Here is a 57671-nt window from a genome sequence, read left to right on the forward strand (position 1 = left end):
TACGACGCCGCGATCTCGCGCACCGTGCGGTTCCCCGACGCCAGCGTCGCCGGCGAGCCGATCACCACGTGGGCACCGAAATCCAGTGGAGCCGAAGCATATCGGGCGATGGCGCGGGAAGTCATCCACCGGTCCGGCCGGTGATCGGCAGCAACGACCCCGCGCCACCCGCAGCAGTTACCTCATCACCCGGCTCGGAGTCCGCCGACTCCGCACCGGGTGATCTCCTGGAGCGGGCCGACGCCGGTCCGCACGACCCGGACGAACAGGCCGACACCGTGACTTCGAGCGATGGCGGATCAGCTGAGGCGGAACCCAAGGACGAGAAGTCCGGGTTCCATCTGCGGCTGAGCAACTTCCAGGGGCCGTTCGATCTGCTGCTGACGCTGATCAGTTCGCGCAAGCTCGACGTCACCGAGGTGGCGTTGCATCAGGTCACCGACGAATTCATCGCCTACACCAAGGCGTTGACCGCGGCGCTGTCCGACGGCAGCTACCCCAACGCCGCCGCGACCACCCTGCGGGCCGACAAGATCCTCGACCAGACCACCGAATTCCTGGTTGTCGCAGCCACACTGCTCGACCTCAAGGCCGCGCGTTTGCTGCCGTCGGGGGAGATGACCGACGCCGAGGACCTCGAACTGCTCGAGGCACGCGACCTGCTGTTCGCGCGGCTGCTGCAATATCGGGCGTTCAAGCAGGTGGCCGAGCTGTTCGGCGAGCTGGAGGCCGTCGCGCTGCGCCGCTATCCGCGCGCCGTCGGGCTGGAGGAATGCTTCGCCGGTCTGCTGCCCGAGGTTACGCTGGGAGTAGACGCGCACGAGTTCGCCGCGATCGCCGCCGCCGCTTTCCGGCCCCGCCCGGTACCCAAGGTCGGCCTCGACCACCTGCACTCGCACGCCATCTCGGTCGCCGAACAAGCCGCGCTCGTGCTCGAACGGCTCAAGGAACGCGGCAAAGGCGGCTGGACAACTTTCAGCGAATTGGTCGCCGACTGCGAGGCGCCGATCGAGATCGTCGCCCGCTTCCTGGCCCTGCTGGAGCTGTACCGAGGAAAAACGATCGAGTTCGACCAACCCGACCCCCTCGGCCAACTCTCCATCAGCTGGATCGGCGACGACGCCCCCGACACCGACCCGTCGGACACTGTGACTATCGAGGAGGACTACGGGTGAGCGAGACCGTGGACGCTGAAGTCTCGGACGCGACGGACGTTGAAGTCGACGCGACGGAAGCCATCAGTGCCGAGCGCCCGGCTGACTCGATGCCCGCCGACGAAACCGCGGCCGCGACAGAGTCCGCCGACGCCGAGTCTGCGATTGCGGACGTCTCGACCCCCGACGCCGCTCAATTGTCGGACGCCGACGCTGAGTCCGCCGCAACCGCCAACCGATCGGAGGCGGACGACCCCTCAACAGCGAACAACGACACTTCGCAACCCGACCCCTCAAAAACGACCACCTACGACGCGACACCAGTCGCCAACAACACAGTGGCGGAGTTCACCCCCGAGCGTCTCGAGGATGCGGAGTTCCGGTCGGCGTTGGAGGCGATGTTGCTTGTGGTGGATGCTCCGGCCCCGGTAGAGCAGTTGGCGGCGGCGTTGGATGACACCACGGAGCGGGTGGATGAGGTGTTGCGGGAGATGCGCGCGGAACTGTCCGCGCGGGGTAGTGGGATCGATCTGCGTTTCGTCGGGGACGGTTGGCGCTTCTATACTCGCAGCGAGTACGCACCGTATGTGGAACGGGTGCTGCTCGATGGCGCCCGCACGAAGTTGACGCGGGCGGCGTTGGAAACGCTGGCGGTGGTGGCATACCGGCAGCCGGTGACCCGGACCAGGGTCAGCGCGGTGCGCGGCGTGAACGTCGATGGGGTGATGCGCACGCTGCTGGCCCGGGGCTTGCTCGCCGAGGCGGGCGTCGACCCGGAAACGAACGGGACGATGTACTGCACGACCGAGTTGTTCTTGGAACGGATCGGGCTCGCGTCGCTGTCCGACCTGCCGCCACTGGCGCCCCTGCTCCCGGGCGTCGACCTGATCGATGAGATCAACGAGAGCTTGGATACGGACCCCCGTTACACCAGGCTGAAAAAACCCGCCGAGGCCGACTTGGACCTCGGCAGCGAGGATTGACAGGACAAAATGAATAATTCCGCTCGCCGAGATGGCACACCGGATCGAAGGAAACGCAGTGACGAGCAGCGCCCCGCGCGGGGTGCGGGTGCTCGAGGGGGGACCGACCGCGGCGCATCGCGCGGTGACGGCGGCTACCGCGGCGCGCAGTCGAGCACGCAGCGCGGAAATACGCAGGGCGGCAACGCATACCGTGGCGGTTCGGCTCAAGGCGGCAGTGGCTACCGCGACCGTTCCGAGGGTGGCAACACCTCTCGCGGCCGCACCGACCGTGGCTCCGCGCAAGGCAGTTCCTATCGCGACCGCTCCGACGGTGGCAACACATACCAAGGCCGTGGCGCTGCGCAGGGCGGCTCCTATCGCGACCGCTCTGACAGCGGCAACACCTACCAAGGCCGCACCGACCGTGGCTCCGGCCAGGGTGGCAGCTCTTACCGCGACCGCTCCGACGGTGGCAGCGGATACCAGGGCCGCAACGATCGCGGGTCCGCGCAGGGCGGCAGCTCTTACCGCGGCGCACGAGATGGCAACGCGCAGGGCAGCTCTTACCGCGACCGCTCTGACGGCGGCAACACCTACCAAGGCCGCAATGACCGTGGTTCCGCGCAAGGCAGTTCCTACCGCGGCACGCGGGATGGCAACGCGCAAGGCGGCTATCGCGACCGCTCGGATAGCGGCAGCACATACGGTGGCCGCAGCGAGGCCGGTTCCGGTGGCAACGCCTACCGCGGCCGTACCGAAGGCGCCTCCGGGCAAGGCGGCTCTTACCGTGACCGCTCCGATGGCGGCAATGCATACCAAGGCCGCAGTGATCGCGGTTCCGCGCAGGGCGGCAGCTCGTCCCGCAGCCGCAGCGAAGCCGGCTCCGGTGGCAACGCGTACCGCGGCCGCCCCGACCAGTCCGGCACCTCGTACCGCGACCGCAGCGAGGCAGGCTCCGGCGGCAACGCCTACCGCGGCCGCTCCGAAGGCGGCCAGTCCGGCAACGCCCAGTCCGGTAACTCCTACCGCGGCACCACACCCGCCGGAACCGGCCGCGGCCCCGCGCAGGGCGGCATCCCGCAGCGCCGCGTTCCGCAACCCGCGCCCACCGGCAAGAAGAAGAATCCCAAGCCGCAGCGCCAAACCCAGTCCGCACCTCTGCTGAACAACGCCAAACCGGCCAAGCGTCAGCACGTAGAGCCCGCCGCCTCCGAAGGCCACACCAAAATGCCGTGGGGCGAAGGCGAGCGCTTGCAAAAGGTCCTCGCCAAGGCCGGTGTCGCCTCCCGGCGCGCCGCCGAGGAGATGATCGCCCAGGGCCGGGTCGAGGTCGACGGCGCGATCGTGGTCGAGCAGGGTCTCCGGATCGACCCGCAGGTCGCCGTGGTCCGGGTGGACGGCACCCGCGTGATGGTGCGCGAGGAACTCGTGCACATCGTGCTGAACAAGCCCAAGGGCTGGCAGTCCACCATGTCCGATGATCTCGGCCGCCCCTGCGTCGGTGACATCGTCGCCGAGCGCGTCGCGGCGGGTCAGCGCCTGTTCCATGTCGGTCGTCTCGACGCCGACACCGAAGGTTTGCTGCTGCTCACCAATGACGGCGACCTAGCGCACCGGCTCATGCACCCCTCGTACGAGGTGTCCAAGACCTACCTCGCCACGGTGAACGGCGAGGTGCACAAGGCGATCGGCAAGAAACTCAAGGACGGCATCGAGCTCGAAGACGGCCCCGCGAAGGTCGACAGCTTCCAGGTGCTCGAGATCGGCGAGGGACGTTCCCTGGTGAAACTTGTGTTGCACGAGGGGCGTAAGCACATCGTGCGCAGGCTGCTCGACGCGGTCGGCCATCCGGTGACCCGGCTGGTGCGTACCAATATCGGTCCGGTCGCGCTCGGCGACCAACGGCCCGGCACGTTGCGTGTGCTCGGTCGCGGTGAAATCGGCAAACTCTACGAGGCGGTGTCGTTGTGATGGGTGTGGAGATTCCGGTGGAGACGCCACGGCAGCTGACGGGGACGAGTCCGCTCGTCGTCGCCATGGACGGCCCGTCCGGCACCGGCAAGTCCAGCGTCTCGCGCCGCCTTGCCACCCGGCTCGGCGCCCGCTACCTGGACACCGGTGCGATGTACCGGGTCGCGACCCTGCGTGTGCTGCGCGCGGGCATCGAGCTCACCGACGCCGCCGCCATCGGTGCGGCGGTCAAGGAGCTGCCGCTGTCCATCGGCACCGATCCGCGCCGTGAGGTGATCCAGCTCGACGGCGAGGACGTCTCCTCGGAGATCCGCGGCGACGCGGTCACCAAGGCCGTCTCCGCGGTGTCCGCAGTGCCGGAGGTGCGTGATCTGCTCGTCGCGCTGCAACGCGAGATCACCACGGCCGCACAGCGAATCGTGGTCGAGGGCCGCGACATCGGCACCGTCGTACTGCCTGCCGCGGACGCCAAGATCTACCTGACCGCCTCGGCCGAGGCCCGCGCCCACCGGCGCAACCAGCAGAACATCGCCGAAGGCCGCGGCGACGACTACGAGGCCGTGCTCGCCGATGTGCAGCGGCGCGACAACCTCGATTCCACCCGCAAGGTGTCCCCACTGCGTCCGGCCGACGACGCCGTGCTGGTCGACACCAGCGACCTGAACATGGATGAGGTCATCGACGAGCTGTACCGCGTTGTCGCGCAGCAGATTTCGACGACCAGGACGGGAGGTTCCCAGTGACCGAAGACGTGATGGCCGGCGACGGCATCTGGAGTGACGAAACCGACTGGGAGCTCACCGATCTCGATGGTGAGCTGGCCGGCGAAGAACTGCTCGCCATGCCGACGCTCGCGGTCGTCGGCCGCCCGAACGTGGGCAAGTCGACCCTGGTGAACCGCATCCTCGGCCGCCGCGAGGCCGTCGTCGAGGACGTCCCCGGGGTGACCAGGGACCGAATCTCCTACGAGGCCAACTGGTCCGGGCGCCGCTTCCTGGTGCAGGACACCGGCGGCTGGGAGCCCGACGCCAAGGGGCTGCAGCAGTCGGTGGCCCGCCAGGCCGAGGTCGCCATGCAGACCGCCGACGCGATCCTGCTCGTGGTCGACGCCGTGGTCGGTGCCACCGCCACCGACGAGGCCGCGGTGAAGATGCTGCGCCGCAGCAAGATTCCGGTCATCCTGGTGGCCAACAAGGTCGACGACCAGAAGGTCGAGTCCGAGGCGGCCGCGCTGTGGTCGCTCGGCCTGGGTGAGCCGAGGATGGTCAGCGCCGCGCACGGTCGCGGCACCGGCGATCTGCTCGACGACGTGCTCGCGGTGCTGCCGGAGACCCCGCGCGAAGGCACCGGCGGCGTCGGCCCGCGCCGGGTCGCGTTGGTCGGCAAGCCCAATGTCGGCAAGTCCAGCCTGTTGAACAAGCTGGCCGACGACGAGCGCTCGGTGGTGCACGATGTCGCGGGCACCACCGTCGACCCGGTCGACTCGCTCGTCGAGTTGGGCGGCAAGGTCTGGAAGTTCGTCGACACGGCGGGCCTGCGCCGTAAGGTCTCGCACGCCAACGGCACCGAGTTCTACGCCTCGCTGCGCACCAAGGCGGCACTGGAGGCCTCCGAGGTCGCGATCATGCTGATCGACGCCTCCGAGCCGATCACCGAGCAGGACCTGCGGGTGATCAGCATGGTCGCCGACTCCGGTCGCGCGCTCGTGCTGGCGTTCAACAAGTGGGACCTGGTGGACGAGGACCGCCGCCTGCAGCTGGACCGCGAGGTCGACCGCGACCTGAACCGGGTGCCGTGGGCCCAGCGGGTCAACATCTCCGCGCACACCGGCCGTGCCGTGCAGAAGCTGGTGCCCGCCATGGAGACCGCGCTCGAGTCGTGGGACAAGCGCATCTCCACCGGCCGCCTGAACACCTGGCTCAAGGAAGTCGTCGCGGCGACCCCACCCCCGATGCGCGGCGGCCGCCTGCCCCGCATCCTGTTCGCCACCCAGGCGACGACCCGCCCGCCGACGTTCGTGCTGTTCACCACCGGCTTCCTCGAGGCAGGCTACCGCCGCTTCCTGGAACGCAGGCTGCGTGAGGAGTTCAACTTCGACGGTTCGCCGGTGCGTATTTCGGTGCGTGTCCGCGAGAAGCGTGAGCGGACTTCCAAGAAGCGGTAGGCAGTTCGCGAACCGAGCCCCGAGAGCGTGACGTATGTCGTCTGCTCTCGGGGTTCTTTGCTAGCGCAGCTGGCTCAGCCGATGAGCGCGGCGCGCAGGCGGTCGTAGCCCGGGGCGAGCGTGCGCAGGGTGGCGATGAATGCCGCGTCGTCGCCGGTGACCAAGGGATATTGCAGGCTGCCGACGATGCGTGACTGGGTGGCGGCGAGGGCGGCGGCCTCGATGCGGCCGAGCATCGTCAAGCTCACCGAGGCATCCAGCAGCCGACGGGTGCCGACTCGAATGCCGAAGATGGCCAGCAGGTTTCGGATCTCGGGGTCCAGGCCCTTCGCGACTACCTCCGCAAAGCCCTCGATGGCGTCGGAAGCACCCTCGAGCCACCGGATAGCCTGCGGCATAGCGGATTCCAGCGCATCGACGGGGGAGACGACTCGATCCCGCACGAAACCCGAGCGCAGGACGAACGGCGTATCGATATAGGTCATCTTCTCGCCACGCCAGGCATCCAGGAACGCCCTGGCCGGCAGCGTCGCGAATGGGTTCCCCTGCGGGTCGTGCAGCAACACCGTGTCGTCCTCGACCGCAAGCACTACTACGTAATGGTCTGCGCCGATAGCGATTCCGGCATCGGGGCGATAAGTCAGCAGCCCCATCTCCAGCGGCCCGGCCAGCGCGGGTCCCTGCGCGCAGGCCGCCTGCAGCCGATCGAGCGCCGCCGCGTCGGACCCGCCGTCGCTGCGCACACACGACCACCCGAGCAACTCGATGGCGGCGGCCAACCCGATCTCCGGATGCCAGCCGCCGGGATCGAAGAACGGCATCGAGCCGTTCTCCAGTTGGAAGCCGAACGGCGACCCGGTCAACGTCTCGATCACCCCGGTCGACGGCGCATGCGCACCGAGCAGCATGGCCAGCGAATTGCTGTAGCAGTACGGACCCGAACCGATGTATGGATGCATGCGTCCACCCAACGACCTGACACCGTGTCAAGGTCAACCCCCGGGCGCTACAAGATCAACGGCACATTCGCCCGAGAAGGCCGCACCACCAGGCGCCGATGACCACGCTCCGGCCGCCGGATCGACCGATCAACAACAAGCCGATTGTGTGAGATGCGCGACGCGCTGACCGTGCCGACGCGCGCCCGGCAACCATGACCTGGCATTATCCGACCATGGTCATTCCCAGCGTGCTGCCGGAACGTCCGACCACCGGAACCCCGTTCGAAACGGGGTGGCCGGTACGTCTCGCCGACACCGACGGCGACCAACGCCTCCGCCTCGACGCCATCGCCCGCTACCTGCAGGACATCGGCTTCGAGCACCTCGACGCCGTCGAGGACGGCGACAGCCACCGCGGCTGGGTGGTGCGCCGCACGGTGATCGACGTGCTCAAGCCGATCCAGTTCGGCGAGCGGGTCACCCTGCGCCGCTGGTGCTCCGGCATGTCCAACCGTTGGTGCAATATGCGCGTGCAGATCTGCGGCAGTAGCGGCGGCCTGGTCGAGACCGAAGCCTTCCTGATCCACTTCGGCACCGAGTCCGGCGTGCCCGCCCGGATGAGCGACCGTTTCATGGAGCCCATGCTGGCCAGCACCACCGAACACCGCCTGCGCTGGAAGGCCGCCCTCACCGACCCGGCGCCCGCCGGCGACACCACCGGCGTGCAGGTGCGCCCGTTCCCGCTGCGCATCACCGATATCGACATGCTGGACCACGTCAACAACTCGGTCTACCTCAGCGGCGTCGAAGAAGTTCTGGCCGAACACGACGACCTGAAGTCGGGCGCGCACCGCGCGATCATCGAGTACACAAAGCCGCTGCGGTCCGGCGATCACGTCGAACTGGTCGCCCAACGGGCGGGCTCCATCCTCGACATCTGGTTCGCTGTCGGCGACGAAACCCACGCGGTGACCCGGGTCCTGCCCATCTAACTCAGGCGGGCCCGGCCAGCTCCGCGACGGTAGCCCGGGCACCCTTGGCGTACAACGAATCCAGCGCCGCCACATAGGCGCTCACGAACCGCGGTTCGTCGATCAGATCACCGAAAACGGAACGGTCCCTGAGGAATGCGGTGCGATCGTCCCGCTGGCGGCGAGCCAGCGGGATCAGCCGATCGCGCAACCGGTCCACGATCTCGATCGGCTCGCCGTGTTCGTCGACGCCCTCCGCATAACGCGCCCAGCTCGCGACAATCGCCGCCGCACAGGTGATCTCGCCGTTGTCGGCCAGCCGCTGCCGCACCACCGGCAGCACCCACTTCGGTATGCGATCCGAGGACTCCGCACAGAGCCGCGCCACCGTGTCGCCGATCGCCGGGTTGGCAAACCGCTCGAGCAACGTCTGCTTGTACTGATCCAGATCGACCCCCGGCACCGGCCGCAAGGTCGGCGTCGCCTCGATATCCATGTACCGCAATAAGAATCGGCGAAACGCCAGATCCTGGGCAGCGTCGTGCACCAGCCGATAACCGGTGAGATACCCGAAGTACGCCAGCGCCTGATGGCTCGCGTTCAACAGCCGTAGCTTCATCAACTCGTAGGGCGCGACATCCTCGACCAACTGCACGCCGACCGCGCCGTAATCAGGTCGCCCGAGCGTGAACGAATCCTCCAGCACCCACTGTGTGAACGGCTCGGTCACCACCGGCCACCGGTCCACCACCCCGTAGCGCCGTGCGACCTGGGCCGCCGCCTCGGGCGGGGTGACCGGGGTGATCCGGTCGACCATCGAGTTCGGGAAGCGCACCTCCCGCGCCACCCAGTCGCCGAGCTCGCGGTCGCGCAGCGCGGCGAACGCGCTGAACGTAGTGCGCGCGACGTGCCCGTTCCCCTCGATGTTGTCGCACGACAGCACCGTGAACGGCGCGATACCCCGTGCCTTGCGCCGGGCCAGCCCCTCGACGATCAGGCCGAAGAGGGTGGCGGGCACCGCATTCGGCGCGAGGTCGGCCTGAATATCCGGAGCTTCGGCATCGAACGCGCCGGTGGTCGCCGAGTAGTGGTAACCACCCTCGGTGACGGTGAGCGAGACGATCCGGGTGGCCGGGTCGGCCAGCTTCGCGAGCACCGCCTCGGGATCGTCGGGCGCGTACAGGTACTCGACGATCGAGCCGATCACTCGTGTATTCCAACGGCCGTCCGGGGTCAGCACCGACAGCGTGTACAGCCCGTCCTGTGCGGTCAGCGCATCGCGCATCCGGCGGTCGGCGGGCAACACACCCACGCCGCAGATGCCCCATTCGCGCGCCTCGCCGCGTTCCAGCAGCCGGTCGATATACATCGCCTGATGCGCGCGGTGAAACCCGCCGACGCCGAAATGAACTATGCCGGTAATGATTTCGGACCGGTCATAAGTCGGTACCGCAATGCCGGTATCGAGTCCCGGCAACATGGCGGCTTGCAGCGCAGCGCTGGTGTCCCTGGTCATAACCACCCCGTCAGTGTTGTGCGTCACACTTCGGATGCCACCCTCGATGGCAGTAGTTCACCTGCTGAGCATATGCGTAGATTTCCTGAGGGCCGTAGGGCCACCGTCTCATCTCGCCCGATGACGTCAGGCTCGCAGCGCGCACAGTATTCGCTGTTCGGCCACCTCATCTGTGAGACCGAATGGTGCTCCGACAAGAACACTGCGTTACCACTTCGTGTGCGGACAAATCCACTGGCGGCTACTAACGTTCCGTAGCGGAGCGGTCGCACCCCTCGCCGCTGCACGACTACCGCACCGGAGGTTTGCGTGACCGTCGACTCCCCAGCGATCGGTAAGACCGCTCTGCGCAACGTCCGTGTCTTCGATGGCGCGGAGCTGACCGAGCCGACCACGGTGGTGATCGACGGCGCGGTGATCGGCACCGATGCCGGCGGCGCCGAGAGTCTCGACGGCCACGGGGCGATCCTGCTACCCGGCCTCATCGACGCCCACGTGCACCTACACGGCCCGGAATCGCTCGACCAGCTCGTCACGCACGGCGTCACCACGGCACTGGACATGACCACCTGGCCGCCCGAGCAGCTCGCGGCGCTGCGTAACCGGCCGGGCACCACCGACATTCGTAGTGCGGGAACGCCGATCATCGGTCCGGGCGGTACGCACGCCCGCATCCCCGGCCTGGCCGAGCACGCGGTGATCCACGGACCGGAGGCGGCCGAGGCGATGGTCGCCGAGCGTGCCGCGGCCGGCTCGGACTACATCAAATTGGTGCTCGAAGCGCCGGGGGAGGGCGGTCCGGACGAAGCCTCCGCCAAGGCGGTCGTCACCGCAGCGCGGGCCAAGGACCTCCGAATCGTCATCCACGCAGCATCTTTGGGTGCCTATGCACTGGCACTGGACGTCGGCGGCGACGTCATCACCCACGTCCCGATGGACGGTCAGCTGCCCGCGGAGGCGGTGCGCCGGATGGCGGAGGAAGGGCGCGTCGCCGCGCCCACCCTCGTCATGATGCAGGGTGTGGCAACAACTTTGGGCATCCTGGGTTTCGCCGACTGCCTCGCCAGCGTCGCGACGCTACACGCCGCCGGAGTGCCCGTCCTCGCGGGCAGCGACGCCAACGCCGAACCCGGCGTCCCCTTCCAGCCCGCGCACGGCGACTCGCTGCACCGCGAGCTGGAACTGCTCGTCACCGCGGGCCTGCCCCCGGCCGAGGCGCTGCGCGCCGCGACCACGGCGCCCGCCACCCACTTCGGCCTGCGCGACCGCGGCACGATCGCACCGGGTATGCGCGCCGATCTCGTGCTGCTCGACGGCGACCCGCTGTCCGACATCCACGCCACCCGCGCCATTGCCCAGGTTTGGTGTGGTGGCGTTTCACACGCGATGAGTTAGGTGCGAGCCGTCGGGGTGCCGCCCCACTGCCTGGGCGGCACCCCCACGACTCCCGCGCTCAGAGCGACATAGCCCCCTGTGACCGCAGCAGCCGGGTGAGATTGGCGCTCACCAGCCCCGCCGTGCGCACCACCGCCTCGGCCAGCGCGGGCAGCCGGTTCAGCTCACCCACCGTCGCCGCCAGCGCGGCGACCACCTCGCCGCCCGGGCCGCGCACCGGCGCCGCGACGCAGGCCAGCCCGAACCGGCTCAGGTCGGTGTCGTAGGCGAGACCCCGCTCCCGTGCCAAGGTGACCTGACGGCTCCACTCGCGGGGCGAAAACCCCTCGGGTGGTTGGTGATTCGGATGACCGATGGCCAGCACCTGTTCGGCGGCGGTGCCCGAGGGCAGCAGCGTCCCCGCCCGCAGCGGGAAGACCGCATCGATCTCCCGCCCGATGCCGCCGATCAACATCGTGTGCCCCCGATCGGTCACCGAGAGACTGAAGCCGCCCCGATCCGAGGTCGCCGTCAATTGCCCCAGCGGCCGGGCCGAGGCAGCCCGCAGCAACCGCGCCGGTTGCCAGGTCTGCCCGAGCCGAAACACCCGGGGTCCGATCTGATAGCGCCCGCTGCGGCGCTGCACTGCTCCTTCCGCGACCAATTGATTGAGTAACCGATAGGCCGTTGCCTTCGGTAGTCCTGCCGCCGACGCGAGCTGGGTCAAGCCCAGCTCGGCACCGTGCGCGAGCGCCTCCAGCAGGGCAAATGCCCCCTCGAGCACGCCACGGCCCCCCAAGGCCGCCTTTTCCATCGTCGCTTCGTTCACTCTCTGTCCTCCCGTGCAGATACTGCAACGAACCGAGCACGTGCTTCATATCGTTCGCGGTCCGACAAATGGAACGCTCGGTTCGCTCATCAGACCGACAACTACCCCGGCCCGCCGGCCGGCTACAGCATTGGCCCTGTCGCGCTGAGCGGGCACCGGCGGTTCTTTGCTACAGGGAAGAGTCTCCGGTCCGCGCCCTTCACTCACGTTTCATCGACGTCTCACGGGGTCGCGAGGCGGGGAAATCGGCGGTGCGACGACCACTCGGGGGAAATTTCGGGCAGACGAAATCGAGGGAGATCCAATGGTCGACAGTTTTTTCGCGGACGTGTCATATTTTCAGGTGCCGGTAGACGATGCCTATCCGCACGCGATACTCAGCTTCCGGTCCAACGACGGCGACTTCCGCGACGCCAACTTCGCCGCTAACTACGAATGGGCGTGCCGGGCAGTCGATTCGGGACGCCTGGCGTGCTTCATCGTGTACTTCTACTGGCGGCCGAACTGGCTGGAGACCGTCGAAACCCACCGCGACATGGTCGCGCGAATGGGCGGCCCGCACCCGCGGATGATCAGCATGATCGACGTCGAATCGGGCGGTAATCCCGGCGGCGACCAGTCCGACGGCATCAACGCGTCGTACTGGAATCTGGTTGAGTGGCTCGGCGACCGGCGGCGGGTGATCGCCTACGCGAATCGCGGCGACTTCTTCGATATGTGGGCCAACCGCCCCGAAGGCGGGCGCATGGTCGGCGCGGGCTACGGCCGCAACCCGAATCTGCCCGGCCAGCTGGCCCACCAATACACCGACGGTCAGGGCTTCGGCGGCGGCCTGCCCGAGGGCTGCCCGCCGTTCGGCGACTGCGACATGAACATCGCCTACGGCATGTCGCCCCAAGACTTCGCCGCGGCGTGCGGCGTCGGAATAGAGGAGGAATTCATGTCCGCATTGAACGAAACGGAACAGCGCGAGCTGCTGGACAAGACCCGCGAGATCTGGATCCAGCTGCACGGCCCGCAGGGCTCCGGCTGGCCGCAGCTCGGCCAGAACGAGCAGGGTCAGAACCGCACCCCGGTCGACGCGCTCGCGGCCGTGGAGGACGCGCTGCAAAGCCCCCGGAAATAAGTCGCCCGCAGTCCCTACATCGACAAGGACGAGACACCCATGCCACAGCCTGTGCCGGAAAACCGGACCGAGCCCGATCGCCGACCCGACCGAAGCTCGCCGCCATCGTCGGCCACCGCCGGCACTCGCGAGTCCGGTGCGGCACCGGACCGTGATCAACCGTCGCTGTCGTTGCCCAAGGCAGGTGGCGCGATCCGCGGCATGGGGGAGAAGTTCGCGGCCGACCCCGTGACCGGCACAGCGGCGGTGACGGTACCGGTGCCGCTCACCCCGGGTCGGGCCGAGATGACGCCACAGCTGAATCTCGGCTACGACTCCGGGGCGGGCAACGGGCCGTTCGGGCTCGGTTGGTCGATGGACGTGCCGTCGATCTCGCGCAAGACCGACAAGGGGTTGCCCCGCTATCTGGACGAGATCGATGTGTTCCAGCTGTCCGGTGCGGAAGATCTGGTGCCTGCGGTGTTTCCGGCGCGGCGCGGCGAAGGCGCCTTCGATGTGGTCGCCTATCGGCCGCGGACCGAAGGGTTGTATTCGAGGATCGAGCGGTGGTGTGACCGAAATTCGGGGGACACGCATTGGCGGGTGACTTCAACAGCGAACGTCACCAGTGTGTTCGGCCGCAACGGCGCGGCCCGCATCGCCGATCCGGCCGACCCCGACCGGGTCTTCCGGTGGCTGCTGGAAGAGACCGCCGATGATCGCGGAAATCTGGTCCGCTATGAGTACAAGCCGGAGGACCGGGCAGGGGTGGACCCGGGTGCGCCGTGCGAGCGCAATCGCGACACCGTGGTCAACCGCTATCTCAAGCGGGTTCGGTACGGCAATTCGACACCCGGACAGCCGGACTTCTGCTTCGAGGTGGTGCTCGACTACGGTGAGCACGACGAGGCGGCGCCGACCCCTGATGGTGTCGCGCCTTGGAAGGTGCGACGAGATCCGTTCTCTACGAGACGATCCGGTTTCGAGATCCGCACGTACCGGTTGTGCGACCGAATCCTGATGTTTCACCGTATCGCCGAACTCGCCGCCGAGCCGGTGCTGGTGTCCGCGACGAACCTGGGCTACCTGCCCGATCCCGCGGCGACGAAGCTGATCGAGGCGACGCAGGCGGGCTATCTGCGGGCCGGCGGGGCGTACATGCGTAACGACTTGCCGCCGGTGAGTTTCCAGTACACAGAGCGGACCGTCTCCCGCACGATCCATCCTCTGACGACAGAAGATCGCGCAGTGCCGCCGCGGCTGGACGACGGCTACCGCTGGATCGACCTGGACGGCGAAGGCCTCTCCGGGATCCTGGCCGAGGAGGGCGGCGCCTGGTACTACCGCGCCAACCGGGGTGGCGGGACCGTCGCCACGCCGCGGGCCGTCGATCCGCTGCCGGTGGGCGCGAGTCTGGCAGGCGGGCGGCAGTTGTTGGATCTGGCAGGCGACGGCACCCGGGCATTGGCCGATTTCGCCGGTGTGGCAGCGGGTTTCCATCGGCGCACCGCCGACGGCGGCTGGGCCGACTTCGCCACCTTCAGCTCGTTGCCGGTGGTGTCGTGGGCAGACCCGAACCTGCGGTTCGTCGATTTGAGCGGTGACGGGCTCGCGGATGTGCTGCTCACCGAGAGCGAGGGTTTCCGCTGGCATCCCTCGGCAGGTCTAGACGGTTTCGGCGCGGCGTGCCGAGTATCGAACGCGGCCACCGAGGAACACGGCCCGCGGCTGGTGTTCGCCGACCCCGAGCAGAGTGTCTACCTGGCGGACATGACCGGCGACGGGCTCACCGATCTGGTCCGTATCCGCAACGGCGAGATCGCCTACTGGCCCAACCTGGGCTACGGCCGGTTCGGCCCGAAGGTGCCGATGTCCGGGGCGCCGGTGTTCGATCACCCGGATCGGTTCGACCAGCGCCGGATTCGGCTCGCCGACATCGACGGCAGCGCGCCGACGGATCTGATCTATCTGGGTCCGGACCGGATCTCGTTGTGGTTCAACGAGTCCGGCAACTCCTGGAGTGCCGCCGAGACGATCACCGGCTTCGGTGCCCCGGATGTGGCAGGCACCACCACGGTGGCGGATGTGCTCGGCAAGGGCACCGCTTGTCTGGTAGTGGCCGAGCCGCGACCGGACTTCGACCCGCAGGTCCGCTACCTCGACCTCATGGCGGCGGGCAAGCCGCACCTGCTGTCGTCGGTCGACAACAACCGCGGCCTGCGTACCACGATCAGCTACGAATCGTCCACGACGCACTACCTGGCCGATCAAGCGGCGAACAACCCGTGGGCGACCCTGTTGCCCTTTCCGGTGCAGGTGGTGTCGGTGGTCCGGACGCGCGACGATGTCGCCGACACCACACTGGTCGCGACCTACCGTTACCGCCACGGCTACTACGACGCTGTCGAGCGCGAATTCCGTGGATTCGGCTACGTCGAACAGCGGGACGCGCTGTCGTTCGCCGGGGCGGATGACCGGCTGTATCAGCCTCCCGCGGTCGTCAAACGCTGGCAACACACCGGCTGGTACCGCGACGGTGCTCGGCTCTCCACCCAGTTCGCCACCGAATACCACGCCTACGACAGGGATTTCGATCTCACCGACACGCTGTTGCCCGCAGGGCTGACGCCCGAAGAAGAGCGCGAGGCGGCGCGCGCGTTGCGCGGTCACGTCCTACGAGAAGAGGTTTACGCCGAGGACGACCATGGCGAACTCGGCGAGCCGTATTCGGTGACCGAATCGAATTATCGGCCGCGCCTGCTGCAGCCGCGCGGATCGGCGCCGTACTGCGTGATCGCCGTCGATCCGGGTGAGACGTTGACCGTGCACACCGAACGGCGGGCCGAAGATCCGCGGATCGGGCACACGGTCACCTTGGACGTCGACGAGTGGGGGAACGTGTTGCGCGCGGCGCGGATCGCATACCCGCGCCGTCGCCCCGCCGCCACCGCGCAGGGGCTGTTGCACGTGATGGTCAGCGAACACGAGGTACGCAACGATGTGACCGCCGGTGACAGCTGGCGGGTCGGCATCTCGATCGAGGGTCGCGAATATGAGGTCGGCGGGCTCTCGCGAGGCGGCCGCATCTTCACCGAGACCGAGCTGCGGGACGGATTGACACTCGCCGCCCGCCACGAAATCCCCTATCAGGAAGAGCTTTCCGGCGCACGCGAAGAGCGCAGGCTGATCTCCCGAACCCAGCAGACCTATGCCGCCGCCGATGCGTCCACCGAACTGCCGCTCGGTCATTTCGCCGTGCCTGCCCTGCCATGGCGCTCCTACCGCCAGGTGTTCGCGGCCGGACAGGTGGCGAAGCTGTACGGCACCGAGGTCACCGACGACATGCTCAGCGAAGCCGGATATCTGCTGCGAGAAGGCGTTTGGTGGTTGCCGTCAGGCAGGCAGGCCTTCGATCCGGCGCGTTTCTATCTGCCGGTGTCCTACCTCGACGCGTTCGGCGCGACCTGGCAGATCGCCTATGAACGCCACCTCCTGAGGCAGACCGGCAGCACCGATCCGGTCGGCAACGTGGTCACCGCTTCGATCAACTACCGCGTGCTACAGCCGTGGCTGCTCACCGACCCGAACGACAATCGCACCGCCGTCCGTTTCGACCCGCTCGGCATGGTGATCGCCACCGCGGCGCTCGGGAAGGACGGCAGAGATGAGGGTGACATCCTCGACCTGACCACGTCGGAACCCTCCGACACCGATCGGCCCACCACCTGGTTGACCTACGACCTGACCGCGCGTCCGGTGCGACTGCGCACCTTCGAGCGCGAGCAGCACCGCGCGGCGAACAGCCGGGTGCGGGAGTCGCGGACCTACGTCGACGGCAGCGGCCGCGTCATCCTGGCGAAGGTACCGGCGGAACCGGGCGCCGACGGCGCGCCCCGCTGGGTGGGCACCGGTCGGACGATCTACGACAATAAAGGCAACCCGATCAAGAAGTACGAACCGTACTTCGCCCTCGACGCGGAGTTCGACACCGAACCGGACGTGGTGCGGCACGGGGTGACCTCGATCCTCTCCTACGACCCACTCGGCAGACTCGTCCGCACCGATTTCCCCGACGGCACCCTCAGCCGGGTCACCTTCGACGCGTGGGCGCAACATGAATGGGACCGCAACGACACGGTTCTCGAAAGCCGTTGGTACGCCGATAGAATCACCTTGCCCACGAACGATCCGCGTTATCTGTCCGCGAAAGCCACGGAGCCGCACGCGGGTACGTATGGCACCACCGAGCTCGACGCCCTGGGCCGGGCGCATATCGTCATTGTCGACAACGGCGCCGAGAAGTTGCCGACCACCGTTGTCCACGACGTGCAGGGCCACGCGCTGGTCACCCTCGATCCGCGCGAAATACGGGTGTTGGAGCAGGAATTCGACATGCTCGGGCGGTCGGCGCATGCCCGAAGTCGCGATGCGGGCGAGCGGTGGCTGCTGGTCGACGTCACCGGACAACCGGTGCGCTCGTGGGATGGCCGCGGCACGGTCCAGCGCTTCCGCTACGACGAATTGCGTCGTCCCACTCACGCTTACGCCGCCGGCCCCGGCGCGGCGGAGCGCCTGCGTGTGCGCGGCTTTTACGGTGACGACCTCGACAACGGCGCCGCCGACAACCTGCGCTCCCGGCCATACCTCGTCTTCGACGGCGCGGGCGTGCTGCGCAGCGCTCAGGTCGACTTCAAGGGCAATCTGGTGGCCGGCGAGCGCCGACTGGCGGCGGACCCGTTCACCGAACCGGATTGGTCGATCTTGTCCGACATCACGGACCCGGAGCAGGCGCTCCGTGCGGCGACGCGGCTACTCGAGCCGACGGTGTACCGCAGCACCACGGACTACGACGCGCTGAATCGGCCGACTCGGATCGGCACGCCGGACGGCAGTACGACGAAGCCTTCCTACAACGAAGCGAACCTGTTGGAGCGCCTCGAAACTCAGCTCCGCGGTAGCACCGAATGGACGGCGTTCGTCACCGGGACCGAATACAACGCGCGCGGCCAACGATTGCTCGTCACCTCGGGTTGCGGCACCGACACCCGTTACGACTACGAGCCTGACACCTTCCGCCTCGCCGCCGTGGACACCCGCGCGAACAACGGCCCGGTCTTGCAAGCGCTGCGCTACGCCTACGACCCGGCCGGGAACGTCAGCGTCGCAGCCGATCCCGCGCAGCAGACGGTCTTCTTCGCGAATGCCGCCGTCGGCGCCACCCGAACGTTCACCTACGACCCGAGCTACCGGCTCGCCACGGCGACCGGCCGCGAACACATCGGCCAGACCACCCAACCGGGCCCGGACGAACCCGCGACCGCGCCGATCCCGCACGCCAACGACAGCAGCGCCATGCGCGCATACACCGAGACATACACCTACGACAAGAGCGGCAACATCAGCACCGTCACCCACGCCGCCGCCGACGGCAGCCGCAGCCGCCGCCATTCGACGGCTGCCGATAGTAATCGCTTGCTGGCCAACAGCATTCCCGGCGATCCGGACGGTCGGTTCACCGCCGTCTACACCTACGACGCCAACGGCAACATCACCTCGATGCCGCACCTGGCCACCATGGACTGGGACCCCGACAACCGTCTGGTCCATGTCGACCTGGGCGGCGGTGGCGACGCCTACTACCAATACGATTCCACCGGCCAGCGCGTGCGCGCGACGATCCGCAACAACGCCACCACGGACACCCGAATCTACCTGGGCAACACCGAGATCTACCTCCGTGTCACCGCGGGCACCATCCGCACCCGCAGGGAGTCCCTGCACATACTCGACGGCACCAGCCGCATCGCGCTGGTCGAAACAACCACCATCGACAATCGTCTCCCGGTTCCGAATCCCCGCCCGGTGCACCGCTATCAACTGACCGACCACCTCGGTTCCGCCACAATCGAACTGAGCGATACCGCCGCGGTCCTCTCCTACGAGGAATTCCACCCCTTCGGCACCACCTCCTACCGATCCGCCGCCGGGGCCGCCGAGACAAGCCGCAAGCGCTACCGATTCACCGGCAAGGAAAAGGACGCCGAAACCGGACTTTATTACCACGGTGCCCGGTATTGCGCCTCCTGGTTGGGTCGCTGGATCAGCTGTGACCCCGCAGGTTTTGTGGATGGCCCGAATCTCTACGCCTATGTGCGAAACAACCCCATCCGATTGATGGACCCGGCGGGCACTCAGTCACATGAGAACGGAACAAGTGATCAGAACGCCAATGATCCAGCGAAATACCGGACGTTCGAACAGTTTCGGAGCAGCGCGTTCGGCCCGTGGACCGAGCAAGGTCTGCAGCACGCCTGGGCTGCCGCACATCCGGCGCCGGCGCAGCATGCCTCCGATTCGGATCGCGGTAACCCGTCGAACTACGCCTCATGGAGAGACTTCCGGCGCGCAGCGCCAGGGCCGCTGAGTGTCGACGTATTGAGCGGGGTGTGGGACGCCGCCCACCCCGCAGGGCCGACCGCCGCGGAGAGCGAGGACCGCGAAATTGCCGAGTCGGTCGTCGGACCCGCATTCACCGGCGTCTATATCTTCGCAGGCCCGGCCGCTGGGCACGGTCTGGTCGGGGAGGGGCTCACACTGTTCGGCTACGACCTGAACAAGGGCTTCTACTTCGCCGGTCTGTTCGCCGGCGGGCCGGAGAAGGAATTCGGCAAGGTCGAAGGGGATGTGGTCGGTGGCATCGAGTCGTATCTCTACCTCCGTGACTGGCATACCGAGATCGAGAAGATCGCACTCACCGAATTCGCGGTGCCCGGCCCGGGCGGCACGAAAGGCGGAGCAGGCGCCTTCCTGAACCTGAGCGATATGCGGGAATACGGCTTCTACGGTCATGCCTCGGTCGGCACCTTCGCGTTCGGCGGTGGTTTCACCTTGCATTCGGTGACACCCGAATCGGCTGCCGAGCCGGCCGAAGACGATGGCCCGGGGCCGCACAGTATCGATGCCGCGATCCATGGTGTGGCGAAAGATCTCGGCATAGATGGGCTATCCACCATCAGCGCGGTGAAAAACAACATCCACAACACCGGTGTGCTGCTCGACCGCGCCACGAAATCGGCCGATCCGCGCAATGGAAATCAGCCCTATGTACCGCAGCCGAATATGACGCTGCACCAGTTCCTCACCACGTGGCTCCGTTGAGGGGCGCACCGAATCGACGGCTACGGCCGTCCGACCCAGACATGACAGTTCTGTCAACAGCGGAATGGGGACATCGATGACATCCAAAGAGGTTGTCGTACAAGCAGGCTCGGTCACCGGCACGATCAGCGACCCGGACTGTCGTCCGGTCGCGGGGGTGACGGTGACTGTGGCCGCGCGCAGGCTGCGTTCGGAAGCACCGCTCGGCGAAAGTGTGACCGGCGCCGACGGTCGGTATCGCGTCGACTACGCGGCGGCGGGCGGGTCGGTCGGCGTGGTCGTCCGGGCCGCGCACAATGGCGGGCCCACTGTGGAATCCAGCCGCGAGCCCGCGGGCAACGGCGAGGTGGTCATCGATCTGAATCTCCCGGTCGATCGCCGGACGGAGTATGCGACTGTTCGCGCGGCGGTCACCCCATTGCTCGACGGAGCGACGATCAGCGCCCTCGGCGCACCCGACGTAGTCCCGTTGGCCGCGGCCACCGGCCGTAGCCCGGAGCAAATCGAGGATCTCGCTACCGCCACCCGGCACGCAGCGGCGACAGGCCTGTCCGCTGAACTGTTCTATGGTGCACTGCGCCAGGGAATGCCGCGCGATCTGGCGGACTTCTCCGCCCGCCCGGCAGCCGAGATCGACGCCGCGGTCGCCGCCGCGTCGGCGGCGAATCTCATCGAGACGCCGGGGGATGAGGCAGCCGAGTTCGCGACTGTCCTCCGGGCCGAACAGGTGCGGGCCACCGTCGACCCGGCGGCGAACGTCCCGATGTCGCCGGTCGGTGAACTGTTCGCCGCGGCGGTAACCGAGCCCGATGCCCGGCAGCGGATGTACGCCGCGTACCTCGATGGTGCCGGCGACGCACTGCCGGCCGAGTCGGTGCCAGACCCGCACGCTGAGCGGTTGCGTCGTGCGTTCGAACTCCGCGCCCTGATCGGGCACAACCCGCCACTGCTCCGGGAACTGCTGACCAGATTCGACAGTGGCGAGTTCGCACACCTTCGCGATCTGGTGCGCCTCGATGGCGGCTGGCCCGAGCTGATCGAGCAGACCAATGGTGTACCGCAGCCGCTTCGGGCATCGCTCTCGGGTGGAGACACGTCGCCGGCGCCGTCGGACGCCGACCATGTCACGCGGTACGCGGACACCGTGCGAAGCAAGATAATCGAGACCTATCCGACCGCGCACGTCGCTTACGAATTGTCGGCCCGCCCGGAACACGCGGAAACGGCGGCAAGCCGGTTCCTCACGGAGAACCCAGAATTCGAGATAATCAGCACGCCGGTCAACTCGGCCACCGTCCCGGACGAGCACGCGCGCATCGAACTCGGTGAGATCCAACGCACATTCAAGCTCACCCGCCGCTTCGGCACCATGCAGTCATTGCGCGACAACGGATTCGGCTCGTCCTTCGCTGTTGCCCGGCTGGCTCGTGACACCTTCGCGAGCCAGGTCTCCGATGATATCGGCGAAGCCGACGCGCACGCTATCCACGCCAAGGCGACCGAGGTGCACGCGGCCGCGGTCAATGTGATCGCCGACTACCGCACCGCGGCCCACTTCGACGTGCCGTGGCTGCCGAGCTTCGCGCCCGCCGACCCCGCCGCACCACACCCGATTCCGAACTGGGAAGAACTGTTCGGTTCCGTCGACTACGGCACCTTCGACGACGCGCACTCGGTGTACGGCGAGGCCGCGTACCTGGTCGACCTGCTGTACTTCCTGCGCAGACTCGGCGGGGGCGACGACCGGCACGAAGGCGCGGTTGCCGACGTGCTCTACGCACGCCGCGGCGACCTGGTCGACGTCGACCTGAGCATCGACAACACCACCCTCGAGCTGCCCTGCGTCGATCTGATCAACGAGTTGCTGGAGTCGGCCGTCGCACCGGCCACCGCGATCCCGCCCGCGCAACGGCAGAGCAGTGGAGACGCCGCGGCGCTGCGAATCCAGCCGCAGCACGTGAACAACGGCGCCTACGACACATTGCGCACCGCCGTGTACCCCTGGGATCTGCCCTACGACCTGTGGCGTGATCAGACCGGCGCCGCTCTGGCCAACCTCGGGGTCACCCGGATGTCACTGCTGGAAACCGTAGGTGCGGCAGCGGATTCGCCGACGCTGCGCGCCGACGAGCGGCTCGGCCTAGGTACCGTTGCCGCGCGGATCATCGCGGGCGAGCCGCTCACTCCGGCGCGGACGCTCGCCGACTGCTACGGCAAGCCGCCTGCCACCGATCTCAGCACCGTGCTCAGCACTGTTCGGACGCTGCTGGACACGGGATCGTTGCGGTATGCGGAGCTGACCGAGTTGCTCGACACCCGGTTCGTCAATCCCGGTGCTGCCCTATCGATCAAGGCCGACGAGAAGTCGCCGTACGACACCAACAAGATGACCCTCGTCGGGCTCGACCACGGCGCACTCGATCGGCTGCACCGATTCGTCCGGCTGCAGCGCGCGCTCGGCTGGTCCGCGACCACGCTGGACCGGGCGATCTTCGGCAGCAACAGTCGCGGCAACCTGGACCGGGAGACCCTGCGCACCCTCGGCGCCCTGCGCACACTGGCTGCGCGGCTCGATCTCTCGGTCGACCAGGTGCTGACCTTCTACAACACTGTCGAAACCCACAGCTACCGCACCGACGCCGAGCCACCGCTCTACGACCGGATGTTTCTCGACCCGTCGGTGGTGACCACCGCGCCTGGTGCGCGGAATCCGTTCGCGCTGCGTGCCGATCGGGCCGAGCTATCGGTGCTCGGTGACATCACCGACCCGACGGTGACCGCGGCGCTGCTCGCGGTGTTGCAGCTGACCGACGAGGATCTGGCCGCGCTGACCACCGGCACGCGTGCGGTGATTCCCAACCGGGTGGTGAATCTGGCGAATCTGTCGGCGCTGGTGCGCACCGTCACCCTCGCCTCCGCGTTGTCGCTGTCGATCCCGGATCTGCTGCGGCTCATCGAACTCTACGGCGGCGGCGGTCCCTTCCCGATTCTGGTAGGGGTGTTCGCCAGGGAAACCGTCGAGCACGAGGTGCTCGGTGGCGCACCGATGCTGCCGACGGTCGGACTGCCGTTTCCTGCCTTCGCCGCCGGTATCGAGGGCGAAGTGTCCGGTGGCGCCCCGATGCGCCCGCCGGGTCTGCTCGACAGTGCACCGTCCACGCCGATCTACGCACAAACTGTGGTCACCGAACAATTCCTGGACGCAGTGGCGGCCATCCAGGATGCGGGGTTCACCGTCCCCGAGGTGGACGCGGTGCTCACCGCCACGCTGCCGCCGCAGGGCGGCGTGATTCCGGATGACGAGACATTGGCCGGCCTCCTCACCGTGCTGCGGTCGGCCTTGCGGGTGGTGTATCAGGAGACCGCGCAAACCCTCGACGAGCGTGGCGATCTGACCAAGAAGCACTTGGCCCAGCTCGGCTGGGAGCCTGCGCTGGCGCAGGACGCCGCCGCTACCCTGCTCGGCACCGTCACCTACACCGCGCAAGTGGCCGCGCTACCCGACGATGTGGTGTTCCCGCCGAAGGTGCCGATCCGCTTCCACCGCGACGATCAGCTGCTGGTCTTCGCGGGCCCGATGAACGATGCCCAGCGCATCGAGCTGCGCGCGGTACTACCGTCGGACGCGGCGTATCTCGGTGCGGTGGAAGAACTCTATGACGCGCCACGGCGATTCGTACGGACCCGGATGAAGGCACTGCGCATTCCGGTGTACGCCGCGCCGCTGCCACAGCTGCCGGTCGGCTATGAGGTACCGAAGGCGCTGGCGAGCAAGGTCTTCTACGACATCAACGAGCACGCGCTGAAGTCGCGCGGCTACCTCTCGCAGGCCGAGGCCGAAGCATTGACGGCCGCGCCCGGTGGCGCGGGCCTGGCCACGGCCGTCGCCACCTTGCGCACCGTTCAGGAACGTCCGCTGCCCGCAGGTGACAGCAACACCTTCCTGACATCGACAGACGCCATCGGCTTCTTTCAGGACGACATGCTCGGGCCCGCAGGCAGATTCCGGATCGTGCTGAGCAAGCTGAACCCACTGCTGCGGCGCACGCTCAGCGAGATCACCATCAAACAGCAGATCGGGCAGGCGACCGGATTGGACGCCGCCACCGCCGATCAGCTGCTCGGTCAATGGCTTCGGCCGACGCCGTCCTCGGCCGTGCTGGAGGACTTCCTGGCTCACAGCTATGTCAGTAGCGACCCGGCGGTGTCGGCGACCCGTACCGCCTTCGGTCAGCAGTTCAGCTCGCTCGCTCGAATCCACCGCGTGGCATTGGTATCGGCGAAGCTGGGGATCACCGCACTCGAACTGCCTGCACTGTTCCGCTACGCGGATCGCGTCGGCTGGCTCGACCTCAACGACCTGCCATCGACGCAGATCGTCGGCCCCGCGCCACTTTTCGGCAGGTTCATCCGGCTACTGGACTTGATCCGGCTGCGCAACGCCACGCCGGGCCGCAACCAGACGCTGGCGCTGCTGTGGGAGGCCGCCGGCCGCCGCCAGGCCACAACGGCCGAGGTGGTCACCGTGCTCGCCGCCCGAACCGGGTGGAACGCGACGGATCTCGCCGGACTGGCCGAGTGGCTCGGATTGGACACTGGCGCAAGCTTCCTCGATGTCGGCGCGATGACGACCCTCAATACCGCCGTCCGGATGCTGCGCCGCATCGGAGTAACCGCCGACCGCCTCGGCTCCTGGCTGCGCGCCGAACTGACACCGGAGGCCGCCCAGGGCGCCTGGCAGGCGGCGAAAGCGCAACACGCACTGCGGGATTGGCCGGCCGTCGCGGCGCCGATGCAAGACGCGATCCGCGAACATCAGCGCAACGCACTGGTCTCCTACTTGGTGGCCAACCCGCTGCGGACCGGGAACGGCACGCCACAGTGGCGCGACGCGTATGGCCTGCACGACTACTTCCTGCTCGACGTCGACATGGGCGCCGCGCAACTGACCACGCGGATCGCCCAGGCCATCTACAGCGTCCAGTTATTCGTGCAGCGAATCCAGCTCGACCTCGAGCCGAGCGTCACGATCGCCTCGCCCGGTGATCTCGGGGTGTGGGAATGGATGAAGCAGTACCGGTTGTGGGAGGCGAACCAGAAGGTCTTCCTGTACCCGGAGAACTACTTCGAACCCGACCTGCGACTGGACAAGACTCCGTTCTTCGGACAGTTCGAGAACGAATTGATGCAACAGGAATCCGGCTCGGGCAGCGGCGAAGCCGCGATCGGCGGCTACCTGAAGCAGCTGGAAGAGGTGTCGCGACTGCATCCGTGCGGCACGTACTACGACAAGGACACGAATGTGTTCTACGTCTTCGCCCGGACCGAGTCGAGCCCCCGGAGTTACTTCTTCCGCTCCTGCCAGTTGATCTATCGGGCGGGTGGCGCGGGATGGACGCCGTGGCAGCAGGTCGACCTGGATATCGACACCGACAGCGTGCTGCCGGTCGTCTGGCACAAGCGGCTCTATCTGTTCTGGTTGACCTCCACCTACGAGGGCGCGCCGGTCGAGTTCGACATGCCTGCGCCGGGCGACAAGATGCGGGATTCGCGTCGGGTGATGAAGGTGCAGCTCAACTGGAGCAGTTTCGTCAACGGCGCGTGGCAGGCCAAGAAGACCGCGAAGGAACAGCTGAGCGTCACGCACGACCCGTATTCGTTCGTCGACGAATTACAGCAGTATCAGGCGTACGTGATTCCCGACAATGCGGCGGGCGATTTGGTCTTCGCCGTGGTGTACCGCGAAAAACCGGAGACCGAGTCCAGGCCGGTACGGATGCGCGGTTGGTTCCGGGTCGATGCACGGGAGACGGTCAATGCCCGGGGTATGACGACGATCCCGCTGGGTAGTTTCCCACTCCAGACTCCGATTCCGGATCGCCCCGCATTCGGCACCGTATACAACGAGTTCTACCTTGCCGGTCCCGAGTTCACGACCATCAATACCCTCGACCCCCGAAGCCCGCTGACGCTCACGGTATGGCGGAAAACCCCGCCCAATCGGCAACGTCGCCTGCTGCACCCGCATCAGGAGTGGATCGGGGACATGAACGAAATGTGGAAGAACGTCTTGTTCTACACCGACGACAAGCGCATATATATGCTGCAGGCGCACGTCGAGTTCATCTTCGACTTCCATTTCGTCATCCAGCCGCTCTATCACCCGCATGTGCAAGCCTTCGCCGGGCAGTTCGGTTCTGCGGGGCTGCCCGGATTGTTCCGGCGCGAACTGCAGACGAAGCCGGAGCTGTACACCGGCCCGTTCGACTTCGTCGCGGAATACGATCCCGAATACTCGAACATCGGTGGTGAGCTGCCGATCGAGACGGTGGAATTCAACCTGGCGGACCCCTACGCCCCGTACAACTGGGAATTGTTCTTCCACGCGCCGCTGCTGATCGCCGAACGCCTCTCGACAGATCGGAAGTTCGAGGAAGCGCAGCAGTGGTTTCACACCATCTTCGACCCGCTGGACACCAGCAATGAGCCGGTGCCGCAACGGTTCTGGCGCACCAAGCCGTTCTTCCAGACGGCGGGTGACCCGTCGAAGCCGGACAGCGGTTACTACCAGCAGCGCATCGAGGAGGTGCTGCGGCGGGTCGCGCAGGGCACCGGCGAATACAACTCGGTGGGACGGTGGCTGCGAAATCCCTTCCAGCCCGACGTAGTCGCCCAGCTTCGTACCACCGCCTATCAGAAGGCGGTCGTGATGAAGTATCTGGACAACTTGATCGCCTGGGGCGACCAGCTGTTCCGCCAGGACACCGGCGAGTCGATCAATCAGGCGGCACAGCTGTACATCCTTGCGGCGGAATTGCTCGGTCGCAGGCCGGAAGAGGTCACCGACCCAACCCCGCCCCCGATCAAGAGTTTTCGCGCGCTGGCGACCCGCAACCGTTCGGTGAGTCCGGTTGTCGCGGCGGAAAGTTTGATCCCGCTGAGCAATTCGACCGAGGCGCCGACCACGTCGGCCATCACCATCGGCGCGGGCATGGCCTGGTACAACTACTTTCACATCCCGCGGAACGAAAAACTGCTCGGGTATTGGGATCTGGTCGACGACCGGCTGTCGAAGATCCGATCCGGCCGGACCATCGACGGCGTCGCGCGCAAGCTGCCCGCCTTCGGCAATGTCATCGACCCGAATCTGCTGGTGCGGGCCGTCGCGGCGGGTCTCGACCTGTCGTCGGTGCTCGACGACATCAACGCACCGCTGCCGCACTATCGCTTCGGGCCGATGCTGGCCAAGGCCAAGGAACTTGCGGGCGAGGTCAAAGCTTTCGGCGCGGAACTGCTTGCGGCACTGGAGAAACGCGACGCCGAGGCGCTGGCCCGGCTGCGTGCGGGCCACGAGACCGCCATCCTGGACGCTGCCAGAGACGTCCGGGTGCACCAGGTCAGCGAGGCGAACCAGGCATTGGCCGCGCTGGAGAAGTCCAAGCAGCTCGCCGAACACAAGAAGAAGTACTACAGCGAGCGCGAATTCATGAACGACGGCGAGCGGACGCACCGCTCACTCACCACCACGAGCATGGTCGTGCAGGGCGTCAGCGGCCTGTTCCAAGCGTCGGCGGCCGTCGCCGCGCTGTTCCCGGACGCCAAGGTCGGCCCGCCACCGACGACGGGCGTGACCTTCGGCGGCAGCCAGATCAGCAATTCGCTCAGCCATGCCGCAGGAGCCATCGGTACGGCCGCCGGGATCCTCAGCGCGGGTGCGGGTCTGGCCGCGACCATGGGCGGCTATTACCGGCGCGGGGAGGACTGGGCCTTCCAAGCCGGGCAGGCCGACATCGAGATCGCGCAGTACGACCGGCAGGTCGCGGCGGCGACGCTGCGCAACGAGGTCGCCGACGCCGAACTGGCCAACCACGACAAACAGCGGGATCAGGCGCGCGAGGTCGATCAGTTCCTGCGCGGTAAGTACACCAACCGGGAGCTGTACGACTGGCTGGCCGGCCAGCTCTCGACCAGCTTCTTCCAGACCTATCAGCTGGCCTACGACGTCGCCAAGCGCGCCGAGCGGTCCTATCGGCACGAATTGGGCACCGAGGACTCGAATTTCGTGAAGTTCGGGTATTGGGACAGCTTGCACAAGGGCCTGCTGTCGGGGGAGCGGCTGGTCGCCGATCTGCATCGGATGGATGCCGCGTTCCTCGACGCCAACGCCCGCGAGCTCGAGCTGTCCAAGCGAATCTCGTTGGCGCAGCTGGACGGCCGAGCCTTGCTCGCGCTCAAGGAAACTGGACGCTGCTATGTGACGTTGCCCGAAGCACTGTTCGACCTGGACACGCCCGGTCATTACTTCCGCAGGATCAAGAGTCTCAGTGTCACGGTGCCGTGCGTGGCCGGGCCGTACACCACGGTGAACCTCACCGCGACATTGACGCGCAGCAGTGTGCGGGTGGATCCGCGGCTGCCGGAGGGCAAGTACGCGCGCAAACGGCCGGGACCGGACATTCGGTTCCGCGACTTCACCGGGCCGGTGCAGTCCATCGTCACCAGCACCGGCCAGGACGATACCGGCCTGTTCGAGACGAACCTGCACGACGAGCGGTTCCTGCCGTTCGAGGGTGCCGGGGCGATCAGCGAGTGGCAGTTGTCGTTGCCCGATGAGTTCCGGCAGTTCGACTACGAGTCGATCACCGACGTGGTGCTGCACCTGCGCTATACCGCTCGCGACGGCGGTATCGCCTTGGGGGACAAGGCCAGTGCGGAGCTACGCAAGGCGGTCAACGAGTGGGTGCACACCGGAGGCGGCGCCGGCATGCTCCGGGTGTTCAGCGCCCGGCGCGAATTCGCCGACCAGTGGCAGCGATTCCTGGCCACACCGGCGGCCGGCACCGCGAAGGCGACCTTCGCGCTGTCGAAATCCCGGTTCCCGCAGCTGTTCCGGGACGAGCGGTTCAGCGTCTCGAAACCCGAACTGGTGCTGGTGCTTTCGCAGGACCTCGGACCCGACGGCAGTACCCGGCTGGTCGACTACTACCGGGAGGGCGAGCCGCTGATCGCTACCTTGGCCGCGGGCACCGGCCGCCCCGCGGCGAAACTCCTGGCCGATCCGACGTTGGCGGGTATGCCGCGCGCCGGATTCCCCAGCATCACCGCCGAAGTAGAGGACGCAGCTCAGGACTGGGTGGTCACCGTTGCGCTTGCCGGTCTCGACCCGCATCTGCGCAGCACCGATGGCCGGCTCGACCCCGATGCCGTGCTCGACCTGCTCCTGGTATGCCCGTTCACCGTGAAGGGAAAGAACTGATGAGACTTTCAATGGATCGACTGCGCCCATTGCCCGCCGATCGGCGCCCGGCGTCCGAACACGCCGCTGCCGCGGCGGTTACCGGCAGCTGGGCTCCCACCACAGGCACCCTGCCGGTCCCCGGCTTCTGGGCCGAGCCGAACGACACCGCCGTCATGTCGGGCGACGGGGCCATCCTGCTGGCCGGTGGTGAAGACGGCCGTCGCAACCCGCTCGCCCTCTCGGCGAGATTCGACCCCGCCTCGAGCAGCTGGACCCCGACTGCGCGACAGCTGAACACGGCCCGCAGATTGCACTCCATCACCCGGCTCGCCGACGGCAAAGTACTTGTCGCGGGTGGTATTACGGGCCCGATGTCGGTGCCTGCCCGCGGCATGAACTCCGCCGAGGTGTTCGATCCGGCCAATGGTGGCACCTGGACGACCGTCGCCTCGATGAACGAGCCGCGGTTCGCGCACTCGGCGACCTTGCTCGCGAACGGCAGTGTGCTGGTGGCGGGCGGCTGCTCGGCCCGATCGGGCGACAGCAACCGGGCACTGCGGTCGGCGGAGATCTACGATCCGGCCGGCAACACCTGGACGATCACCAAACCGATGAACGACATCAGGTTCGGACACCCGGCGATCCGGTTGGCCAACAACAAGATTCTGGTCGTCGGCGGCGTCATCACCATCGGACGCGGTCAGTACGCGGCGCTCGGTTACTGCGAAATCTATGATCCGGGTGCCGGGCCCGACACCGGCACGTGGTCGACGACGGCGAGTCTCGCCTCACCGCGCAAGGGGCATCAGGCCACCTTGCTGCGAGACGGCTCGGTGCTCGTCACCGGCGGGGACCTTTTCAGTTCGTCGTACACCTCGACGATTCAGCCGTACAGCCAGGAGACCTGCGAACGGTTCCGGCTCAATGGTGACGGCGTCGGCAGCTGGCGGGCCGACACCGCCATGCCGTGGGGGTTGAGTCAGCACCGCGCGGTGCTGTTGCCTGCCTCCGGCAAGGTTTTGGTGATCGGTGGCACCGACAGCGGTGTCTTCGACACCGGCTACACCGACACGATTCTCTATACGCCGGGCGCCGACGGCGCCGCGGGTACCTGGGCCGTCAGCGCCAGTATGGCCGTCGGCCGCTGGGCCATGGCGGTCGCGGTGTTGCCGGGCGACAAGGTGCTCGTCGCGGGCGGCATCGTGCGCTCCGGCGCGGCCGCCCCAACCCTCGGCGAAGACCTGCTCACCACCACTGCGGAGGTGTACACGCCATGACACGGGCAGGCACAACGGAGTTCGGCGCCGTCGGTCGAGCGGCCGACGGAGGTACCTGGACACCGGCGAAAGACCTTCCGGTAGCCGTGAATTGGCAGTCACCGGACGAGAATGTGGTGCTGCTCACCGACGGCCGAGCACTGGTCGCCGGAGGCCAGGACGCGAACTTCGCGTCGGTGCCGACCGGTGCGGTGTTCGATCCGGCGGCGCGCGCATGGACCACCACCGGTCCGCTCGCGCAGGCTCGCAGCGGACACAGCATCACCGCACTCGACGACGGCACGGCGCTGGCCGTCGGTGGATTCCCCACCTCGCGCGTTTCGCCCGCAGGCTTGGCGACGGCCGAACGCTTCCACCCGGTGGCCGGGAAGTGGGAACCCGCCGGCACGATGAGCGTTGGGCGCACAGCACATTCGGCCACCCGGCTCGCCGACGGTCGCGTGCTGGTCACGGGTGGCTACGCCGATCGGTCGGGCACGACCGGCACAGCGGCGTCCGCGGAAATCTACGATCCGAACGCCGAGACGTGGACGCCGGTCGCGCCGATGGACGACGCCCGAGCGGCGCACCAGGCGGTGCTGCTGCGCGACGGCCGAGTGCTGGTCATCGGCGGTACAGCCACTGTCGGCGGCGGCAGCTACACCGGCCTCGCCTTCTGCGAGATCTACGATCCGGTGGCGGACACGTGGCGGCCCACCGGAAGCATGGCCCGCCCCAGATTCGACAACACGGCGACCGTCCTGCGCGACGGCACCGTGCTCGTCACCGGCGGCGGCTATTCGGGGTGGGTGGCCGGATGGGTGTTCAACGCGCACAACGACTGGACGACCGAACGCTACAACCCGGCGACCGGCGGATGGACCAGAGAAAGCGATTTGTCGTGCGCCCGCCTGTTCCACTGCGCCGTCCTGCTGCCGGACGGGCGGGTACTGGTGCTGGGGGGCGCCAACGCGCCCACCGGACTGCTCACCGGATACCGCAGCGCCGAGCTCTACGATCCGCGCACCAGGAAATGGCAACCCGCCGCCGGAACAGCAACGGGCCGTTGGGCATTCGGCGCACTCGCGCTCGGCGACGGCCGAGTGCTCGTCACCGGCGGCGTCGAACACATCGACTGGTCCGCGAACAACTGGAAACTCACCGCGAGCACCGAGATCTACACACCTCCGGAGGGGGAACAGTGACCACAGCACTCGACAACGCAACCAACACCTGGACCGCGGCGGGTGACCTACCGGACGCCAACCTCGCGTTCGAAAATGACTGCAACATGGTCGCTTTGACCGAGGGACAGGCGCTCCTCGCGGGCGGTGCGGACGCGACCGGAACCGCGATCGCCGCCGCGGCCCGGTTCGACCCGACGACCTCCACGTGGACTCCGGCGGAACCGATGGCCACCGGCCGTCGTCTACACACCGTCGATCGTCTGGACGACGGGTCGGTGCTCGCGGCCGGTGGGATCACCGGGCCGTACAAGTTTCCGATGATCGCGGTCGCAACCGCGGAACGATTCGATCCGGTGACCGGGAAGTGGTCCGCGACCCGCACCGAGATGGGCGTGGAGCGGTGTCTGCACACCGCCACCGTGCTCGCCGACGGCCGCGTGCTGGTGGCCGGTGGGCTGGTCGGTACGTCGCTCGCGACGACGAACTCGGCCGAACTGTACGACCCGGTCACCGACACCTGGGCGTCGACGGGTTCGATGACCGATCCGCGCGACGCCCATCGAGCGGTTCTGCTCGCCGACGGCCGGGTACTGGTGGCAGGCGGCGCGATCCTCGTCGACGACTACAACGTCGCGCCATTGGCATTCTGCGAAATCTATGATCCGGAAACAGGCAGGTGGACCCCGACCGGCTCGATGGCCGTGCCGCGCAGCCTGCATCAGGCCGTGCTGCTGCCCGACGGGAGTGTGCTGGTTGTCGGCGGCTCGAGTCACGGATGGGTGGGCGGTCCAGTGTTCGACATGCACTCGCTGGCTACCACCGAGCGGTGGTACCCCATCACCGAACGATGGGCCCCCGCAGCCGGGATGCCGTTCGGCCGCGACCGCTTCCACGCGGTCACACTGCGGTCGGGTCAGGTGTTCGTCTTCGGGGGCGGCGACGAACAAAGCCTCAATGCCGGATTCACCGCCACGTCGCGGTATGACCCGTACGCCGACACATGGACCCCTGCGGCTCCGATGAGCTACGGGCGTTGCGACTTCGCCGCCACGCTGCTGTCGGACGGCCGGGTGCTGGCTGCCGGCGGCAGCAGCATGTACGACCTGCCGAAGCTGACGGAGATCTACACGCCGTAGCCCGTCAAGCCTTGTGCGACAAGATGTTCAGCACAACGACGAGGCCGACCATGATGGCGGCGCACGCGGCGACGGTCGCGACGACGGACTGGGTCATGGCGGCGACGCCGATGGTCAAGGCCAGGCAGGTGGCCGCGGCCAGCAGTGCGGTGCCCGGTTCGGCACCGGCGATTCTGGTCGGTCGATGATCGATCACAGTCATACCTTTGTTCGAGCCGGGCGGCGTGCGGCCGGATCAGCGGCCGCACGCCACTCGGGGCGGGCTACTTGCCCAGCGCGTTCTTTGCCTTGTCCACCGCGTCACCGATGGCGTCCTTGACGTTCTCCACCGCGCCCTTGACCGCGGACTCGACCTGGTCCGCCTTGCCTTCGGCGCGCAGGTCGTCGTCGCCGGTCGCGTTGCCCGCGGCTTCCTTCGCCTTGCCGCCGAACTCGTCGACCTTGTTGCCGATCTTGTCGCTCAGAGACATCGAAACCTCCGCTGTGTCGCGGCACATCCGGGTTGGATGCACACGCTGTATAGACACGGCCGCCCAGCGAAGCGCACGCAGCAACCATTGAGACAACGATCACGTCATACTGGACGTGACGCTTTCCGATCCCCGGTGTCTACCTGATGAGCGGTGGAGGAGGTGCTGTGACCACGACAGAAACGGTTGCCGAGACCGCGCCTGACGATGCGACCCTGGTGAGCAGGGCGCGCGACGGCGACATGAGGGCCTATGAGCAGCTAGTGCTGCGCTATCAAGGGCGGATGTTTCGTCTCGCGGTCAAGATGCTCGCCGACCGCTCCGACGCCGAAGACGTCGTCCAGGAGGTCTTTCTGGGTGCGTGGCGCAGGCTGCCGCAGCTCAACGAGGACGGCGCCTTCGTCGGCTGGCTGTATCGGATGACCACCAACCGCTGTTTGAATGTGATCCGGGCGCGTCGGCCGACGGTCGAGGTCGACCCGGAGACCACCGAATCGCCCCGCTCGGATACCCAACCCGAGCATGCCGTTCAGGTGAGCACCCAACTGGAGGCGCTGAACGCGGCGCTCCAACTGCTCACGCCCGAACAGCGCGCCTGCTGGCTGTTGCGCGAGGTGCACGGGCTGACCTACGAGGAGATCGGCGACATCGTCGAAGTGAATACGACGGCGGTGCGCGGCCGGATAGCCCGAGCACGAGTCCATTTGTCCGAGGTGATGAAACCATGGCGGTGAACGGAACGACAGAAGAGGACTACCGGCTGCCCTGCGGCCGCGAGATCGAACATGTCTGGGATCGGCTCGACGCGGTCGAGGCGGGACTCGGTGACGAACACGAGAAGACCTGCCCGCACTGCCGGTCGGCCAGGGACAGCCTGCTGGCTCTGCGCGTCGCGACCAAGGAACTCATCGACGAGCCGGACCCGCCGCCGCCCGACCTGACCGGGCGCATCATGTCCGCGGTGCGCGCGGAGGCGCGGCGCGGCCGGACGCTGGTACTGCCGACGCCTGCCCCGGGCACGGTCGAGGTGAGCGAACAGGCCGTCGCCACGGTGCTGCGTTATGCCGCGGATTCGGTGCCCGGCGTGCGGGCCAGGCAGTGCCGGGTGCGCCGCGTCGGAATGGGGATGGACGGCGAGACAGAGGTGGCGGTCGAGCTGTCGGTGGCTATTCGGTTCGGGCACACCACGGTCGGTGACGCGCTGCCCCGGGTGCGCGAACGGGTCACCGCCGCACTCGCCGCGCAGGTCGGTCTGGTGCTCACCACGCTGGATCTGGTGGTCGCCGACATCTATGAGGACGACGAGACGGGGGACGCGCAGCGATGACGACCGATGCTGTTTCCGAGGTGCGCATCGAGGCCCCGGTCGTCGCCGCGGTGGCCGCGCAGGCGGCGTGCGCAACGCCGGGCGTCATCCGCCTCGAACCCGGTGTGCGCGGGCTCGTCTCGTCGCTGGTGCGGGTCGGCAAGCAGCGCCTCACGAGCGCCGACCCCGCCGCGTCGGAGGGCGTGCGGGTGCGCCGCAGCGTTTCGGGTGCGCTGAGTGTGCAAGTGGACGTAGTGATTTCGGCCGAGCGCGCCGCGGCGGTGATCGGTCACGCGGTGCAACAGGAGGTTTCGCGGGTGGTGTTCGAACAGACCGGGCAGACGGTCGACGAGGTCTCGGTATCGATTCTCGATATCGAGCCGGAACGGTCGTGAGCGGCGTGCGTCCTTCGCTGAACCAAACAGATACAAGGGCGGTGCCGTGACTTCTACCAGCGACCTCATCGCCGTGATCCTGGGCGCGCTGGACACGATCGACGGTATTCGGCCCGCGACGCCCCTCGGTGGGGAGAGCCCGGCCTGGTGGCCCTGGGATGCACGAGGTTTCGCGATCGATGTCGGCCCCGGCCGGGTGGAGGTGCGGGTCGCCGCCGCCGAATTGCCGTTGACGCCACTGCTGGAGAAGGCCACCGAAGCCGTGCGCGCCGCACTCGCCGACACCGACTGGGCCGCCGCCCGCCTGCGCCTGGTGGTGACCGAACTCGACGCCGGCGCCTTCGGCAGTGAGGGGGTTACCTAGCTCACACCCCAACGCCCGTGACGTTCCGGACCGGACAGGTGTCGATCTACCTGAAGCCGATATCCGATGTACCGCAAGGGAAATCAGGAGGAGCAGCAATGAGCGCGACGACAACTACCGACAAGAGCACGGACAACAAGGCAGCTGCGGACAACAAGGCACCGACGAACCGGGCTTCCGCCGGCTCGTCGGACAAGGACAGCAAGCTGGTCAGCGACCAGGGCACCACCTCCATCGCCGACATCGTCGTGCAGAAGGTCGCCGGGCTCGCCGCCCGCGAGGTGCGCGGCGTACACGCGCTGGGCGGCGGGGCCGCACGGGCGTTCGGTGCCATCCGGGATCGCATCCCCGGCGCGTCCACCAATGTCGGCCAAGGGGTTTCGGTGGAGGTCGGCGAGACCCAGGCCGCCGTCGACCTGGAGCTCGTCGTCGAATACGGCGTCGCCATCGCCGAATTGGCGCGGGCGGTGCGCCGCAACGTGATCAACGCGATCGAGCAGATGACCGGGCTGGACGTGGTCGAGGTCAACATCAACGTCAACGATGTCTACATCCCGGGCGACGATGACGACGACCAACCGGCGCAGAGCAGCCGGGTGCAGTAGATGAGCGCCACAGCGATCTGCCTCGCGGTCGGTCTCGCGCTGGGCTTCGCCGGTGCGTTCGGCGGTTTCGGCGCCTTCACCATCGTGCTGCTGTTCGCCGCGCTCGGCCTGCTGGTCGGCCGCTGGCTCGACGGCGAACTCGACCTGGCCGGGTTGCTGCAATCGGCGCAGGGCAAGGGCAGACGATGACCACCGCCGTCGTCGCGGACGAGTATCCCGGCGGGCTCACGGTCGCGCCGCGCGCGGTCCAGCGGATCGTCGAGCAGGCCGCCCGCGAGGTGGCCGGCGTGGGTGCCGACGTGCGGGTCGACGCCGAGGTCTACCCGGACCGCACCGCCCTGGCGGTCCGGTTGCCGATCAGCTATCCGTCGCCGATCGGCCGGGTGACCGAGGCGTGCCGCGCACATCTGGCCAGCCGGACGCGTGAGCTGACCGGCCTCGCGGTGACCGCCATCGACATCGTGGTGGCCGAGTTGACCACCGAAACCACCGCTGCGGGAAGGAGAGTCCGGTGATGCGCAGGCCGCGCCGGGTAGGTCCGGCGATCCTGATTGCGGTGCTGCTGCTCGCCGTCTGCGTCGCGGTGGCGGTGTCGTTGATCCAGCGCCTGGTCGGCGCACACGAGTTCGTTTCCTATGACTCGGTGGCCGCCGATCTGCACGGCATGGAGTGGCACGACATGCCGGTGCTCGGCGTGGGCATCGCGGCGATGGTGTTCGGCTTCGTACTGCTCGCGCTGGCGCTGTGGCCCGGCCGGGCCGCGGTGCTGCCGCTCGCCGCCGACGACGGCATCTCCGCAGGGGTGACGCGCGGGGGACTGCGCACGGCCCTGCGCAGCACCGCGGGCACGGTGGACGGCGTCAGCACCGCCCGAATCCGGTTGCGTCGCAAAGCGGTCAAGGTCTCCGCTCGCACCGATCGAGTGGGCTCCGCGGGCCTGCCCGAGGAGATCTGCGAGCGGCTCACCCGCCGTGTTCAGGAGATCGGACCGCAGCGGGTGCGCCACGTGCGAGCCAAGCTGCGGGGACCGAAGACAGGAGAGGTGTCGTGAGCGAGCGCCAGCGTACGACGGAGCCCAGCGCCAGCGAGGTGGAGTCGTGACTCGAAACAATCGTCCGGCCACGTTGAACCGGACCCTGCTCGGGCTGATCGGCGTGCTCTTGCTCGCCGCGGGCCTCCTGGCCGTTGCCGCGCACTACGGGCGGCTGCGCTGGGTCCGGTCCGACGACACCGTGGTTCCCGGCACCGACGCCCCGCCGACCTGGGCGCTGTGGGCCGCGGTCGCCGTCGCCGTGCTGGTCGGCCTGCTGTGTCTGCGCTGGCTGCTGGCGCAGGTGTTCCGGATGCCGAAGTCGGTCACCTGGTGTACCGGCGGCACCGAGTGGGCGGGCACCACCGTGCTCGCCTCATCGACCGCCGCGGCCCCCGTCGCCGCGGATATCGAGAGCTACCCGGGCGTGCGCACCGCCTCGGCCTGGTTGTCCGGCGAGCGCACCGCACCGGAACTGCACCTGATCGTGACGGCCGAACCGAGCGCCGACATCGCCGAACTGCGGCGCAAGATCCTCGGCCACGCGGTCACCCGGCTGCGTACGGCATTGGAGGTCGAAGTGATTCCCGTGACATTGGAGCTGGACTTCGCCGAGGATCGCCGGCCCGCCCGAGTGCGCTGACAGTCGGCAGCTGCTCACGCGGCTCGGCAGGGATCGTCCGACCTCAGGCGGCATCAGGCCAGGTGGCGCCCGCGATCGCCGGAGCCCGCGCCGACTTCGCACTGTGCGTTGGCGAACCGGCACGCCGCAGGCCCAGGCGGGCGCAACAACCGAGGTCCGACTACGGTAGTTTGGCGAGTTGGATCATCTCCGCGCCGTGTTCGGGCGGGCGGAGGGTCGACGCGTCGGAGGTAGCGAAGTGGCGATGCCAGGCAACCGGTTTGGTGTAGCGGGCTCAGGTCGGTCGAGCCGAGGTGGAACGGCGACCGCTGGCGCCGTGTGCGTCGGTGTTCAGGAGGATGCCCGATGAGCGCGGACGGAAAGGCCAAGAGCCTGGAGACGGTCGTGCGGTCGGTGGATTCCATCCGGATCCTGTCGCTCACCGGGGAAATCGATATGGCCTCCGCACCGCAGTTCCAGGCTGCGGTGGACGAAGCCCTGCGGGATCAGCCGAACACGCTGGTAGTAGACCTGTCCCTGGTGGAATTCTTCGGCTCCGCCGGATTGAGCGTGCTGCTCGTCGCCGCGGAGGCCCTGCCGTCGGGCCAGCTGCGCGTGGTGGCCTCACCGCCGGTGCGTCGCCCGATCGAGGTGACCGGGTTGGACAAGCTGCTCAGCGTGCACAACACCGTGGACGACGCGCTGTCCGTCGAGGAACCGCGCCGCCCGGCTTAGTCCGAGCGGAACTGCCGAGGCTGGATAAAACGTAGCCGGGCCTGGCCAAGTTGGCCGGGGCTGGGGCAATTCAGTCGGCCTGGATCAACGTTGCCGGGGGCTGGGGCAACGCTGTCCGGCGCCGATCAGCGGAGTCGAGGAAGCCGGACGACCTGGACGAAGAAATCGTCGATGTGCTTGATGGCCGCGACGAACTGGTCCAGGTCGACCGGCTTCGTCACGTAAGCGTTGGCGTGCAGCTTGTAGCTGCGCAGGATGTCTTCCTCGGCCGCCGACGTGGTGAGCACGACCACCGGGATGTGCGACAGATCCGGGTCCGCCTTGATCCGTTCGAGCACCTGACGGCCGTCGTATCTCGGTAGGTTGAGGTCGAGCAGGATCAGATCCGGCCGCGGCGCCTCCGCGTACTCGCCCTGCCGGTAGAGGAAGTCGAGCGCCTCCTGTCCGTCGTGCGCGACGTGCAGGGTGTTGCCGATCTTGTTGTCCTCGAACGCTTCCCGAGTCATCAACTCGTCGCCGGGATCGTCTTCGACGAGCAGGATGTCGATGGGCTGAGCGGGGATGGACAAAAGCAATCTCCTTGTGGTGTGGCTGACTCACGGTGGGGCACAGCCTGTTCGGTGAAATGGTAGAGCGGAATCAGCTCGCCGGGCTGGGTGAGCTGGCGTGGTCGACTGGACTGGTGTCACCGTCCGCACCGGCGTCGCTGAGCGAAATGGTTTCGCTGTACGCGGCGCTCTGTTCGCCCTCGCCGGGTGTGCTCGAATCGTCGGCCGGCTCGGATTCGCTCTCTGCCACCGGCGAATTCAACGTGAACCAGAAGCGGGTACCGCCGGTGTACTCGGTATCGAGCCAGATCTTCCCGCCGTGATGCTCGACGATCTTCTTGCACAGGGCCAGTCCGATACCGGTACCGGTGTACTCCTCCCGGCTGTGCAGCCGCTGGAAGATCACGAACACCTTCTCGCCGAACTCGGGTGGGATGCCGATCCCGTTGTCCGACACCGAGAACAGCCACCCGCCGTTGTCGCCGTCCGGCACGCACTCGAGCCGGACGACCGGCGACCGATCGGGCGCGCGGAACTTGATCGCATTGCCGATCAGGTTCTGCCACAACATGGTCAGCAGCGTCGGATCGCCGGTGATCGCCGGCAGCTCGTCCGGGCGTTCCAGCCGCAGATCGTTGTCCTCGGCGGCCGCAGCGAGATTGGTCATCGCCTTGTCCAGGGTCTGGTCGAGACCGATCGGCACGTTGCCGTCGATGACCCGGCCGACCCGGGAGAAGGTGAGCAGATCGTTGATCAGCACCTGCATGCGCTTGGCGCCGTCCACCGCATAGGCGATGTATTGGGTTGCGCGCTCGTCCAATTGGCCCGCGTACCGCTTCTCCAGCAGCTGGCAGAACGCGGCGACCTTACGCAACGGCTCCTGTAGATCGTGCGAGGCCACATAGGCGAACTGTTCGAGTTCGGCGTTGGAGCGGCGCAGTTCTGCGGTCTGTGCGTCCAGTTCGGTCGTCTGCTCGGCCAGCACGGCCTCCTGGACGCGGGAGGACTCCAACTCGGCGACGACCCGGCGGCGCATGCTCTCCACCGCCTCCGCGACGGTGGCCAGGTCGGCGGGTCCGTGCGCGGCGATGTGGTGGTCGAAGTCGCCGTCGGCGACGCGCAGCGAGGCGGCCTCCAGATAGTCCAGCGGCCGCGCGACCAGCCTGCGCACCAGCAGGGTCAACGCGATAGCGGCCAGCAGGAACGCGGCAACCATGCTCGCCAGCACGGTATCCCGCACGTTGCGCGTGCTTTCCAGCTCGGCGCGTTCCCGGTTGATCTCGGCGGCGAGGTCGGTGTCCTGCTTGGTGAACAAGGTGCGGACATCGTCGAAGGCCGCTTTTCCTCGGGCAGCCGTGGGCTGATCGACGGCTTGGGTGCCGCGCGCGGCCACCGCGACGGTCAGCGGTTCGGCATAACCGGTGCGCCACTCGTCGGCCGCACGCTCCAGCGCGTCGAGGTCGGCGAGCAGTTGCGGTCGGCCCGCGAGCAGCTCACGGACCCTGGCCGCGGCCCGCGCCTCCACCTGCTTGCCCTCGTAATACGGTGCGAGGAACTGCGAGTCGCCGGCGATGGCGTAGCCACGGATGCCGGTCTCCTGGTTGAGCAGCGCGCTTTGCAAGCGATAGGTCTCGGCGGTGGCGGGTTGCAGCCCGTCCACCATCCGGTCGGCGACCCGGTTGGTCTTGGTGAGTTGATGGGCGCCGATCGCGGTGCCCACGATCACCAGGATCACCATGAGGGCCAATACGAGCATGAACCAGCCCTGCACGGTCAGCCGACCGGCGATGGACTGCTTCCTGGGGGATGTCGTCATCGATTGTCCTGATTCAGGTCTCGGTGATGCCACTGCAAGTACATGACCGCCACGTCGTCCTCGAGGCCGCCGTGCGACTCGGCGAGCGCCTCGGCCCGCCCGATCAGCTCGTCTACGAACGCCGAGGGCTCCGCGACGGTGACGGTGCGGGCCAGCTCCAGCAGGCCCTCCTCACCGAGGCGGTCCTCGCCGACGGCGGTGTGTCCCTCGAACAGTCCGTCGGTGAACAGCATCAGGCCGGAGCCGACGGGCAGCGTGATCTCGTGGGTGGTCCAGTCGGCGCGGCCGGGCAGGAAGCCGAGGGCAGGACCGCCCGGCACCTCGACCCAGTCCACCGCCGAGCCGGTGCGCAACAGCATGCCGGGATGCCCGGCCCTGGTCACCAGCACCCGGTGGTCGTCCGGGCACAGGGTCAGGCTGGTCAGGGTGGCGAAGGTCTGTTTGCCGGTGCGTTCGGCGAGCAGCACCTCCTCCAGCAGCCGCAGCTGGCGGATACCGGAGATATCGCTGAGCACCAGGGTGCGCCAGGCCAGCCGCAGCGCCACCCCGGTCGCGGCCTCGTCCGGGCCGTGGCCCGCGACATCGCCGATCAAGGCGTGCACGGTGCCGTCGGCCTGTTGCACGACGTCGTAGAAGTCGCCGCCGAGCAGGGCGTTGGCCCGGCCGGGGCGGTAGCGCGCCACGATGTCGACCGAGCGTTCACCGCGCAGCAGCGGGGTGGGTAACAGGCCGCGCTCGAGTCGAGCGTTCTCCTGCGCGCGCATCTGGCTCGCCCGCAGTGCCGCCGCGGCGCGTTCGGCCTGCTTACGCTGGATGGCGTAACGCAATGCCCGGCCGAATAATTCGGGCTCGATACGGCCTTTGATCAGATAGTCCTGGGCACCCGCCGCCACTGCGGCCAGGCCGATCTGTTCCTGATCCAGCCCGGTGAGCACCACCACCGCCACCTGGTCGGTGTACTCGCGCACCGTGGCCAGCGCCTCCAGCCCCTGCGCATCCGGCAGGTGCAGGTCCAGCAGTACGCAATCGGGTAGCTCGACGGCCAGCCGTTCGCGGGCCTCGGCCGCGGATCGCACCCACCGCACGGGCAGGCCGGGTGCGCCGTCGGCGATCAACTCCTCGACCAGCAAGGCATCGGCCTGATCGTCCTCGATCAGCAATACCGAGAGGTCCGGCCAGTTCCAGACGGCGGCGCGCTCGGGAGGACGCACCGGAATCGGAGCTGCTCCGGGGGCCTTGCCGTCGCTACCGCCGAGAAGGCTGACACGCCCACTCTGCCCGGAAAGCATCGACTCGGGTCTCCTTCCAATCCGCGTCAACTACTCGGTCGCCGTGACACACGACTAACGCGGAGTACCCACAATCGCGAGGCGCACCCTCCGGGCCTTGTACCGCACGACGCGACAACATTACCGTCCCGAAACAGTGGGTCCGGCCGCCGACCGGCTGTGCGAGTGTGGTGCACAGCTCGTTTGCTGCGGTGATCGACGCAGCTCACACCCGCTGTAGGTGCGTTTGCGCTGGAGCTTGCCGTTGATCATCGAGGATGCGGCTCGGCGCGTCGGACGTGCTGGACCGCTGCGCTGCTCGGCGCTATTCGGCGCGCCAGGTGGTGAAGTCGAACTCGAGGTATTGCTCAGCGGCGGAAGGGATGTGCGTGAGCGTGAGATCGGCGAGGTTGCCCTGGTCGGTCTGCACGCAGAGGTGGCTGTCGATGGGCAGGTGGTAGACGTTGTCGAGGGTTTTGGTCCAGGCGCCGGGCGCGATCGTCGTACAGCGGTCGAGGCCGGCGTCAGCGCGCGGGATGGCGAAACGCGCGGCGCCGGGGGTCATGGCGTTGAGGGCGTCACCGGTTCTGGAAGGGCTCATGTCCACACCGGGTTCGTTCTGATCGCGGATCTGCCCGGTGTCCAAGTCGATTCCCTCGACGTTCGCGATCCGGCGTTTCACCCCGTGCGCGATCGAGGGTGGCGCGGTGGTCGTCGGTCGCGCGGACGGGCCGGCGGAAGTGGCGGGACCGGGGCCGCCGGACGCACTGGGCGTTGGCGACGGTGCATTCGAGCTCGCGCACTCGGCGACACCGACGACGACCGCGAGCACACCCGCGACACTGCCCACGATGGTCCAGAACAGCGCCGAGGTCCAGAAGCGGGTCGCGCCACCGTTGCCTGGCGCCGGTTCGTTGTCGGGCATCTGCTGCTTTCCCCTGTCGCCGGATGCTGGTCCGCGCCTGCGACAGGCGAACCGCAGCCCGCGCCGCAGAAGCTGCCTCGCCCGCGGCGAGACACGAAAGACCTTACATAGCAAGCAGCTATCCGTCTGTGGGTTTCGGTCAACCCCACCCGTGCTGGCAGTCGGCCGGCGCGCCGCTGTATTGTTCGCTTCAGCAACTAGTTGCTCGGATCACGCGAGCCTGCTGGTGGAAAAGGGGAGGGCCCACGCCCGTTGGCGGCCCGCAGCGCACCGGTATGCTCGCCGATCTGTCGCACGCTGAGAGTTCTACCAGCAGTAGTACAGAGCAGATCGCTTGTCGCACAAGGGCTCGGCCGCGCGCCGGGCCGATCCACTCGACGGCCGCGCAGGTGCTCGCGGCGGCCGGCGAGGGATACCCGTGTTCGAGGACAACACCACAACGCAGCCGACCAGAATCAGGGCGCACATGACGAATTCCACCACCCAGGCAATGCCGCCGGGCCTGGAAGCCGACGAGGGCACGGCACTGTCACACCGGCAGATCATGACCATCCTGTCCGGCCTGTTGCTCGGCATGTTCCTGGCCGCGCTGGATCAGAACATCGTGAGCGTGGCGATCGTGAAGATCGCCAACGATCTGCACGGCTTCGATGAACAGGCCTGGGCGACAACGGCTTACCTCATCACCGCGACGATCACCACGCCGCTCTACGGCAAGCTGGCCGACATCTACGGGCGGAAGCCGTTCTATCTCACGGCGATCGGGCTGTTCATCATCGGCTCGGTGGCCTGCACCTTCGCCGCCTCCATGTATCAGCTCGCCGGCTTCCGCGCGTTCCAGGGGCTGGGTGCCGGCGGCTTGATGTCGTTGGCGTTCACCATCATCGGCGATATCGTGCCCGCCCGCGAACGAGTGCGCTACCAGGGCTATTTCATGATCGTCTTCGGTACCGCCACGGTGCTCGGGCCGGTGCTCGGCGGTTTCTTCTCCGACTATCAGACGCTCGGCGGGATCGACGGCTGGCGCTGGGTGTTCCTGGTGAACGTGCCGGTCGGCGTGCTCGCGTGGCTGGTCGTCGCGAAGGTACTGAACGTGCCGCACCAGCGCCAGCGTCATCGCATCGACTGGTTCGGCGCGGTGGCGTTGACGATCGGCGTGGTGCCGCTGCTGGTCGTCGCCGAGCAAGGCAGACACTGGGGTTGGAGCTCGCACCGGTCGCTGCTCTGCTACGGGATCGGCGCGGTCGGGCTGCTGCTGTTCCTGCTCGTCGAGTTCCTGATGAAGGACGCGGCGCTGATTCCGTTGCGGCTGTTCAAGAGTTCGACGTTCAGCGTCACCATCGCGGGCGGGTTCATCGTCGGCGTCGCCATGTTCGGCGCGATCACCATGGTGCCGCAGTACTTTCAGGTGGTCCGCGGCTTCACCCCGACCAACGCGGGTCTGCTGATGCTGCCGCTGGTGCTCGGCATCACGATCGGTGCGCAGCTCGCCGGACGGATCACCAAGAAGACCGGTCGCTACAAGATGCTGCCCGTGGCAGGCACTTTCGTCATCGCGGTCGGCTCGGCGCTGTATGCGCAGGTGCACTACGACAGCCCGCTGTGGCAGCCGCTGGCCTACGGGGCGGTGATCGGGCTCGGGCTCGGCGGCTGCATGCAGACGTTGATCATCGCGGCGCAGAACGCGGGTCCGCGGTCGGACATGGGGGTGTCCACCGCGTCGGCGACGTTCTTCCGCCAGATGGGCGGCACGCTCGGTGTCGCCGTGTTCCTGACGATCATGTTCAACCTGTTGCCCAACAAGATAATCGACGCGTTCGGGGGAGAGTTGCCGCCCGAGTTCGGGGCCGATCAACTCACCGGTATCCAGAGCAATACCAGCGGGATCGAGTCTCTGCCGGATGCGTTGCGGGTGCCGATCCTGACCGGGTTCACCGACTCCATGCATGCGGTGTTCTATGTTGCGGCGGGGGTGGCCTTGCTGGCGTGCCTGGTGCTCATGTTCATGAAAGAGATTCCGTTGCAGGATGCTCCGGTGCCCGTCACGGCATCGCCGACGATATCGCCTGTCGCGGAATCGAGTTGGGACGAGGATCAGGTCTGGGAGGGTGCCGCGCAGGTGCTCTGCGAACCCGAACCGGCGATGGCCGGAGCCGTCAGTCACGGGTCGGGGGAGCACCTCGGCAACGGTTCGCACCAGTTCGCCATGGCGGCGGCCGGATCCGCGGTGGACGTGCTCGAAACCGACGGATTCGCTGACGGCGAGCACAGCACGATCGGCGGGCGTATTCGCCGCGAAGACGGTCATCCGGTGCCCGGCGCCACGCTCACCCTGATCGACCAGCGTGGACATCAGGTGTCGCGGACTAGCGGAGATGCCAAGGGCGGCTACCTGATCGGCGTACCCGACGGAGGCAGTTACGTGCTGATCGTCTCGGCCGCCGGCCATCAACCAGCTGCGGTCACCGTGTCCATGGGCCAGCGCCCCCAGCACCTCGATCTCACGTTGCTCGGTTCCGGCGAGCTGTCCGGCGTCGTCCGCTCGGCCGCCCGCGGCACGCCGCTGGCCGGTGCGACCGTCACGCTGACCGACCTGCAAGGCGACGTCGTCGGCACCGCCGTCACCGCCGCTGACGGCACCTACACCTGCCACGGCATCGTCACCGGCACATACACCCTGGTAGCCGTAGCCGAACACATGCGCCCCACCGCAACCACCCTCACCGTCCCCGACACCGGCCTACTCCGCCACGACATCGAACTGGCTGCCATGGCAGTCCTCACCGGCTCCGCACTGTCCGCGGACGGCCGCCCGATCCCCGACGCCCAAATCAGCCTGCTCGACGCCACCGGCGACGTGACCGCCACCACCCGCACCGACGACAACGGCCACTACCTCATCCCCGACCTCCCCCAAGGCAGCTACACCATCGTCGCCCGCGGCTACCCCCCATCCACCTCCCAGGTCACCGTCACCGGTGGCGAAGTCAGCCACAACGTCGAACTCGCCTACCACCAGGATGATTCACCCATGACCTAGTCGTGACACCTGCGGTCCAAACCTGATCATTGGCCCGGCTGACTATCCAGCCGGGCCGAAATAATCTCCTCGAGCTCACCCATCGTCTTGGTGAACACAGTCGCGAGATCCACCTCGTATCGACGGGCCAGAATCAGTACCGACCAAAGGCAGTCGGCGAGTTCATGTTCCAGCGCCGCACGTCCGCCAGGCATCGATCGGGTGCCCTCGGCCGCCATGACCAGCTTCGCGAGATCGCCTACGTCCCCGACGAATCCGAGCATGAAGTCTTCCCGGGTCCATGTTCGACCTCGCTCGGCGAGGTTGAGTGCGTCGTAGAGATCGTGAATCGCAACGGCCCGGGCTTGCAGTTCTGAAATGTCCACCCCACCTGTCTACCTGGGGCCCACGGTCTCAGCGCTGGGTCGAGCCATGCAGGACTAGAGCGGGACGCTCAGGCAGGCGACTCGGGCGCCGGCCATGCCGGCATTGCCATCGGTGGTGTCGGTCTTCTTCTCGTGCACGACGATCGCCCCGGCTTTGCCCTTGCGGAAGGTCCAGTCGACCATCGAGACCTGCCTGGCGTTGCCGTTCTTGTCGGTGGTGAAGTCGAGCCACAGCTCGTTGCGCGGGTTGGCGTATTTCGCGTCCATGGACATGCCGCCGTTGGCATTCGGGTCTTCCACGTTCTGGTAGTGGACGCCGGAGTCGGCCGGTTTCGGTCCACAAGACTTCACGTGCGCGTGTGACCCGTAGACACGATTGGGGAGCAGGCCGGTGACGGTCAGGATGGCCACGGTCTTCTCGCCGAAGGTGCCGACGACAACCCTGGCGTGACTGCCGGCCGGAGCCAGTGTCTGGTCGTGTGTGACGGCGACGGCACCGTCCTGCCAGGGCTTGAAGGTTCCCTCGACGATGATGGGCCCGCTGGCATTCGCGGGCGCGGCTGGAATCAGCAGGGCGGCGGCGATCGCGCCGAGTAGTAATGGTTTGTATTTCATGGGATCAGGCTCCGCCGAGGCGATAAACCACGTCAAACATTTCCATGTGGGGATTTTCGGCTTGGACCCTGGCTGGTTCGAAACACGTTCGTGCTGAGGTATTTCAGGCCGGAGTCCACCAGGATGGTGGCAACGGTGGCGTCGGGGCCGAGTCGTTGTCCGAGTGCGATGGCCGCGAGGACATTGGCGCCGGAGGAGGTTCCGGTGAAGAGCCCTTCTTCCCGCGCGAGGCGCCGTGCCATGGCTTCGGCCTCGTCGGTGGGTACGGGGATGATCTCGTCGGGCAGGTCTGGGTCCCACATCGGGGGTCGGTAGCCGATGCCGATGCCTTCGATCCGGTGCGCGCCGGGGCGGCCGCCGGACAGCACTGCGGATTCGGCCGGTTCCACCGCGACCACCCGCAGTCGCGGGTTGTACTGCTTCAGTGGTGTGCTCGCCCCGCGCAGTGACGCCGCCGTGCCGATCGCTTGGACGAAGCCATCGACGCGGCCACCGGTCTGCGCCCAGATCTCTTCGCCCATCGGGTGATAGCCGGTGATGCTGTCGGTATTGGTGAGCTGGTCGGTCCAGTAGGTGTTGGGTTGGCGGCCGAGTTCTGCTGCGGTGTCGATCATTTCGAGGATCAGCTCTCTGGTGATCCGTCCGTGCTCACTCCGCACCAGGGTGAGTTCGGCGCCCAGTGCGACCATCTGAGTCAACTTGTCCGCGCTGAACGCTGCCGAGCTGACGATGCGCAGCCGGTAACCCCGTGCCGCGCAGACCAAGGCCAGCGCGGCACCGGTGCTGCCGCCGGTGTATTCGACGACGGTGTCGCCGGGGCATAGCCGACCGTCGGCTTCGGCGGCGGCCAGCATCGCCTGTGCCATACGGTCTTTCATGCTGCCGGTCGGGTTGCTGCCCTCGACCTTGACCAGAATGGTCGCGCAGTCGGCGGGCACCACTCTGCGCAATCGCACCAGCGGTGTGTGACCGATCGCTGTCAGTACGCTGCTACCGATTTCCATGATTGCTCGTCCTTCCGACGCCTTCATCGACATTGCCGATCATCGATGCGCCGCACCGGAGCCGGAAGTTCAATTTCTGAACTGCGCTGCGAGCAGGCGGTACATACGCTGCTGGTGTGAGTGGTTATGGACAGTTCTGCGCTGTGGCGCGGGCACTGGATGTGCTCGGTGAGCGGTGGACGTTGTTGATCGTCCGGGAACTGCTGCTCGGTGCATCCAGCTTCGGTGACCTATGCCGAGGATTGCCGCGGATCCCGCGAGCAACTCTGTCAGCGCGACTGCGGGTGCTGCGCGCTGCAGGCGTCATCGACGGCTACCGCCTCACTGAAGTCGGCCTCGCACTCGCCCCCGTGGTCCGCGAACTGGCCCGATGGGCCATCACCACCGACAGCGCCGCCCTGAGCGAAGGACATCTCGACACCGCCGCCCTCACCTGGGACATGCGCCGCCGTGTCGATGCCGCCGCACTGCCCGCCCGTCAAGTCGTGCTCGCCATCGAATTCACCGATCGACCGACCTCCGACCGCAGGTTCTGGCTACACCTGTCCCGGACCGGCGTGGACCTGTGCCGCGACGACACCGGCGCACCCGTCGACCTCTGGCTCACCACACCGACCCGAGCCGCGACCGAATGGTGGCTCGGCAATCTGTCCTGGCAGCAACTGCTGCAACAACCCGGCGTCCAGATCCACGGTGACCACGCACTTCAGCGCGACCTGCCGCACTGGTTCACCCGCTACCTGTTCACTCCCGAAAACCTCGGCATGACCACTGCCTGAGCCGCCCCGCAGCCGTCGCGGATCTGATTCAGGCCTGTGCTCGCAGCACATCGACCTCGCAGCCCGGCGAGGTCGGATCGAAGCCGTGCCGGACCAGCCAGCGCACCCCCCGCAGGCTTCGTAACGACCACCACGCGCGGATCACCTCGAGGTCGACGTCGGTGCCGTAGCCGGCGATGACGTCGCCGAGGTGCTCCTGATGTCCGAGTGTCAAGGTGGCGAGGTCGTACAGGGCGTCGCCCTGGGCCGCCTCGGACCAGTCGAGCACGCCGGTGACCTCGTCATCGGCGACGAACACATGGGCGACCTGCAAGTCGCCGTGCGTGAACACCGGTGTCCACGGCCGCAGCGCAGTCTCTGCAATCGCGCGGTTGCGCGTGATCACTTCGGCGGGCAGGACGTCGTTCATGCGCAGCCATGCGCATTCGCGGACGAGGTGCGACGCGATCTCGTCGAGGCTGCGACCGGGCCATGGTGGCAGCGGCGCGTCGTGCAGCATCCGGACGGCGGCACCCGCCGCGGCCCACGCCGCCGGCGACGCGGTCGACGGCTCGCCGAGGCGGCCCAGTGCCACACCCGGGAGGGCGGCAAGCGCGAGCACCGGCGGCTTGCGCCACAGCACCTCCGGAGTCGGGATCGGCGCCAGAGCCATCGCCTCGACCTCGACGTCGGTGCGCGTCTGATCAGCATCGATCTTCAAGAACACGTCACCGACACGCAAGGTCGCGCACTCATGATGGGCGACGATGACCTCGACTTCTTCCACGTCGGCCATTATCGAGGGATGGCCGATGAACGTCATCGGGTTTATCGCGCGCAAGCGACCAGGCGCGTGCGGCTGTCGGGTACAGGCTGTGCCTCAACGGAATTGGGCATCCGCGACTGATCGGTGCGATCATCGACCCATGACAACCGGAAAGGCCGATGGCCGCTGAACGCCAGCTGGTGCTGCACGCAACGCTGCCGCAGCGCTACGCGCGGTTCGAAGTTCTCGCCGCCACGATCGATCACCTGGGCCGGCTACTGGCCGTGCTCATCGATCCCGCACAAGTCCCCTCGGCACGCGCGCCGATCCCACACTATGACGCAACCGTTGTGATCTGTGACAACGGCGACGTCGATGAAATTCCGCTGCACGGCCTCGATCAATGGTTCAGCCAGATCGATGTCCTCGGTGACGGAATCATCCTGGGTGCCGGACGAATCGAACGAGTGCAGCCCACTGCCTCTACGTTGCCCCGCAACCTTGTTGCTTTCGACAGCACGGGACACCAACAGGGCTCCTGCTACGCCGGAGACGCGATCGCGGAATTGCTCACCGACCCCTACGGGCGAATCTGGATCAGCTATCGCGACGAATCCACCTTCGTCTTCGCCGAACCAGACGGCACCTGGGGCACCGGGCACATGATCGGCCTCGCGCGCTGGGACACCCTGGACAGTTCCCCCTGGTTCGCCTCCGATGACACCGGAAATCAGGTCGACTGGTGTGACTGCTACGCGGTGAATGTCGGCCGAACCCGCACCTACGCCTGCCCCTACACCAAGTTCCCGCTGGTGGAAATGGACGCCAACAGAGTCCGATCGATCACCGAGAACTCGATCACCAGCTGTGGTGGCTTAGTGGTATCGGACGCGACCTTCGGTTTCTTCGACCAGCATCGCCGCAAAGGGAAGTTGAGCTGGATGATTCGCAAAGGCGAGCTCCAGGATGGAGTGATCACCGAGACCGAAAACGAAGAACTCGTCCTACCGGACGCCCGCCGATCCAAGGTCTGGGCGCGCGGGAAGATCGGACGTGACTCGACTCTGTGGTTGCACGAAGACGGTAACCACCGGCAGTGGTACCGATATGAACTGGATAGTTGACTCCGATGAATGACGCTGCGCCAAAAACGATGGTGGTCGCGTGACGATCTCTCGCCGAGTTAGGACTGTAACTGTCCTACCCCCGCGACATACTCGACTCATGAGCGAAACCGAAGCGACTGCGGGCCAGCCGGAGCAGACCGAGATCACCGACTACAACGATCCGAACGCGCCGTGGAACCAGGCTTGGGATGAGCAGGGTGGCATCGCGAACTGGAACGATGATGTGATCAAGGAGTTCCGGGAGAACTCGGGCAAGGTGGGCGGGGCTTATGCGGGCGGGGACCTCATCCTGCTGACCACCACGGGAGCCAAGAGCGGTAAGCGGCACACGACTCCGTTGGGTCCGCTGTATCGGGGCGAGACCATGTTCGTGAGCTCGTTCATCGAGGACAAGTACCCGGCCTGGTGGTACAACATCAAGGCGAATCCGCAGGTCACTGTCGAACTCCGGGGCAAGACTTACCANTTGCCGGGGAGATCGGTGTGGCGCCAGGGGGCGGTGCAGGTGATTATCGGATGGTCGACCAATGTTCCTGCGTAGGAGAGAGTTTCGTAGCGTCCGGGGCCGAGGGGAGCGCGGCCGGTGCTGATCACTTCGGTCAGGTCCAGGTCTGTGCCCGGCGCCCGGTACATCTCTTGGGCCGCGATGTCGGAGAATTGCGCGGCGGTGAGCAGGTAGGCGCGGGCCGCGGTCTCGCCCGGCCCCTCCGGGTCGTAGAACGCGCGGCCGCCGGTCCAGATCAGGGATTCGGTGGCGAAATACAGCAGGCCCGGCAGCATGATGGGCACCGAGCGGACGGGCTCGGCCGGGTCGCGGCAGCCGAGCATGGCCCGCGCGCCGCCCTCCGGCGTACCTCCGTTGAGGTAACACCGCAGTCGGCTCAGGTGCATGTTCGACCCGTACGCCGCGTACCAGACCAGGCCGTTGTCGGTCACCCCACCCATCCTGCCGTCGTCGTCCGAGACGCGCAGCTCTCAGCTCCGCTGGAACACCGCGCGCCACCGCGCGAACCCCGGCTTGTCCGGCCGAGCCACCTGCTCCGCCCGCACCGACCGCAGATCCCCGACCGCGAACGCGTCGATCTCGGCCCGGGTGAGCGGCCAGGGCGGCCCGTCCACCTCCACACCTTCTTCGCGAATAGCCGCAATGACCAGCAGTTCGCCACCGGGCGCCACCATCCGCGCGACATTCGCTGTCGCGACTTCCCGCACCGAGACGGGCAGCGACTGCACGGTGATCGACTCGACAACCAAGTCGAACGCACCCGCCCACTCGGCGGGCGGCGCGAGCAGATCGGCGACCTGATAGTTCACCGTGGACGCCGGAAAGCGTTCCCGCGCAGTCTGTATCGCGGTCTCCGACACATCGAACGCGGTCGTCTCGAACCCGAGCCCGGCCAGATGCTCGGCATCGCGCCCCAACCCGCACCCGACCACCACGGCCCGCATCCCGCGATCGGCCCGCTCATGCCGCTCGATCCAGTCGACCAGCAGCGGATTCGGCTCGTCGGCATCCCACGGCACCACCGCGGCACCCTCGGAGGCGGCCGCATACAGCCGCTCGAACCACCCGGTCGGATCACCCTGGGCCAGCGAAGCGGCAGCCAGCCGGGTCGCGTCGGCATCACGAGAATCGGTCATCCGCCGAGTCTGGCAGGCACCCGCGACCAGCGCACGGCAAGATCAGCGGGTGACCTCTCTACGGCAGCCGATCGCCGTCTTCGACGCGGGCCTCGGCAGTTATTCGGCGGTGGAACTGCTGCACCGGCGCCTGCCCGACCGCGACCTCGTCTACCTCGCCGACCGCGCCAGCTTCCCCTACGGCGCGAAGACCAGAACCGAACTGCTGACCGTGGTCGACCGCGCGGTGCGCTTCCTCGCCGAGTTCGCACCGAGCGCCATCCTGCTGGCCTCCAACGCGCCGTCGGTGACCATCTTCGACGACTTGCACAGCCCCGTCCCGATCTTCGGGGTGCGCCCGCCGATCGCGGAGGCGCTGGCCACCGCCTGCGAGGTCGCGGTGCTCGGCGTGCGTTCGTTGGTAGAGAGTGCCGAGCTGGCCGAATTCCTGCGCACCGCAGCAGGTTCGGCGATCGATCGGATCTACGCGGTCAACGCGTCATCATTGGTCGAACTGGTGGAGAGCGGCGACTTCCTGTTCCGACGCGAACACACCGCGTCGGTGATCAGTGACTTCCTGGACGCGCTTCTCGCAGCACATCCCGCCATCGATGCGATAACACTGTCGAGCACGCATTTGCCTTGGCTACGTGACTATTTCGAGCGCGCCCGCCCAGAGTTGCACCTCTTCGACCCGATCGAAGGGGTAGTGGACCAGATCCGCCCGCTCTCGGTACCGGGCACCGGCACCGTCCTCGGCTTGGTCACCGAGAACGAGCGTTACCCGGCGACCGAGTTCCGAGAAATGCTGCGCCGTCTCGACATCGATCTCGAAGTGGAGTCGGTGGTAATCCGTTGAGTTGGTCGGGTAGCTGGACAAGCCCGCTCCGACAAACGATTTGATCTACCCCAGTCGGCAACCGCGTGAGCCTGCACATCCCTCGGACACCTGGTTCAGATCCTGGCCGGGATCTGAACCTGACACCAGTCTTCAACGAGCCGCTGGTCGCGCTGCGGTAGCTGTGGTCCAAAACCGTTGTCGCCGTTAGGCGCGTCAGTCATCGGCGCCACGGGGCAGCACACGTTCGAGGGCTGCGACGGAGCCCTCGACGACCAGCCCCATCGTCATCGCCGTCCGCAGGGCCACCGCTGCGGTGAAGAGCGCGACGAACACCTGTGGCGGCGCGGTGACCGTCGCGTCGGGTCGACGGTCGGTCGAGCACGGGCGTACCTCGATCCGACCACGGTCGGCGATGATGTCGCAACCGTCGCTCAGGTCGCCGAGGCGCACGACGCTCGCCGGTTCGCCGGGTGTGGCGTCCGTGCACAGGTGGCGCAGCGGTAGCGAGAACCAATGCACCCGGAACTCGTCGTCGTCCGGCGGAACGGCCATCAGCGGGGCGCCCCAGCGGGTCAGCTCGCGGACCACACCCCCGAGGTCTCGGCCGCGGTCGGTGAGGCTGATCAGTGTGGCAGCGACCGGCGGCGGTTCGTCGTGCCGGGCGATCAGCCCGGTGCTCTCCATGTCGCGGAGGCGGTCGGCCAGCAGATTGCTGGCGATGCCTGGCAGCCCGCGGCGCAAGTCGGAGAAGCGGCAGGGACCCTGGGTGAGCAGCTCGCGGACGATCAGCAGTATCCAGCGGTCGCCGACCAGGTCGAGGGCGCGTGCCATCGAGCAGAACTGGTTGTACGAGCGCATATCGGCACCCTAGCAGAGTGGTTGAAAATATCTACCAAGTGGTTTATTTTCTAAACTATATTCCGAGGCAATGGGAGATCACCATGACCGTCGTCAGCGATAAGGCACCCGCCGTACTCAGGGAGTACTACCGGATCCTCACGGGCGGGATCGAAAAGTACGGGGACGGCGGGGATCTGGCGCCGCTGCTCGCCGAAGACCTGCACTTCGAGGGTCCGATCGCTGGGCAGATGATAGGAGCGGCGCGGTTTTTGCAGGGAGTGCGGGGATTCATCGCGAATGTCCAGAAGATCGACCTGATCCAGGAGGTGCACGGCCCCGACGGCACCGCTGTGCTCTATGACGCCCACCTGCCCGAAGGCGCCTCTCGGCTCAGCGAGTTCTTCACCTTCGCCGAGGGGAAGATCCAGCGACTGTGCATCCTGTACGACCCCGCCGACTACCTCGCCAAGGGCGGCGCCTGATCGGCGGCGCGGGCAAGCTGGTGGATCGCGGTCGCCGACGTCAATCCCCTTGCGGCGCTCGGGCATCCGTGACTAACTCGACCCGACCAGGCGACGCAGGCGATCGTTGAGGTATCGCTGTTCGGGGATGCTCGTGGCGAGTTGCGCGGCCCGCCGGTAGCTGTCGGTGGCGCCCGTCAGGTCGCCGATCATTTCCAATAGGTGTGCGCGTACCGCGTGAGTCCGGTGATGACGCCGCATCGACGGGTTGTCGAGCAGGGGAGCGATCAGGTCCAAACCTTGCTGTGGGCCGACGGCCATGCTGACAGCGACGGCGCGGTTGAGCGTCACGACCGGGCTGGGTGCGACTCGGTCGAGCATGGCGTAGAGGATGCTGATCTGCGGCCAGTCGGTGCGCTCCCAGGTGGGTGACTCCGCGTGCACCGCGGCGATCGCTGCCTGCAATTGGAACCGGCCGACGTGGCCGCGCGGCAGGACCCGCTCCAAGATGCCGACACCCTCCGCGATCAGGTCCCGGTCCCAGCGGGAACGGTTCTGTTCGGCCAGCGGTACCAGGTTGCCGTCCTCGGTGCGGGTCGTTGCTCGGGCGTGGGTGAGCAGCATGAGGGCCAGCGCTCCCGCGACTTCGTCGTGATCGGGTATCGCGCAATGTAATTGACGGGTGAGCCGGATCGCTTCTGCGGTCAGGCTCCAATCCATCAGTGCACCACCGGCAGAACGGGTGTGGCCCTCGGTGAACAGCAGATGGCACACATCGAGTACGGACGCGATGCGCGAGGGTAGGTCCGATCGGCTCGGGAGCTCGAAAACCGCACCGGCCGACCGCAGGGTCGACCGGGCCCGGGTGAGACGTTGGGTCATGGTGCGCGGCGGCACGAGGTAGGCGGCGGCGATCTCGCCGGCTCCCAGACCGCACACGGCGTGCAGGGTCAACGCGACCTGCGATGAGCGGCTCAGACTCGGGTGGCAGCAGAGCACGAGCATCCGCAGCATGTCGTCGCTGTCGTCCGCGCTCGCCTGATCCACCGACGCCACCACGTACGCGTCACTCGGCTGTGCGACGGCCACGGCCGCTTCGCGTCTCGCGCGTGCCTGGTCCGCCCGCACCCGGTCGATCAAGCGCCGCGACGCCACGGTGATCAACCAGCCCCGCGCATTAGCGGGCACCCCGTCGCGACCCCACTGCACCGTCGCCGCCTCGGCCGCTTCCTGGGCGGCATCCTCGCAGTCACCGAGGTCGCCATGCCTGCGCAGCAGGGCGGCCAGGACATGCGGCGACTCGTGCCGCCACACGTCCTGCACCACCCGGTTGCTCACTGGTCGTCGCTGCCCGGCCCCATCGCGGGCCGCAATTCGACGGTTTCACCGGGACCGGCGAACTGCGCGGCGATCTCCTCTGCGCGACTGTGGTTTTCGACGTCGATCAGGAAGAACCCCGCCAAGTGCTCCTTGGCCTCCGAATACGGTCCATCGCTCACCAATGGTTTGCCGTCACCCCACCGGTACAGCCGCGACGACTCGGGCGCCCCCAGCGCCTCCCCCGTCAGCAGCTCACCCTTCTCATGCATCTCGCCGAGCAACTTCTCGAAATCGGAGTTCACCCGGTCCCGCTCTGCCTGCGACATCGCCTGGTACTCCGGCAGATAGTCGCTCGTCGGATGCCCCCAAGGCTGCGGGTTGGAGTGAATCAGGATCACGTACTTCATCACGGCTCCTTCACGATCACGGATGCGCCCGGATGACCCATCCTTACCTGAAACGTCGGAGCCGACACGACGTCGTCGACATATCTTTGTACTTGCCGCGCGGACGCATGACGCGCACACCGCGCTGCGGCAGGTGCGTGACGCCCGTCAAAGGGGCGTGGTCAGTCGGCCACCGGTAGCCCGGGGTTATTCGGACCACAACCTGGTGTCGCGGCTTTCGATCAATGCGCGAATATGTGCCACTGCGGCGTGCACCGGTTGGGCAGGCAAACGGCGTCCATCTCGCAGCCGTACGGCAACTTCGCCGTTGCTGGTCTCGGCGGGGCCGAGGATGAGCTGGTATGGCACGAGCCGGGTTTCGCGTACCCGGGCGGCCAGGCTCCCTGCGTCCGCGTCTATCAGTTGCACGCGTAAACCGGCTGCGCGGCAACGGTCACGAAGATCGAGGGCCGCGGACCTCTCGGCCTCGTGTATCGGCAATACCACTGCCTGCAGTGGAGCAAGCCAGGCGGGAAAGGCGCCGCCATGTTGCTCGATCAGGTGGGCAACGGCACGCTCGACACTGCCGATGATGCTGCGGTGCACCATGACCGGCCGATGTTTGGCGCCATCGGCGCCGGTGTAGTGCAGGTCGAACTGCTCGGGCTGGTAGAAGTCGACCTGAATGGTGGACAGAGTCGATTCCCGACCGGCGTGATCGCTCACCTGGACATCGATTTTCGGGCCGTAGAACGCGGCCTCACCCTCGACGGCTTCGTAGGGCACGCCGGATCGGTCGAGTACCTCGCCCAGGATTTTGCTCGCCTGCCGCCACATATCCGGCGCCGCAACGTATTTCCCGCCGGCACCGGGAAGCGACAGCCGGTAGCGCTCGGTGCTGATACCCATCGCCCGGTACGCCGAGCCGATCAATGCCAGCGCGCCGGCGACCTCCTCGCCAACCTGATCGAGAGTGCAGAAGATGTGGGCATCATTGAGCTGGATGCAGCGGACCCGAGCCAAACCACCGAGCACTCCGGATAATTCGGAACGGTACATCGCGCCGAGCTCAGCCATTCGCAGCGGAAGCTCACGGTAGCTGTGCGAGCGCGACCGATACATCAGCGCGTGATGCGGGCACAGGCTGGGGCGTAGCACCAGCTGCTCGCCACCGAGGTCCATTGCCGGGTACATGTCGTCGCGGTAATGCGCCCAGTGCCCGGAGATTTCATACAATTCACGTTTGCCCAGGACCGGTGAGTACACATGCTGATAGCCCGCCTGTCGCTCCACAGTGCGGATGTACTCCTCGAGGCTGTGGCGCACGATCGCGCCGTCCGGTAACCAGTACGGCAGCCCGGCCCCGATCAACGGGTCGGTATCGAACAAGCCGAGTTCTCGGCCCAATTTTCGGTGATCGTGCATGCGGATCTCCTCCTGCGAAAGGGCGGATGAGCGCACGGAAAAGCCCCGGGCATC

Annotated in this window: 47 protein-coding genes and 1 pseudogene (1 of these 48 cut by a window edge); 30 read left to right on the top strand and 18 right to left on the bottom strand. The window is 67.2% G+C overall.

Annotated elements, in window-relative coordinates:
- The 6 genes and pseudogenes from DBO33_RS13985 to der all read left to right on the top strand — a co-directional run.
- A protein-coding gene (locus DBO33_RS13985) for a ParA family protein (RefSeq protein ID WP_425574357.1) crosses the window boundary here: on the top strand, window positions 1-144 show its 3' end. 831 nt of this gene lie to the left of the window's left edge; only the last 144 of its 975 coding nucleotides appear in the window; the start codon falls outside the window, past its left edge; it ends in the stop codon at window positions 142-144.
- Window positions 145-278: 134 nt separating this feature from the next.
- Window positions 279-1175, top strand: coding sequence for a segregation and condensation protein A (locus DBO33_RS13990; protein WP_107660256.1), 897 nt, complete (start codon window positions 279-281; stop codon window positions 1173-1175).
- A 143-nt stretch (window positions 1176-1318) separates the two neighbouring features.
- Window positions 1319-2137, top strand: a complete 819-nt coding sequence (gene scpB / locus DBO33_RS13995) for an SMC-Scp complex subunit ScpB (protein WP_407670611.1) — start codon at window positions 1319-1321, stop codon at window positions 2135-2137.
- A 1092-nt stretch (window positions 2138-3229) separates the two neighbouring features.
- A pseudogene (locus DBO33_RS14000) lies at window positions 3230-4090 on the top strand (pseudouridine synthase); the annotation flags it as partial.
- On the top strand, window positions 4090-4833 hold the full coding sequence (gene cmk, locus DBO33_RS14005) for a (d)CMP kinase (protein ID WP_107655414.1): 744 nt from the start codon (window positions 4090-4092) through the stop codon (window positions 4831-4833). The pseudogene DBO33_RS14000 and the gene cmk, both read left to right, overlap by 1 nt.
- A gap of 11 nt (window positions 4834-4844) precedes the next feature.
- Window positions 4845-6254, top strand: coding sequence for a ribosome biogenesis GTPase Der (gene der / locus DBO33_RS14010; protein ID WP_107660259.1), 1410 nt, complete (start codon window positions 4845-4847; stop codon window positions 6252-6254).
- 74 nt (window positions 6255-6328) lie between these two features.
- Here der and DBO33_RS14015 read toward each other — a convergent pair whose 3' ends face one another.
- Complete coding sequence (locus DBO33_RS14015) at window positions 6329-7213, bottom strand: hypothetical protein (protein WP_107655415.1); 885 nt, start codon at window positions 7211-7213, stop codon at window positions 6329-6331.
- A gap of 215 nt (window positions 7214-7428) precedes the next feature.
- Here DBO33_RS14015 and DBO33_RS14020 point away from each other — a divergent pair, with 215 nt between their 5' ends.
- Window positions 7429-8187 carry an acyl-[acyl-carrier-protein] thioesterase gene (locus DBO33_RS14020; RefSeq protein ID WP_107660260.1) on the top strand — a complete coding sequence of 253 codons (759 nt, stop codon included), beginning with the start codon at window positions 7429-7431 and terminating at the stop codon, window positions 8185-8187.
- Window position 8188: 1 nt separating this feature from the next.
- On the opposite strand, the gene DBO33_RS14025 is transcribed toward DBO33_RS14020, so the two are convergent.
- Window positions 8189-9682, bottom strand: coding sequence for a mannitol dehydrogenase family protein (locus DBO33_RS14025; protein ID WP_407670510.1), 1494 nt, complete (start codon window positions 9680-9682; stop codon window positions 8189-8191).
- Between the two features lie 309 nt (window positions 9683-9991).
- Between DBO33_RS14025 and DBO33_RS14030 the strand changes: the two genes are divergently transcribed.
- Window positions 9992-11077 carry an amidohydrolase family protein gene (locus DBO33_RS14030; protein WP_107655416.1) on the top strand — a complete coding sequence of 362 codons (1086 nt, stop codon included), beginning with the start codon at window positions 9992-9994 and terminating at the stop codon, window positions 11075-11077.
- Window positions 11078-11135: 58 nt separating this feature from the next.
- Here DBO33_RS14030 and DBO33_RS14035 read toward each other — a convergent pair whose 3' ends face one another.
- On the bottom strand, window positions 11136-11885 hold the full coding sequence (locus DBO33_RS14035) for an IclR family transcriptional regulator (RefSeq protein ID WP_107655417.1): 750 nt from the start codon (window positions 11883-11885) through the stop codon (window positions 11136-11138).
- Window positions 11886-12189: 304 nt separating this feature from the next.
- Between DBO33_RS14035 and DBO33_RS14040 the strand changes: the two genes are divergently transcribed.
- The 6 genes from DBO33_RS14040 to DBO33_RS14070 all read left to right on the top strand — a co-directional run bounded on the left by DBO33_RS14040 (window position 12190) and on the right by DBO33_RS14070 (window position 32965).
- Window positions 12190-13011, top strand: coding sequence for a hypothetical protein (locus DBO33_RS14040; protein WP_107655418.1), 822 nt, complete (start codon window positions 12190-12192; stop codon window positions 13009-13011).
- 39 nt (window positions 13012-13050) lie between these two features.
- Window positions 13051-20148 carry a SpvB/TcaC N-terminal domain-containing protein gene (locus DBO33_RS14045; protein WP_107655419.1) on the top strand — a complete coding sequence of 2366 codons (7098 nt, stop codon included), beginning with the start codon at window positions 13051-13053 and terminating at the stop codon, window positions 20146-20148.
- Between the two features lie 76 nt (window positions 20149-20224).
- Window positions 20225-29404: a Tc toxin subunit A-related protein gene (locus tag DBO33_RS14050; protein WP_199856607.1), complete on the top strand. Its 9180-nt coding sequence runs from the start codon at window positions 20225-20227 to the stop codon at window positions 29402-29404.
- The gene (locus DBO33_RS42770) at window positions 29404-30663 is read left to right on the top strand and encodes a Kelch repeat-containing protein (RefSeq protein WP_159080245.1); all 1260 of its coding nucleotides are present in this window, start codon (window positions 29404-29406) and stop codon (window positions 30661-30663) included. Before DBO33_RS14050 ends, DBO33_RS42770 begins: the two co-directional genes overlap by 1 nt.
- Window positions 30660-31847 (top strand): Kelch repeat-containing protein, encoded by a 1188-nt coding sequence (locus DBO33_RS14065; protein WP_107655422.1) that lies wholly within the window; start codon window positions 30660-30662, stop codon window positions 31845-31847. The genes DBO33_RS42770 and DBO33_RS14065 overlap by 4 nt, the downstream gene beginning before the upstream one ends.
- Complete coding sequence (locus DBO33_RS14070; protein WP_159080246.1) at window positions 31844-32965, top strand: Kelch repeat-containing protein; 1122 nt, start codon at window positions 31844-31846, stop codon at window positions 32963-32965. Before DBO33_RS14065 ends, DBO33_RS14070 begins: the two co-directional genes overlap by 4 nt.
- Before the next feature lie 4 nt (window positions 32966-32969).
- Here DBO33_RS14070 and DBO33_RS14075 read toward each other — a convergent pair whose 3' ends face one another.
- Together DBO33_RS14075 and DBO33_RS14080 are read right to left on the bottom strand one after the other, a co-directional pair.
- On the bottom strand, window positions 32970-33167 hold the full coding sequence (locus tag DBO33_RS14075) for a hypothetical protein (protein WP_107655424.1): 198 nt from the start codon (window positions 33165-33167) through the stop codon (window positions 32970-32972).
- Between the two features lie 61 nt (window positions 33168-33228).
- Entirely contained in the window at window positions 33229-33435 is a 207-nt protein-coding gene (locus tag DBO33_RS14080) for a CsbD family protein (RefSeq protein ID WP_107655425.1), read from the bottom strand.
- A 167-nt stretch (window positions 33436-33602) separates the two neighbouring features.
- Between DBO33_RS14080 and DBO33_RS14085 the strand changes: the two genes are divergently transcribed.
- The 10 genes from DBO33_RS14085 (at window position 33603) to DBO33_RS14130 (ending at window position 38492) form a co-directional block, all read left to right on the top strand.
- Window positions 33603-34169, top strand: a complete 567-nt coding sequence (locus DBO33_RS14085) for an RNA polymerase sigma factor (protein WP_199856608.1) — start codon at window positions 33603-33605, stop codon at window positions 34167-34169.
- On the top strand, window positions 34160-34762 hold the full coding sequence (locus tag DBO33_RS14090; protein ID WP_107655427.1) for an Asp23/Gls24 family envelope stress response protein: 603 nt from the start codon (window positions 34160-34162) through the stop codon (window positions 34760-34762). The genes DBO33_RS14085 and DBO33_RS14090 overlap by 10 nt, the downstream gene beginning before the upstream one ends.
- The gene (locus tag DBO33_RS14095; RefSeq protein WP_107655428.1) at window positions 34759-35136 is read left to right on the top strand and encodes an Asp23/Gls24 family envelope stress response protein; all 378 of its coding nucleotides are present in this window, start codon (window positions 34759-34761) and stop codon (window positions 35134-35136) included. The genes DBO33_RS14090 and DBO33_RS14095 overlap by 4 nt, the downstream gene beginning before the upstream one ends.
- A 46-nt stretch (window positions 35137-35182) precedes the next feature.
- Window positions 35183-35500 carry a hypothetical protein gene (locus DBO33_RS14100; RefSeq protein WP_107655429.1) on the top strand — a complete coding sequence of 106 codons (318 nt, stop codon included), beginning with the start codon at window positions 35183-35185 and terminating at the stop codon, window positions 35498-35500.
- 98 nt (window positions 35501-35598) lie between these two features.
- Entirely contained in the window at window positions 35599-36105 is a 507-nt protein-coding gene (locus DBO33_RS14105) for an Asp23/Gls24 family envelope stress response protein (protein WP_107655430.1), read from the top strand.
- Window positions 36106-36294, top strand: a complete 189-nt coding sequence (locus tag DBO33_RS14110) for a hypothetical protein (protein WP_107655431.1) — start codon at window positions 36106-36108, stop codon at window positions 36292-36294.
- Window positions 36291-36620, top strand: a complete 330-nt coding sequence (locus DBO33_RS14115) for an Asp23/Gls24 family envelope stress response protein (protein ID WP_107655432.1) — start codon at window positions 36291-36293, stop codon at window positions 36618-36620. The genes DBO33_RS14110 and DBO33_RS14115 overlap by 4 nt, the downstream gene beginning before the upstream one ends.
- Window positions 36620-37156: a DUF6286 domain-containing protein gene (locus DBO33_RS14120; protein WP_107655433.1), complete on the top strand. Its 537-nt coding sequence runs from the start codon at window positions 36620-36622 to the stop codon at window positions 37154-37156. The genes DBO33_RS14115 and DBO33_RS14120 overlap by 1 nt, the downstream gene beginning before the upstream one ends.
- A gap of 46 nt (window positions 37157-37202) precedes the next feature.
- Window positions 37203-37778: an alkaline shock response membrane anchor protein AmaP gene (locus DBO33_RS14125; protein WP_107655434.1), complete on the top strand. Its 576-nt coding sequence runs from the start codon at window positions 37203-37205 to the stop codon at window positions 37776-37778.
- 345 nt (window positions 37779-38123) lie between these two features.
- Window positions 38124-38492 (top strand): STAS domain-containing protein, encoded by a 369-nt coding sequence (locus DBO33_RS14130; protein WP_107655435.1) that lies wholly within the window; start codon window positions 38124-38126, stop codon window positions 38490-38492.
- Window positions 38493-38617: 125 nt separating this feature from the next.
- Here DBO33_RS14130 and DBO33_RS14135 read toward each other — a convergent pair whose 3' ends face one another.
- The 4 genes from DBO33_RS14135 to DBO33_RS14150 form a co-directional block, all read right to left on the bottom strand.
- Window positions 38618-39061: a response regulator gene (locus tag DBO33_RS14135; protein ID WP_107655436.1), complete on the bottom strand. Its 444-nt coding sequence runs from the start codon at window positions 39059-39061 to the stop codon at window positions 38618-38620.
- A gap of 70 nt (window positions 39062-39131) precedes the next feature.
- On the bottom strand, window positions 39132-40856 hold the full coding sequence (locus tag DBO33_RS14140) for a sensor histidine kinase (protein WP_199856609.1): 1725 nt from the start codon (window positions 40854-40856) through the stop codon (window positions 39132-39134).
- Complete coding sequence (locus tag DBO33_RS14145; RefSeq protein ID WP_107655437.1) at window positions 40853-42145, bottom strand: PP2C family protein-serine/threonine phosphatase; 1293 nt, start codon at window positions 42143-42145, stop codon at window positions 40853-40855. The genes DBO33_RS14140 and DBO33_RS14145 overlap by 4 nt, the downstream gene beginning before the upstream one ends.
- 304 nt (window positions 42146-42449) lie before the next feature.
- Window positions 42450-43049 carry a hypothetical protein gene (locus DBO33_RS14150; RefSeq protein WP_107655438.1) on the bottom strand — a complete coding sequence of 200 codons (600 nt, stop codon included), beginning with the start codon at window positions 43047-43049 and terminating at the stop codon, window positions 42450-42452.
- A gap of 466 nt (window positions 43050-43515) precedes the next feature.
- Between DBO33_RS14150 and DBO33_RS14155 the strand changes: the two genes are divergently transcribed.
- On the top strand, window positions 43516-46089 hold the full coding sequence (locus DBO33_RS14155; RefSeq protein ID WP_107655439.1) for an MFS transporter: 2574 nt from the start codon (window positions 43516-43518) through the stop codon (window positions 46087-46089).
- A gap of 26 nt (window positions 46090-46115) precedes the next feature.
- Here DBO33_RS14155 and DBO33_RS14160 read toward each other — a convergent pair whose 3' ends face one another.
- The 3 genes from DBO33_RS14160 to DBO33_RS14170 are packed head-to-tail and all read right to left on the bottom strand — an operon-like array spanning window position 46116 to window position 48073.
- The gene (locus DBO33_RS14160; RefSeq protein WP_107655440.1) at window positions 46116-46454 is read right to left on the bottom strand and encodes a MazG nucleotide pyrophosphohydrolase domain-containing protein; all 339 of its coding nucleotides are present in this window, start codon (window positions 46452-46454) and stop codon (window positions 46116-46118) included.
- Window positions 46455-46508: 54 nt separating this feature from the next.
- Window positions 46509-47069: a superoxide dismutase family protein gene (locus tag DBO33_RS14165; RefSeq protein ID WP_107655441.1), complete on the bottom strand. Its 561-nt coding sequence runs from the start codon at window positions 47067-47069 to the stop codon at window positions 46509-46511.
- 32 nt (window positions 47070-47101) lie between these two features.
- Window positions 47102-48073 carry a PLP-dependent cysteine synthase family protein gene (locus tag DBO33_RS14170; protein WP_234390830.1) on the bottom strand — a complete coding sequence of 324 codons (972 nt, stop codon included), beginning with the start codon at window positions 48071-48073 and terminating at the stop codon, window positions 47102-47104.
- A gap of 116 nt (window positions 48074-48189) precedes the next feature.
- On the opposite strand from DBO33_RS14170, the gene DBO33_RS14175 reads away from it, so the two are divergent.
- On the top strand, window positions 48190-48852 hold the full coding sequence (locus DBO33_RS14175; protein WP_159080247.1) for a winged helix-turn-helix transcriptional regulator: 663 nt from the start codon (window positions 48190-48192) through the stop codon (window positions 48850-48852).
- Between the two features lie 28 nt (window positions 48853-48880).
- On the opposite strand, the gene DBO33_RS14180 is transcribed toward DBO33_RS14175, so the two are convergent.
- Window positions 48881-49654 (bottom strand): phosphotransferase family protein, encoded by a 774-nt coding sequence (locus DBO33_RS14180; RefSeq protein WP_234390831.1) that lies wholly within the window; start codon window positions 49652-49654, stop codon window positions 48881-48883.
- Window positions 49655-49776: 122 nt separating this feature from the next.
- Between DBO33_RS14180 and DBO33_RS14185 the strand changes: the two genes are divergently transcribed.
- Both DBO33_RS14185 and DBO33_RS14190 read left to right on the top strand, forming a co-directional pair.
- Window positions 49777-50721, top strand: coding sequence for a hypothetical protein (locus DBO33_RS14185; protein ID WP_107655443.1), 945 nt, complete (start codon window positions 49777-49779; stop codon window positions 50719-50721).
- Window positions 50722-50821: 100 nt separating this feature from the next.
- A complete protein-coding gene (locus DBO33_RS14190) occupies window positions 50822-51265 on the top strand; it encodes a nitroreductase/quinone reductase family protein (protein ID WP_107655444.1) in 444 nt (147 codons plus the stop codon).
- 434 nt (window positions 51266-51699) lie between these two features.
- On the opposite strand, the gene DBO33_RS14200 is transcribed toward DBO33_RS14190, so the two are convergent.
- Window positions 51700-52365, bottom strand: coding sequence for a class I SAM-dependent methyltransferase (locus DBO33_RS14200; RefSeq protein ID WP_107655445.1), 666 nt, complete (start codon window positions 52363-52365; stop codon window positions 51700-51702).
- 49 nt (window positions 52366-52414) lie between these two features.
- Here DBO33_RS14200 and DBO33_RS14205 point away from each other — a divergent pair, with 49 nt between their 5' ends.
- The gene (locus DBO33_RS14205) at window positions 52415-53203 is read left to right on the top strand and encodes a glutamate racemase (protein WP_107655446.1); all 789 of its coding nucleotides are present in this window, start codon (window positions 52415-52417) and stop codon (window positions 53201-53203) included.
- 195 nt (window positions 53204-53398) lie between these two features.
- On the opposite strand, the gene DBO33_RS14210 is transcribed toward DBO33_RS14205, so the two are convergent.
- On the bottom strand, window positions 53399-54043 hold the full coding sequence (locus DBO33_RS14210; protein ID WP_107655447.1) for a winged helix-turn-helix transcriptional regulator: 645 nt from the start codon (window positions 54041-54043) through the stop codon (window positions 53399-53401).
- 83 nt (window positions 54044-54126) lie between these two features.
- On the opposite strand from DBO33_RS14210, the gene DBO33_RS14215 reads away from it, so the two are divergent.
- Window positions 54127-54507 carry a nuclear transport factor 2-like protein gene (locus DBO33_RS14215; protein ID WP_159080248.1) on the top strand — a complete coding sequence of 127 codons (381 nt, stop codon included), beginning with the start codon at window positions 54127-54129 and terminating at the stop codon, window positions 54505-54507.
- Between the two features lie 72 nt (window positions 54508-54579).
- On the opposite strand, the gene DBO33_RS14220 is transcribed toward DBO33_RS14215, so the two are convergent.
- The 3 genes from DBO33_RS14220 to thrS all read right to left on the bottom strand — a co-directional run bounded on the left by DBO33_RS14220 (window position 54580) and on the right by thrS (window position 57653).
- Window positions 54580-55824 carry an RNA polymerase sigma factor gene (locus DBO33_RS14220; RefSeq protein ID WP_107655449.1) on the bottom strand — a complete coding sequence of 415 codons (1245 nt, stop codon included), beginning with the start codon at window positions 55822-55824 and terminating at the stop codon, window positions 54580-54582.
- Window positions 55821-56213, bottom strand: coding sequence for a YciI family protein (locus tag DBO33_RS14225; protein WP_107655450.1), 393 nt, complete (start codon window positions 56211-56213; stop codon window positions 55821-55823). Before DBO33_RS14225 ends, DBO33_RS14220 begins: the two co-directional genes overlap by 4 nt.
- Window positions 56214-56399: 186 nt before the next feature.
- Complete coding sequence (gene thrS, locus DBO33_RS14230) at window positions 56400-57653, bottom strand: threonine--tRNA ligase (protein ID WP_107655451.1); 1254 nt, start codon at window positions 57651-57653, stop codon at window positions 56400-56402.
- Window positions 57654-57671 lie beyond the last annotated feature (18 nt).

This window comes from Nocardia suismassiliense (assembly GCF_900269665.1).
Taxonomy (GTDB): domain Bacteria; phylum Actinomycetota; class Actinomycetes; order Mycobacteriales; family Mycobacteriaceae; genus Nocardia; species Nocardia suismassiliense.

What these genes read in the sequence shown, in the direction of transcription:
- DBO33_RS14015 (WP_107655415.1), bottom strand. Translation starts at nt 7,213, where the DNA reads ATGCATCCATACATCGGTTCGGGTCCGTACTGCTACAGCAATTCGCTG.
- DBO33_RS14065 (WP_107655422.1), top strand. Translation starts at nt 30,660, where the DNA reads ATGACACGGGCAGGCACAACGGAGTTCGGCGCCGTCGGTCGAGCGGCC.
- DBO33_RS14040 (WP_107655418.1), top strand. Translation starts at nt 12,190, where the DNA reads ATGGTCGACAGTTTTTTCGCGGACGTGTCATATTTTCAGGTGCCGGTA.
- DBO33_RS14120 (WP_107655433.1), top strand. Translation starts at nt 36,620, where the DNA reads ATGCGCAGGCCGCGCCGGGTAGGTCCGGCGATCCTGATTGCGGTGCTG.
- DBO33_RS14130 (WP_107655435.1), top strand. Translation starts at nt 38,124, where the DNA reads ATGAGCGCGGACGGAAAGGCCAAGAGCCTGGAGACGGTCGTGCGGTCG.
- DBO33_RS14155 (WP_107655439.1), top strand. Translation starts at nt 43,516, where the DNA reads ATGACGAATTCCACCACCCAGGCAATGCCGCCGGGCCTGGAAGCCGAC.
- DBO33_RS14180 (WP_234390831.1), bottom strand. Translation starts at nt 49,654, where the DNA reads ATGACGTTCATCGGCCATCCCTCGATAATGGCCGACGTGGAAGAAGTC.
- DBO33_RS14210 (WP_107655447.1), bottom strand. Translation starts at nt 54,043, where the DNA reads ATGCGCTCGTACAACCAGTTCTGCTCGATGGCACGCGCCCTCGACCTG.
- DBO33_RS14095 (WP_107655428.1), top strand. Translation starts at nt 34,759, where the DNA reads ATGACGACCGATGCTGTTTCCGAGGTGCGCATCGAGGCCCCGGTCGTC.
- DBO33_RS14225 (WP_107655450.1), bottom strand. Translation starts at nt 56,213, where the DNA reads ATGAAGTACGTGATCCTGATTCACTCCAACCCGCAGCCTTGGGGGCAT.
- DBO33_RS14215 (WP_159080248.1), top strand. Translation starts at nt 54,127, where the DNA reads ATGACCGTCGTCAGCGATAAGGCACCCGCCGTACTCAGGGAGTACTAC.
- DBO33_RS42770 (WP_159080245.1), top strand. Translation starts at nt 29,404, where the DNA reads ATGAGACTTTCAATGGATCGACTGCGCCCATTGCCCGCCGATCGGCGC.
- DBO33_RS14150 (WP_107655438.1), bottom strand. Translation starts at nt 43,049, where the DNA reads ATGCCCGACAACGAACCGGCGCCAGGCAACGGTGGCGCGACCCGCTTC.
- DBO33_RS14170 (WP_234390830.1), bottom strand. Translation starts at nt 48,073, where the DNA reads ATGGAAATCGGTAGCAGCGTACTGACAGCGATCGGTCACACACCGCTG.
- DBO33_RS14020 (WP_107660260.1), top strand. Translation starts at nt 7,429, where the DNA reads ATGGTCATTCCCAGCGTGCTGCCGGAACGTCCGACCACCGGAACCCCG.
- DBO33_RS14165 (WP_107655441.1), bottom strand. Translation starts at nt 47,069, where the DNA reads ATGAAATACAAACCATTACTACTCGGCGCGATCGCCGCCGCCCTGCTG.
- DBO33_RS14145 (WP_107655437.1), bottom strand. Translation starts at nt 42,145, where the DNA reads ATGCTTTCCGGGCAGAGTGGGCGTGTCAGCCTTCTCGGCGGTAGCGAC.
- DBO33_RS14025 (WP_407670510.1), bottom strand. Translation starts at nt 9,682, where the DNA reads ATGACCAGGGACACCAGCGCTGCGCTGCAAGCCGCCATGTTGCCGGGA.
- der (WP_107660259.1), top strand. Translation starts at nt 4,845, where the DNA reads ATGGCCGGCGACGGCATCTGGAGTGACGAAACCGACTGGGAGCTCACC.
- DBO33_RS14080 (WP_107655425.1), bottom strand. Translation starts at nt 33,435, where the DNA reads ATGTCTCTGAGCGACAAGATCGGCAACAAGGTCGACGAGTTCGGCGGC.
- DBO33_RS14200 (WP_107655445.1), bottom strand. Translation starts at nt 52,365, where the DNA reads ATGACCGATTCTCGTGATGCCGACGCGACCCGGCTGGCTGCCGCTTCG.
- cmk (WP_107655414.1), top strand. Translation starts at nt 4,090, where the DNA reads ATGGGTGTGGAGATTCCGGTGGAGACGCCACGGCAGCTGACGGGGACG.
- DBO33_RS14115 (WP_107655432.1), top strand. Translation starts at nt 36,291, where the DNA reads ATGACCACCGCCGTCGTCGCGGACGAGTATCCCGGCGGGCTCACGGTC.
- DBO33_RS14075 (WP_107655424.1), bottom strand. Translation starts at nt 33,167, where the DNA reads ATGACTGTGATCGATCATCGACCGACCAGAATCGCCGGTGCCGAACCG.
- DBO33_RS14050 (WP_199856607.1), top strand. Translation starts at nt 20,225, where the DNA reads ATGACATCCAAAGAGGTTGTCGTACAAGCAGGCTCGGTCACCGGCACG.
- DBO33_RS14185 (WP_107655443.1), top strand. Translation starts at nt 49,777, where the DNA reads ATGGCCGCTGAACGCCAGCTGGTGCTGCACGCAACGCTGCCGCAGCGC.
- DBO33_RS14140 (WP_199856609.1), bottom strand. Translation starts at nt 40,856, where the DNA reads ATGACGACATCCCCCAGGAAGCAGTCCATCGCCGGTCGGCTGACCGTG.
- DBO33_RS14110 (WP_107655431.1), top strand. Translation starts at nt 36,106, where the DNA reads ATGAGCGCCACAGCGATCTGCCTCGCGGTCGGTCTCGCGCTGGGCTTC.
- DBO33_RS14105 (WP_107655430.1), top strand. Translation starts at nt 35,599, where the DNA reads ATGAGCGCGACGACAACTACCGACAAGAGCACGGACAACAAGGCAGCT.
- DBO33_RS14090 (WP_107655427.1), top strand. Translation starts at nt 34,160, where the DNA reads ATGGCGGTGAACGGAACGACAGAAGAGGACTACCGGCTGCCCTGCGGC.
- DBO33_RS14045 (WP_107655419.1), top strand. Translation starts at nt 13,051, where the DNA reads ATGCCACAGCCTGTGCCGGAAAACCGGACCGAGCCCGATCGCCGACCC.